The sequence below is a fragment of the Sinomicrobium oceani genome (genome assembly GCF_900119185.1).
Taxonomy (GTDB): Bacteria; Bacteroidota; Bacteroidia; order Flavobacteriales; family Flavobacteriaceae; genus Sinomicrobium; species Sinomicrobium oceani.
Map to the genome: position 1 here is coordinate 1 of NZ_FPJE01000009.1, position 57,671 is coordinate 57,671.

57 protein-coding genes and 1 tRNA gene (1 of these 58 running past the window's edge) are annotated in these 57,671 nt (G+C 45.3%); 38 read left to right on the forward strand and 20 right to left on the reverse strand.

Going from position 1 to position 57,671, the window contains the following annotated elements; genetic code table 11:
- The 12 genes from BT112_RS09275 to BT112_RS09330 form a co-directional block, all read left to right on the forward strand.
- A partial coding sequence (locus BT112_RS09275) for an Ig-like domain-containing protein (RefSeq protein WP_139276086.1) occupies positions 1-1,803 on the forward strand: 1,803 nt, incomplete at its 5' end.
- Positions 1,804-1,878: 75 nt separating this feature from the next.
- Positions 1,879-2,811, forward strand: a complete 933-nt coding sequence (locus BT112_RS09280; protein WP_072317102.1) for a PorP/SprF family type IX secretion system membrane protein — start codon at positions 1,879-1,881, stop codon at positions 2,809-2,811.
- 11 nt (positions 2,812-2,822) lie between these two features.
- Complete coding sequence (locus BT112_RS09285) at positions 2,823-4,763, forward strand: OmpA family protein (protein ID WP_139276088.1); 1,941 nt, start codon at positions 2,823-2,825, stop codon at positions 4,761-4,763.
- 100 nt (positions 4,764-4,863) lie between these two features.
- On the forward strand, positions 4,864-6,216 hold the full coding sequence (locus tag BT112_RS09290) for an immunoglobulin domain-containing protein (protein ID WP_072317104.1): 1,353 nt from the start codon (positions 4,864-4,866) through the stop codon (positions 6,214-6,216).
- A gap of 33 nt (positions 6,217-6,249) precedes the next feature.
- Complete coding sequence (locus tag BT112_RS09295; RefSeq protein WP_072317105.1) at positions 6,250-7,146, forward strand: hypothetical protein; 897 nt, start codon at positions 6,250-6,252, stop codon at positions 7,144-7,146.
- 226 nt (positions 7,147-7,372) lie between these two features.
- Positions 7,373-8,539, forward strand: a complete 1,167-nt coding sequence (locus tag BT112_RS09300) for a T9SS type B sorting domain-containing protein (protein WP_083564853.1) — start codon at positions 7,373-7,375, stop codon at positions 8,537-8,539.
- Between the two features lie 174 nt (positions 8,540-8,713).
- The gene (locus tag BT112_RS09305; RefSeq protein ID WP_072317107.1) at positions 8,714-9,220 is read left to right on the forward strand and encodes a hypothetical protein; all 507 of its coding nucleotides are present in this window, start codon (positions 8,714-8,716) and stop codon (positions 9,218-9,220) included.
- Positions 9,221-9,753: 533 nt separating this feature from the next.
- On the forward strand, positions 9,754-10,284 hold the full coding sequence (gene idi, locus BT112_RS09310; protein ID WP_072317108.1) for an isopentenyl-diphosphate Delta-isomerase: 531 nt from the start codon (positions 9,754-9,756) through the stop codon (positions 10,282-10,284).
- On the forward strand, positions 10,281-10,691 hold the full coding sequence (locus tag BT112_RS09315; protein WP_072317109.1) for a 6-pyruvoyl trahydropterin synthase family protein: 411 nt from the start codon (positions 10,281-10,283) through the stop codon (positions 10,689-10,691). Before idi ends, BT112_RS09315 begins: the two co-directional genes overlap by 4 nt.
- Positions 10,692-10,751: 60 nt before the next feature.
- Entirely contained in the window at positions 10,752-11,723 is a 972-nt protein-coding gene (locus tag BT112_RS09320) for a type I phosphomannose isomerase catalytic subunit (RefSeq protein ID WP_072317110.1), read from the forward strand.
- Between the two features lie 42 nt (positions 11,724-11,765).
- Positions 11,766-12,035, forward strand: coding sequence for a hypothetical protein (locus BT112_RS09325; protein ID WP_072317111.1), 270 nt, complete (start codon positions 11,766-11,768; stop codon positions 12,033-12,035).
- A 73-nt stretch (positions 12,036-12,108) separates the two neighbouring features.
- Positions 12,109-12,182, forward strand: a tRNA-Thr gene (locus BT112_RS09330).
- A 168-nt stretch (positions 12,183-12,350) separates the two neighbouring features.
- Here BT112_RS09330 and BT112_RS09335 read toward each other — a convergent pair.
- The 3 genes from BT112_RS09335 to BT112_RS09345 all read right to left on the reverse strand — a co-directional run bounded on the left by BT112_RS09335 (position 12,351) and on the right by BT112_RS09345 (position 17,024).
- A complete protein-coding gene (locus BT112_RS09335) occupies positions 12,351-13,499 on the reverse strand; it encodes a PepSY-associated TM helix domain-containing protein (RefSeq protein WP_072317112.1) in 1,149 nt (382 codons plus the stop codon).
- On the reverse strand, positions 13,499-14,572 hold the full coding sequence (locus BT112_RS09340) for an alpha/beta hydrolase (protein WP_072317113.1): 1,074 nt from the start codon (positions 14,570-14,572) through the stop codon (positions 13,499-13,501). Before BT112_RS09340 ends, BT112_RS09335 begins: the two co-directional genes overlap by 1 nt.
- A gap of 67 nt (positions 14,573-14,639) precedes the next feature.
- Complete coding sequence (locus tag BT112_RS09345) at positions 14,640-17,024, reverse strand: TonB-dependent receptor (RefSeq protein ID WP_072317114.1); 2,385 nt, start codon at positions 17,022-17,024, stop codon at positions 14,640-14,642.
- Between the two features lie 314 nt (positions 17,025-17,338).
- On the opposite strand from BT112_RS09345, the gene BT112_RS09350 reads away from it, so the two are divergent.
- The 7 genes from BT112_RS09350 to BT112_RS09380 all read left to right on the forward strand — a co-directional run bounded on the left by BT112_RS09350 (position 17,339) and on the right by BT112_RS09380 (position 25,450).
- Positions 17,339-18,358, forward strand: a complete 1,020-nt coding sequence (locus tag BT112_RS09350; RefSeq protein WP_072317243.1) for a quinone-dependent dihydroorotate dehydrogenase — start codon at positions 17,339-17,341, stop codon at positions 18,356-18,358.
- 90 nt (positions 18,359-18,448) lie between these two features.
- Entirely contained in the window at positions 18,449-19,114 is a 666-nt protein-coding gene (locus tag BT112_RS09355) for an HAD family hydrolase (RefSeq protein ID WP_072317115.1), read from the forward strand.
- Positions 19,107-19,970, forward strand: a complete 864-nt coding sequence (locus tag BT112_RS09360) for a hydroxymethylglutaryl-CoA lyase (protein WP_072317116.1) — start codon at positions 19,107-19,109, stop codon at positions 19,968-19,970. Before BT112_RS09355 ends, BT112_RS09360 begins: the two co-directional genes overlap by 8 nt.
- A gap of 407 nt (positions 19,971-20,377) precedes the next feature.
- On the forward strand, positions 20,378-21,853 hold the full coding sequence (guaB, locus tag BT112_RS09365) for an IMP dehydrogenase (RefSeq protein ID WP_072317117.1): 1,476 nt from the start codon (positions 20,378-20,380) through the stop codon (positions 21,851-21,853).
- A gap of 214 nt (positions 21,854-22,067) precedes the next feature.
- Entirely contained in the window at positions 22,068-22,934 is an 867-nt protein-coding gene (locus tag BT112_RS09370; RefSeq protein ID WP_072317118.1) for a peptidylprolyl isomerase, read from the forward strand.
- The gene (locus BT112_RS09375) at positions 22,915-24,414 is read left to right on the forward strand and encodes a peptidylprolyl isomerase (protein ID WP_072317244.1); all 1,500 of its coding nucleotides are present in this window, start codon (positions 22,915-22,917) and stop codon (positions 24,412-24,414) included. Before BT112_RS09370 ends, BT112_RS09375 begins: the two co-directional genes overlap by 20 nt.
- Positions 24,415-24,496: 82 nt before the next feature.
- Positions 24,497-25,450 (forward strand): AAA family ATPase, encoded by a 954-nt coding sequence (locus BT112_RS09380; protein WP_072317119.1) that lies wholly within the window; start codon positions 24,497-24,499, stop codon positions 25,448-25,450.
- Positions 25,451-25,523: 73 nt separating this feature from the next.
- On the opposite strand, the gene aqpZ is transcribed toward BT112_RS09380, so the two are convergent.
- Complete coding sequence (aqpZ, locus tag BT112_RS09385; protein ID WP_072317120.1) at positions 25,524-26,216, reverse strand: aquaporin Z; 693 nt, start codon at positions 26,214-26,216, stop codon at positions 25,524-25,526.
- Between the two features lie 316 nt (positions 26,217-26,532).
- On the opposite strand from aqpZ, the gene BT112_RS09390 reads away from it, so the two are divergent.
- The gene (locus tag BT112_RS09390) at positions 26,533-26,748 is read left to right on the forward strand and encodes a DUF3820 family protein (RefSeq protein WP_175545776.1); all 216 of its coding nucleotides are present in this window, start codon (positions 26,533-26,535) and stop codon (positions 26,746-26,748) included.
- A 190-nt stretch (positions 26,749-26,938) separates the two neighbouring features.
- Here BT112_RS09390 and BT112_RS09395 read toward each other — a convergent pair whose 3' ends face one another.
- A complete protein-coding gene (locus tag BT112_RS09395; RefSeq protein ID WP_072317122.1) occupies positions 26,939-27,256 on the reverse strand; it encodes a CCC motif membrane protein in 318 nt (105 codons plus the stop codon).
- Positions 27,257-27,262: 6 nt separating this feature from the next.
- Positions 27,263-27,550 (reverse strand): DUF2752 domain-containing protein, encoded by a 288-nt coding sequence (locus BT112_RS09400; RefSeq protein ID WP_317039585.1) that lies wholly within the window; start codon positions 27,548-27,550, stop codon positions 27,263-27,265.
- A gap of 61 nt (positions 27,551-27,611) precedes the next feature.
- Here BT112_RS09400 and BT112_RS09405 point away from each other — a divergent pair, with 61 nt between their 5' ends.
- Both BT112_RS09405 and BT112_RS09410 read left to right on the forward strand, forming a co-directional pair.
- Positions 27,612-27,827: a hypothetical protein gene (locus BT112_RS09405; RefSeq protein ID WP_245777012.1), complete on the forward strand. Its 216-nt coding sequence runs from the start codon at positions 27,612-27,614 to the stop codon at positions 27,825-27,827.
- A gap of 36 nt (positions 27,828-27,863) precedes the next feature.
- Positions 27,864-28,412 carry a Smr/MutS family protein gene (locus tag BT112_RS09410; protein WP_072317125.1) on the forward strand — a complete coding sequence of 183 codons (549 nt, stop codon included), beginning with the start codon at positions 27,864-27,866 and terminating at the stop codon, positions 28,410-28,412.
- A gap of 33 nt (positions 28,413-28,445) precedes the next feature.
- Here the strand turns inward: BT112_RS09410 and BT112_RS21485 are convergent, their stop codons facing one another.
- Both BT112_RS21485 and BT112_RS21490 read right to left on the reverse strand, forming a co-directional pair.
- Entirely contained in the window at positions 28,446-29,042 is a 597-nt protein-coding gene (locus BT112_RS21485; protein ID WP_083564854.1) for a VOC family protein, read from the reverse strand.
- Between the two features lie 30 nt (positions 29,043-29,072).
- Positions 29,073-29,369 (reverse strand): VOC family protein, encoded by a 297-nt coding sequence (locus BT112_RS21490; protein ID WP_083564855.1) that lies wholly within the window; start codon positions 29,367-29,369, stop codon positions 29,073-29,075.
- Between the two features lie 212 nt (positions 29,370-29,581).
- Here BT112_RS21490 and BT112_RS09420 point away from each other — a divergent pair, with 212 nt between their 5' ends.
- Positions 29,582-30,514: a peptidylprolyl isomerase gene (locus tag BT112_RS09420; protein ID WP_072317126.1), complete on the forward strand. Its 933-nt coding sequence runs from the start codon at positions 29,582-29,584 to the stop codon at positions 30,512-30,514.
- Positions 30,515-30,794: 280 nt separating this feature from the next.
- Here the strand turns inward: BT112_RS09420 and BT112_RS09425 are convergent, their stop codons facing one another.
- Positions 30,795-31,436 carry a peroxiredoxin gene (locus tag BT112_RS09425; RefSeq protein WP_072317127.1) on the reverse strand — a complete coding sequence of 214 codons (642 nt, stop codon included), beginning with the start codon at positions 31,434-31,436 and terminating at the stop codon, positions 30,795-30,797.
- A 219-nt stretch (positions 31,437-31,655) separates the two neighbouring features.
- Here BT112_RS09425 and BT112_RS09430 point away from each other — a divergent pair, with 219 nt between their 5' ends.
- Positions 31,656-32,201: a YfiT family bacillithiol transferase gene (locus tag BT112_RS09430; protein WP_072317128.1), complete on the forward strand. Its 546-nt coding sequence runs from the start codon at positions 31,656-31,658 to the stop codon at positions 32,199-32,201.
- A gap of 6 nt (positions 32,202-32,207) precedes the next feature.
- On the opposite strand, the gene BT112_RS09435 is transcribed toward BT112_RS09430, so the two are convergent.
- Positions 32,208-32,765 (reverse strand): thioredoxin family protein, encoded by a 558-nt coding sequence (locus tag BT112_RS09435; RefSeq protein WP_072317129.1) that lies wholly within the window; start codon positions 32,763-32,765, stop codon positions 32,208-32,210.
- A 181-nt stretch (positions 32,766-32,946) separates the two neighbouring features.
- Here BT112_RS09435 and BT112_RS09440 point away from each other — a divergent pair, with 181 nt between their 5' ends.
- From BT112_RS09440 to BT112_RS09450, 3 genes are all read left to right on the forward strand, one after another.
- Complete coding sequence (locus tag BT112_RS09440) at positions 32,947-33,411, forward strand: Mpo1 family 2-hydroxy fatty acid dioxygenase (RefSeq protein WP_072317130.1); 465 nt, start codon at positions 32,947-32,949, stop codon at positions 33,409-33,411.
- Between the two features lie 64 nt (positions 33,412-33,475).
- A complete protein-coding gene (locus BT112_RS09445) occupies positions 33,476-33,778 on the forward strand; it encodes a phosphoribosylpyrophosphate synthetase (RefSeq protein WP_072317245.1) in 303 nt (100 codons plus the stop codon).
- Between the two features lie 78 nt (positions 33,779-33,856).
- A complete protein-coding gene (locus BT112_RS09450) occupies positions 33,857-34,192 on the forward strand; it encodes a tRNA-binding protein (protein ID WP_072317246.1) in 336 nt (111 codons plus the stop codon).
- Positions 34,193-34,232: 40 nt separating this feature from the next.
- Here the strand turns inward: BT112_RS09450 and BT112_RS09455 are convergent, their stop codons facing one another.
- The 3 genes from BT112_RS09455 to BT112_RS09465 form a co-directional block, all read right to left on the reverse strand.
- Positions 34,233-36,743, reverse strand: coding sequence for a M14 family metallopeptidase (locus BT112_RS09455; RefSeq protein WP_072317131.1), 2,511 nt, complete (start codon positions 36,741-36,743; stop codon positions 34,233-34,235).
- Positions 36,744-36,829: 86 nt separating this feature from the next.
- Positions 36,830-37,201 (reverse strand): PUR family DNA/RNA-binding protein, encoded by a 372-nt coding sequence (locus tag BT112_RS09460; protein WP_072317132.1) that lies wholly within the window; start codon positions 37,199-37,201, stop codon positions 36,830-36,832.
- Positions 37,202-37,282: 81 nt separating this feature from the next.
- Positions 37,283-39,040, reverse strand: coding sequence for an ABC transporter ATP-binding protein (locus BT112_RS09465; protein WP_072317133.1), 1,758 nt, complete (start codon positions 39,038-39,040; stop codon positions 37,283-37,285).
- Positions 39,041-39,178: 138 nt separating this feature from the next.
- Here BT112_RS09465 and BT112_RS09470 point away from each other — a divergent pair, with 138 nt between their 5' ends.
- The 4 genes from BT112_RS09470 (at position 39,179) to yajC (ending at position 42,216) form a co-directional block, all read left to right on the forward strand.
- Positions 39,179-40,282, forward strand: coding sequence for a Glu/Leu/Phe/Val family dehydrogenase (locus tag BT112_RS09470; protein WP_072317134.1), 1,104 nt, complete (start codon positions 39,179-39,181; stop codon positions 40,280-40,282).
- Between the two features lie 135 nt (positions 40,283-40,417).
- A complete protein-coding gene (gene nusB / locus BT112_RS09475) occupies positions 40,418-41,362 on the forward strand; it encodes a transcription antitermination factor NusB (RefSeq protein ID WP_072317247.1) in 945 nt (314 codons plus the stop codon).
- 65 nt (positions 41,363-41,427) lie between these two features.
- On the forward strand, positions 41,428-41,874 hold the full coding sequence (locus tag BT112_RS09480) for a DUF1573 domain-containing protein (RefSeq protein ID WP_072317135.1): 447 nt from the start codon (positions 41,428-41,430) through the stop codon (positions 41,872-41,874).
- 33 nt (positions 41,875-41,907) lie between these two features.
- Positions 41,908-42,216: a preprotein translocase subunit YajC gene (gene yajC, locus BT112_RS09485; protein ID WP_072317136.1), complete on the forward strand. Its 309-nt coding sequence runs from the start codon at positions 41,908-41,910 to the stop codon at positions 42,214-42,216.
- Positions 42,217-42,303: 87 nt separating this feature from the next.
- On the opposite strand, the gene pepT is transcribed toward yajC, so the two are convergent.
- On the reverse strand, positions 42,304-43,554 hold the full coding sequence (gene pepT, locus BT112_RS09490) for a peptidase T (RefSeq protein WP_072317137.1): 1,251 nt from the start codon (positions 43,552-43,554) through the stop codon (positions 42,304-42,306).
- A 141-nt stretch (positions 43,555-43,695) separates the two neighbouring features.
- On the opposite strand from pepT, the gene BT112_RS09495 reads away from it, so the two are divergent.
- Positions 43,696-44,316 carry an NUDIX hydrolase gene (locus tag BT112_RS09495; RefSeq protein WP_072317138.1) on the forward strand — a complete coding sequence of 207 codons (621 nt, stop codon included), beginning with the start codon at positions 43,696-43,698 and terminating at the stop codon, positions 44,314-44,316.
- Positions 44,317-44,496: 180 nt separating this feature from the next.
- Here the strand turns inward: BT112_RS09495 and BT112_RS09500 are convergent, their stop codons facing one another.
- A complete protein-coding gene (locus BT112_RS09500) occupies positions 44,497-46,899 on the reverse strand; it encodes a TonB-dependent receptor (protein ID WP_072317139.1) in 2,403 nt (800 codons plus the stop codon).
- Between the two features lie 349 nt (positions 46,900-47,248).
- Between BT112_RS09500 and BT112_RS09505 the strand changes: the two genes are divergently transcribed.
- From BT112_RS09505 to BT112_RS09525, 5 genes are all read left to right on the forward strand, one after another.
- Positions 47,249-47,668, forward strand: coding sequence for an OsmC family protein (locus BT112_RS09505; RefSeq protein ID WP_072317140.1), 420 nt, complete (start codon positions 47,249-47,251; stop codon positions 47,666-47,668).
- Positions 47,669-47,827: 159 nt separating this feature from the next.
- Positions 47,828-48,955: an adenylate kinase gene (locus BT112_RS09510; RefSeq protein WP_072317141.1), complete on the forward strand. Its 1,128-nt coding sequence runs from the start codon at positions 47,828-47,830 to the stop codon at positions 48,953-48,955.
- Positions 48,956-49,103: 148 nt separating this feature from the next.
- Positions 49,104-50,111: a GTPase ObgE gene (gene obgE, locus BT112_RS09515; protein ID WP_072317142.1), complete on the forward strand. Its 1,008-nt coding sequence runs from the start codon at positions 49,104-49,106 to the stop codon at positions 50,109-50,111.
- A 315-nt stretch (positions 50,112-50,426) separates the two neighbouring features.
- Entirely contained in the window at positions 50,427-51,821 is a 1,395-nt protein-coding gene (locus tag BT112_RS09520; RefSeq protein WP_072317143.1) for a Gfo/Idh/MocA family oxidoreductase, read from the forward strand.
- 118 nt (positions 51,822-51,939) lie between these two features.
- A complete protein-coding gene (locus BT112_RS09525; protein ID WP_072317144.1) occupies positions 51,940-52,458 on the forward strand; it encodes a DUF4136 domain-containing protein in 519 nt (172 codons plus the stop codon).
- A gap of 120 nt (positions 52,459-52,578) precedes the next feature.
- Here the strand turns inward: BT112_RS09525 and BT112_RS09530 are convergent, their stop codons facing one another.
- From BT112_RS09530 to sucC, 3 genes are all read right to left on the reverse strand, one after another.
- Positions 52,579-53,007, reverse strand: a complete 429-nt coding sequence (locus tag BT112_RS09530) for an Hsp20/alpha crystallin family protein (protein WP_072317145.1) — start codon at positions 53,005-53,007, stop codon at positions 52,579-52,581.
- A 214-nt stretch (positions 53,008-53,221) separates the two neighbouring features.
- Positions 53,222-53,623: a hypothetical protein gene (locus BT112_RS09535; RefSeq protein ID WP_072317146.1), complete on the reverse strand. Its 402-nt coding sequence runs from the start codon at positions 53,621-53,623 to the stop codon at positions 53,222-53,224.
- Between the two features lie 110 nt (positions 53,624-53,733).
- On the reverse strand, positions 53,734-54,927 hold the full coding sequence (gene sucC / locus BT112_RS09540) for an ADP-forming succinate--CoA ligase subunit beta (RefSeq protein WP_072317147.1): 1,194 nt from the start codon (positions 54,925-54,927) through the stop codon (positions 53,734-53,736).
- A 320-nt stretch (positions 54,928-55,247) separates the two neighbouring features.
- On the opposite strand from sucC, the gene lysA reads away from it, so the two are divergent.
- Complete coding sequence (gene lysA, locus BT112_RS09545; protein ID WP_072317148.1) at positions 55,248-56,504, forward strand: diaminopimelate decarboxylase; 1,257 nt, start codon at positions 55,248-55,250, stop codon at positions 56,502-56,504.
- Positions 56,505-56,604: 100 nt separating this feature from the next.
- Here the strand turns inward: lysA and BT112_RS09550 are convergent, their stop codons facing one another.
- Both BT112_RS09550 and BT112_RS09555 read right to left on the reverse strand, forming a co-directional pair.
- A complete protein-coding gene (locus BT112_RS09550; protein ID WP_245777013.1) occupies positions 56,605-57,636 on the reverse strand; it encodes a transporter family protein in 1,032 nt (343 codons plus the stop codon).
- Positions 57,633-57,671 carry the 3' end of a cytochrome-c peroxidase gene (locus BT112_RS09555; protein WP_072317149.1) on the reverse strand. It continues 996 nt past the right edge of the window, so 39 of the gene's 1,035 nt are visible here — the last part of the coding sequence; its start codon lies off the right edge, out of view — the gene reads right to left on this strand; the stop codon is at positions 57,633-57,635. Before BT112_RS09555 ends, BT112_RS09550 begins: the two co-directional genes overlap by 4 nt.

Genomic DNA, 57,671 nt, shown 5'->3' on the forward strand with positions numbered 1-57,671 from the left:
GGCGGCTTACTCGCTGTGGACGACAGCGCTTCCACACCTATGGAAATGCCTGTAGCTATCGATGTCCTGGCTAATGATGAAGCCGGAAACTCACCTATCGATCTTACTTCGGTGACGATCGTAACGATGCCCGGCGAGGGGACGGTAACTGTCGATGCTGCTACAGGAGTTGTTACGTACACTTCTTCGGGAGACTTCGAAGGCGATGATACGTTTACTTATACGATGAAAGACGAGGCTGGTTATACCAGCAACGAAGCCACGGTTACGGTAAGTGTCGGTGGTAATAACGGTGGGCTGATGGCTGTGGATGACAATGCCTCCACACCTGTAGATGTCGCTGTAGCTATAGATGTATTGGCCAATGATGTGGCCGGAAACGCCATTATAGATGCTGGTTCCGTAGCAATCCTTACCATGCCTTCTTCCGGAGGAGTAGAAGTAAATGCTTCGACAGGAGTAGTTACCTATACACCGGATAATGGTTTCGAAGGAACAGACACTTTCACCTACACGATGAAGGATGTAGACGGTTACACGAGTAATGAAGCTACGGTTACCGTTAATGTGGGTGGAAATAATGGTGGCCTGATGGCAGCAGATGACAGTGCGGGTACTATTGTAGATACCCCTGTAACTGTAGATATCCTGGCTAATGACACAGGTGGTAATGCACCTCTGGATCCGGCTTCGGTAGCCATTGCAACCATGCCGTCCGATGGTAATGTGGAAATATTAGTGTCAAACGGAGCTGTAACCTATACTCCGGATGCCGGATTCATAGGAACGGATACCTTTACGTATACCGTAAATGATACGGACGGATACACTTCTAATGTGGCTACGGTGACCATTACCGTCGATCCGGCACCGACAGGACCTATAGCTAATGACGATGCGGTTCAGGTAAATCCGAACAGTTTTGTCAGTATAGCCATTCTCGATAACGATGCAGAAGGAAGTGCACCTATCGATCCTGCTTCGGTAAGTATCGTTACCGAACCTGCTCACGGTGATTACAGTGTTACTGCCGATGGAGTAGTAGACTATATTCCGGAAGCCGGGTTCGTAGGGCAGGATAGTTTTGAATATACTGTAGAGGATATCGACGGAAGAGTTTCTAATGTAGCTGTTGTTTCCATAGATGTGACCTCAGATTCTGATCTCGCCATTACGATAACCGTAGACGAAGTAACACCGTCGATAGATAGCAATGTGGAATTCACTATAACCATAACCAATGACGGGGACCAGGTATTCTCCAATATTGTGGTGGATGAATCTTTACCATCGGGTTATGAATTTGTAGGGTCACAATCTGCAGAAGGAGATTATAATAATATAACTGCAAAGTGGACGATAAGTCATATCGGTGCCCAGGGGACCGCAATGCTAAAACTAACCGCGAAAGTTGTGGCAGTAGCCGGAGCAGATTATCTGAATGTGGTTACCATTGAAGAATCTTCCCCGGTGGATTCCAATCTGGAAAACAATACCGCTCAGGTAGCTGTAGAGCCACTGTTGCTGGTGGTGTATAACGAGTTCTCGCCGAACGGGGATGGGTTTAATGACACCTTTGTGATAGACGGAATTCAACTTTATCCCAACAATGTACTGAAAGTGTACAACAGGTATGGAAGCCTGGTGTTCCAGACTTCCAATTACAATAACGACTGGGATGGAGTAGCCAATAAGAGCGGAGCAATTATGAGCAAAGACAGGTTACCGGTGGGTACGTACTTCTACGTGCTGGATACCGGAACCGGAATCAAAAAAAGCGGATGGCTCTATATCGCAAGATAAATAACACATAAAGAGGGATACCCCAATCCCTCTTTATTGTATTAAACCCTTATAAAACAGATAAAATATAGACAGATGAAAGTTATAAGAATCAAAAAGCGCAATTACATTTTGTTTATATGTATGCTTGCTATAATCACCGTAAGAGCGCAGCAGGATCCTCAGTATACACAATATATGTATAATATGATGAGTTTCAACCCTGCCTATGCCGGTTCTGTCGGAACCCTCGAAGCAAACCTGTTGCACCGGTCGCAATGGACAGGTATAGACGGGGCGCCACAAACACAATCCCTGAGTGTGCACTCTCCCCTGACCAATGATCAGGTAGGGCTCGGCTTTAACGCAGCACATGATAAGTTAGGTCCGTCCAGGGAGGTATTTCTCGATGGGAACTTTTCCTATACCATACAAACCGGTTATTTTTCTAAACTCGCTTTCGGGGTTAAAGCCGGGGTCAGTATCCTTGATATTGACTGGAGTAAGGGAGATTTCAGGGATCCGAACGACCCTGTATTTGCACAGAACGTGAATAAAACGCACTTCCTGGCAGGAGCAGGAGCATTTTACTATACGGACAAGTGGTACGTGGGATTCTCTGTGCCGAGCTTTATACGGTACGATTACTATGACGACAGGGAACAGGGGGCAGTATTGTCTGACAGGCTGCATTACTTTATTACCGGTGGATATGTATTTGAATTATCTCCCACTGTGCTGTTCAAACCTGCCACCATGGTAAAGATTGTTCGGGGCGCGCCGGTTGCTGTGGACCTTTCGGCCAATTTTATGCTCCACGAGAAATTTACGCTGGGAGCTTCGTATCGATGGGATGATTCTGTAAGTGCCCTGGCCGGTTTTCAGATATCACCAAGTTTATTTATCGGGTATGCTTACGATTATACAACGACCAGTTTTAACAGGTATAACGACGGAACACATGAAATCATCCTGAGGTACCAGGTGCCCTTCAGGTCGAGCCGTATAAAATCCCCGAGATTTTTCTAAACAGAATGATTATGATAAGAAATATATTTTTAGCCCTTGGTTTTTTGTGCTGCTTTGTATCAGCTTTCGGGCAGCAGTTAAAAAAAGCAGATCGTCTTTTCAAAGAGCTGGCTTATGTAGAAGCATCCGAGGCATATGAAGCGTATTTGAAAGGAAACAAGACTCCTTCGCCGGAGGTATTGGAGAATATAGCGGACTCCTATTATTTTATCAGCAAAGACAGTAGCGCGGTAAAGTATTATAAAAAACTTTACGAATTACAGAAAACAGGAATGTCCGGAGCACATTTCAACCGTTATGTTCATGCTTTAAAGGGCGTAGAAGAATATGACGAAGCCGCAGCTTTAATGAAAGAGTACCTGCGGGTGAAGGGAAATGAAAAAGAAATTACGAGGTACGCAAAAGAGAAAGCATATCTTGACAGTCTTGGTCAGGCTACCTCATTATTTACGATTCGTAATCTGGAGAGCAATACGAACAGATCGGAATTCGGAACGGCCTTTTACGGAGATAAAATAGTATTCTCTTCGACCAGAAAACCGAGTTATACGCTGTATGTATGGAATCAGCAGCCCTTTCTCGACCTTTATATCGGGGACCGGAATGCTACCGACGGCGAACTCTTTAACGTTGAGCTTTTCCTTTCCGGATTAGAATCGAAGTATCATGATGCCACGATTACTTTTTCTCCCGACCGTTCTTATGTGTACTATACGACTAATATTCTTAAAAACAAGAATAAGCTCGTCAAGGATAATTCCGGAACGAACAATTTTCATATCATGAAGGGGACAATTGAGGACGGAAAAGTGACGAAAACGGAAAGTCTGCCATTTAACAGTATCGATTATTCCGTAGGACATCCTTCTATGAGCCCCGATGGCAAGTGGATGTTCTTTGTGTCGGATATGCCCGGCGGATTCGGTAACACGGATATTTACGTGGTACAAATGGATGAAAACGGAAATGTAGCTTCCGAACCTCAGAACCTGGGACCGGTGATCAATACCCAGGAGCAGGAAATGTTCCCTTATTTCCGTGAAGGCAAATTGTATTTTTCTTCCGATGGACATTATGGCCTGGGAAGGCTCGATGTATTTTCAAGTGAACAGAAAGAAGGAAAAATGGAATTTAAGGCGCCGAAAAATCTCGGTGCACCGGTAAACAGTAATAAAGACGATTTTTCATTCATTATCGATTCTACAGCCTCATTCGGTTATTTTTCCTCTAACAGGCTTGAGGGGAAGGGCGATGATGACATCTATTATTACACCAAAGAAAAAGAACCGTGCGATCAGTTGGTTTCCGGTAAGGTGACCAATAAAAATACGCAACTGGCCCTTGAAGGAGCTTCCGTAAAAGTTTACGATGAATTCGGCGATCTCGTAACGGAAGCGGCTACAGGAGATAATGGGATGTACGAGGTAGAAATTCCCTGTGAATCCACATATAAATTCGTAGCCACAAAACCCAATTATACTACCGAGGAAAAGGAAGTAAAAACCACGAAGAAAGACGGAGATAAAATTGAAGGTGTCGATTTTGAACTGACCAATTATGATGATCTGATCGTCAAAGAGGATGATCAGGAAAAAATAGATGTAAATCCCATATATTTTGATTTTGATAAGGCGGATATCACCCCACAGGCCGCTGAAGAACTCAATAAGGTAATCTATGTGATGAACCAGTTCCCCAAAGTGAAGATCAAGATAGAATCTCATGCAGATTGCCGGGGAAATGCGGATTACAACAGGAAACTCACCGACCTCAGAGCCAAATCCACGCAGAAATATATACTTGAAACAGGCAAAATAGACCCGTTGCGTATAGAAAGTGCTATCGGTTATGGCGAAGACCGTCCTAAAGTAGTGTGTGAGCGTTGTAACCAATGTACGGAAGAACAACACGCTAAAAACCGAAGGTCCGACTTTATTATTATTGAAAAGTAATACTATAAAGTATTTTTAGAGATTTTTTATCTGCCTTTCGCAAAAAATAATACCAAAGGTGCCACCCCTTTTACGGTTTACCTTGAATCCAAACCACCCTATGCGTATCAGGTTAGAACATATAACAGTAATACTGCTGGTAGTAATACTATCCGCTTCTTTCGGTTGCCATCCTGTATGGGGACAGCAACCGAAAGAACGGGTATATGCTGCTTCACAAACCAATGGAGGGCTATTAGGTACAGTTTCTAATGCTGCTAATGTGGTGGGCAGCGGAACAAACACCTCGGCTTCGCTCAGTGTGCCTTTAGGTGCTTTAGGTGTGGCAAGTGCCTATGTGCAGCCCCGGTTCGGGTCTACGCTGCCTGCAGGAACATCCACCCACTTAAAGATAGGTGTTAACCCCACGCTTTTGGGAGCGGGGATCACGGTAAATGTACAGGCCTATAACGGTACTACGGCAGTAGGAGCATCTGTTAATATGGGGGCATTACTGAGTCTTCTGAACGGGCAGTACACCGAAGAAATTGTATTTACCCCTCAAACGAGTGGAGGAACTCCGGTGTCTTATAACGGAGTCAGGGTCACCTTGAACGGGGGACTTCTCAGTATCGCAGCCAATGTAGATGTTTACTATGCCTATTACCTTCAGGATGCTTCGGCTTCCATAGCCTGTGATGCGCCTGCGGAGGTATTGTACGGGTCGACCGGCACCCTGCTTTCCGGGGTAAACCAGGTCGAAAACCCTCAGAATGCGATAGACGGAAACACCAATACGTTCACTCGCCTGAGGTCCAGTGTAGGTGTGTTGGATAAGACTTATATCCGGTCTTTATACAATACATTGTCCAGGTCCGGCGATTCCGTACGGGTGATTTTAAGGAATCCCGGCGGTTTGTTACAGGCCTCTCTTCTGGCGACGAATCTTACCATTACCACATATAACAATAAGACAAGTAATGGCGCCCTTGAACTGGACGAATCTATCCTTTCACTTTCGCTGTTGCCGGGGAGTACCGATGTGCAGGTATTGACCTACCCGGTGATTCCGGAATTCAATCGTATAGAAGTTTCTATAGGGCAGGGACTGCTCAATGCTTTGGGAGACTTGTATGTTTATGAGGTATCAAGAATAGGAAAAGGACCGGAAGTCACTTCCCCGCAATTCGTAGATGATGTGGCCTATGCCTGTTACGGAAATCCGGTAACACTAAATATAGCCAGCCCGCTGGCGAATTCGATATACAGGTGGTATACCGTTGCTGCCGGTGGAACATCCGTTTTTACCGGTACTTCTTATGCTCCGGATACTACCATTGCAGGAACGAGATTTTTTTATGTCTCGGAGATGAGGAACGGATGTACGGATGAAACCGGGCGTACACCGGTAAAACTTGTAGTGCTCCCGGCGTATGGTAACCCGGATATAGCCATAGGGAACACAACCAACTAAATTGAATAATAAACAATCCAAAAATCGCGACACATGAAATTTATTACAACAACTTTGAAACGAGGGCTTGCAGTTTTAATATTTGCTGCCGGAATGCCCGTATTTGCGCAGATCGTAGCCCCTGTACCCACCACCCCGGTAACTTCTCCGGGTGACCTCAATGTCGGAACACTGACCAATAACACCGGGCCGGTAAGCACGGTGGAAGGGGCGGTACTTTTTTACAATCCGGCAACAAATGGTCCGGAAGTAACGTTAACAGCCAGCCTTGATGATGGTGCCGGAAATACTTTTACGGCTTATGAGTGGTACAATATCACTACGGACGGAACTACCGAAACAGCAAATGAAATCTCCGGAGAATCCGCACAAAACCTGGTACGTACGGCATTGGCTCCCGGATATCACAAGTTCAGGGTGTACGGACTGGTTGACGATGGAAACGTAATATGTCAGTCCGATGACTACGAAGACATTATTCTTTTCGTGTTGTCACCGCTCACGGTAACCACGACCTTCAACGACAACGGAAATCCTTTGGCGTATTGTTCTACCGATGTGCCCGCAACTCCTATCGAATTGTCCGTAAGTGATATTGCAGCCGATTATACGGACAATGCCAATGGGTATTCCAACCCCGACGGCGGAGATTTTGAAGTGTCTTATCAATGGTTTGCCATTAAAGACGGTGATACGGGCAATCCTGTCGACCTCGAAACCACGACGGATAGCTATTCCGTTACCCTGACCGATACCGGTACCTATACCTTCTATGTGGAAGTCGAATATGCCACTTCCATAAAAGACAAGGGGGCAAGAGATTATGTGACGTATACCAGTACGGTACAGAATGCAGGAAGCGACCTGGAGATCGTAGTATCACCTACTCCCGGATCTCCGACCATTACTATAGGGGGCGTGACGGACTAACGAACTTCCTGTGTACTACAAGGTCAACAGGTCTGCTGACCTGATTGCTCAGAACAAAAAGATGTTTTCGCCTGGTCGGATTTACAATCTGGCCGGGAAAAAACACGGAGAATAACAGCGTTATTATTCCTGTTTTACGACGGTACTCAGGAATGATTTCTTTGCTGTTAAGACTTGTCTTTATACTATACGAGAAGCACACTTTTCTTTACCTGTTTGCTAATATATGAATGTCAGAATTCTTTTTGTTACTTTCTTTTGCTGCTGGCAATTTGTAGTGGCTCAGGATAACAGTGATTTCATTGTAGTGCCCTTCGGTAGTAAAGTGATGCTTACTGCAACTTCCGAGGGTGCTGTAAGTTATCAGTGGTATCGGAACGGAGCAGTTCTTGAAGGAGCAGTAGAAGAAGTATATAAAGCAGATACCGAAGGGGACTATAGCGTAATTTCTTTTAATAGTGACGGATGTCAATCTTTTTTTTCTCAAACCGTAACTATTCGGTTTTCCGAAAGATTATTGCCGCCTTCCGGTCAGAAAGAACAGTTTTTCTGTGCTGCAGATTCTCCTTTAATTGCCGATATAGAAGTTACCGGAAATAATATCGTATGGTATGACTCTCCTGACGAAGGACAAAAATTATCTGCTGATACTCTTCTGGAAGACGGAGTTACCTACTATGCCGCACAAACCTCCGGAGAAGAAGTAGAAAGTGAGGAGCGGCTCGGGGTTACTGTGCGTCTCGATTATTGTCCGGATTTAGGAGTGAACAAGAGTGTAGATGAGATGAATCCTCGGATAGGTCAGGAAGTAATATTTACCCTGGCGGTAGAAAACACACATTGGGCACCACTTCAGAATGTGGTTATCAGTGATAAATTGCCTTCCGGATTTGATTATCGCTGGCACCAGGCTGATAAAGGAAGTTATGATATATCGTCGGGATATTGGCAAATTCCCCATCTGGATAGTTGGGAGACCGCCGAATTGAATATTAGAGCAGAAGTACTGCCGCAGGGAGAATATAGGTACGCTGCGTGGCTTGAAACCTCGGAGCCTGAAGATACTGCCGAATGGAATAATTTATCCACTGTAGAGATTGAACCTTCCTGCCTTAAAATATATAACCTCTTTTCTCCCAACGGAGATGGGATCAACGATGTTTTCCGGATAGATTGTATCGAAAAATATCCTGATAATACCCTCGAAGTATTCAACAGGTACGGCAATACCGTATTCCGGCAAAAGGGGTACGATAATACCTGGCAAGGTGAGTCGAATGTGAAAAATACGATAAGCCGTAATGGACAGCTCCCCGCCGGGACTTACTACTATGTACTGAGCCTGGGTAACGGTACAAGGTCGGTAACCGGATGGCTTTTTATCATGCGATAAACAAGATGTTTACACACCGGGTCAGATTTGAAATGCCCCGGCGCCTCGCTTATCTTCAGAAACCCGGGGGGACGTGATACGCATATTTCTTTCTGTTTTAACGCCCGGAAAAGGGCTATTAAAGCAATCTCTTAGACGCCGGAAGTAGCCTGGTTAGCAGCTAAAGGGCTTCTGTTGACCGCTCAGGTACATGGTTTGACCGCTCAGGTACATGGTTTGACCGCTAAAGGGATTCGGTGGACTGCTCAAGTACATGGTTTAGCGGTAAAAGAAATTCTGTTGACCGTTCAAGTATATGGTTTAGCGGCAAAAGAGATTCGGTGGACCGCTCAAGTATATGGTTTAGCGGCAAAGGGGATTCTGTTGACCGCTCCGGTACATAGTTTGACGGTTAAAGGGATTCGGTGGACTGCTCAAGTACATAGTTTAGCGACAAAAGGGCTTCTGTTGACCGCTCAAGTACATGGTTTAGCGGCAAAGGGGATTTGGTGGACTGCTCAAGTACATGGTTTGACGGCTAAAGAGATTCGGTGGACCGCTCAAGTATATGGTTTGACGGCTAAAGAGATTCGGTGGACTGCTCAAGTACATGGTTTAGCGGTAAAAGGGATTCTGTTGACCGCTAAAGGAAAGGGTTTAACGGCTAACTCAAACCGGTTCGGTGTAAACGTAATCTCTTAAATGGCAAAAAAACAGGCCCCGTATCCGGCAGGAAGTACAGACACCGGTCCGGTGACAAAGACAGGTATGTTTTACCGGAAGACCGGTAGTAACGCTACCACTTCCTGACCTTTTGTTTTGCGGTCCGGCGGTGGTTTGGTTTTTCCTGTCAAAAAAACATCCCCAAAAGGACAAGCCAATCGAATTAAGTTTACACAAGCCTTAAGAACAGGAATAATTACCCTGTACATGAAGCTGTCTGATGGACGGAAGCAAGACATTCATGGCGTTATGCCCTGAAAGACAATTTCTTAATAATATAAATTCCGAAATTAAACTTTTACAGCCTTCAGGCGTGCAGGTTGGTTACTGATTATTGTGTGCATACGTATGGTCTGAATAACCCAATAACGCAACGGACTCTTAATACGCATTAATAATCAAAAACCGGTTTTAGATCCATAGACTTTAAAAGTGTCCGTAAATTCATTATGACGGCTGGCAAGGGTTTTGTATTTTTGAGCCCTTAGTTCAACACCGAAGAAATAAAAGACATGCAGGAAGAAAAGGTTATACTGGTGAATGAAAAGGATGAACCGCAGGGATTGATGCCCAAGATGGAGGCCCATGAAAAAGGACTGCTTCACCGGGCGTTTTCTGTTTTTGTGATGAACGGAAAAGGGCAGACAATGATACAGCAGCGGGCCCTGGACAAGTATCACTCCCCGGGATTGTGGACCAATACCTGTTGCAGTCATCAAAGAGAGGGAGAAGCTTCTGTAGATGCCGGAAAGCGAAGGCTGATGGAAGAGATGGGGTTTACCACGGCGCTCGAAGAGGTCTTTTCTTTTATTTATCACGCTCCTTTTGATAACGGATTGGCCGAGCACGAATTCGACCATGTACTTATCGGAAAGTACGAAGACGATCCCTGGCCGAATCCTGCCGAGGTTGCAGCGTGGAAATGGGTTTATCCCGAAGAGATCAAAAAAGATATGGAACTTCATCCGGAGCTTTACACAGCCTGGTTTAAGATCATTTTCGACAAATTTTACGACCATTTAATGCAAAATGCTTCTATATGAGGGTCAAGGTAAGCAGAAAAGCACATTTCAATGCCGCACATAAACTGCACAATCCGAAGTGGAACGAGCAAAAAAATGCCGAGGTTTACGGCAAATGCAGCAGTCCCAATTATCACGGTCACAATTACGAGCTGATTGTGAGTGTTACCGGAGAGATAGACCCGGAGACCGGGTTTGTCATGGATATCAAGAACCTGAAAGACCTTATAGCCGTAGAGATCGAAGATGCTTTCGACCATAAAAACCTGAATCTTGATGTGCCGGAGTTCCGGGAACTTAATCCCACGGCAGAGCACATCGCGGTAGTGATATGGAATAAACTGCGAAAATCCGTTAAACCGGAACTGGATCTCGAAGTCGTCCTATACGAAACACCGCGGAACTTCGTAACCTATACTGGAATATAAATACCGGCTTCCCGGTGGAAATAGACAAACAAAACACAAACTATACATTACATAACAACAATGAAATCTTATCCTATAAAATTTACCCCTATCCTTAAAGAACGTCTGTGGGGCGGTACCAAACTCCGTGATGTGCTTGGTAAAAAGATCGATAATGATATTACGGGAGAAAGCTGGGAACTTTCTGCGGTGCCCGGAGATGTTTCTGTAGTGGCCAACGGCCAATACCGGGGAAAGAGCCTTCAGGAACTTATCGATACGTATCGTGCAGCGCTGCTTGGTAAAAACGTTTCGGAACGGTTTGGCAGTGAATTCCCGATACTTATTAAATTTATAGATGCCAAACAGGATCTTTCTATTCAGTTACACCCTAACGACGAACTGGCCAGAAAAAGGCATAATTCTTTCGGAAAAACCGAAATGTGGTATATCATGCAGGCCGACGAAGGGTCCGAACTTATCGTAGGATTCAATAAAAATGTAAGTAAAGAAGTATATAGTTCACATCTCGAAAAAAATACACTGACCGATATACTCAATTACGAAAAAGTAACGGAAGGTGATACGTTTTTTATCAACACCGGTAAAGTGCATGCTATAGGTGCAGGCGTTTTACTGGCCGAGATACAGCAGACTTCCGATGTTACCTATCGCATTTACGATTTTAACCGTAAAGACAAAAACGGTAACACCCGTGAATTGCATACGGAACTCGCGCTGGATGCGATAGATTATGAAAAGAAAGACGATTTTAAGGTGACATATACCAAAGAAAAGAATGTGTCCAATACGATGGTGGAATGCCCGTATTTTACAACCCATTATATGGATGTGGAAGGACACCTGGAACACGATATCGCAGGCCGGGACTCGTTCAGTATCTATATGTGTGTCGAGGGTGAAGCGGAGATAGCAACCGGGGGTATAACCGAGAACGTAAAAAAGGGGGAGACCGTCCTGATACCCGCAGCGGCTGAGATGGTACACCTGATTTCCGACAAAGCCAAACTATTGGAGGTGTATATCGGATAAAATCCGGTAAAAAAATCTAAATTTGCAAAAAAAATATATATCATGGCAAGTGTTAAAAATCTGAAGAAAGAGATTAATTCCGTTTTAGGCGATATTATCGAAGCGGTCTATTTGTGGGAAGCGGCAACGGATAATCACAATTCTAAGGAAGGAACCGAAATTATTGATGAGGCTATCGAAGCTTTTGATGATTTGATAGAGAAAGTAAATGACAAAAGTGTCGAAGACAGACAGGCTCATTTAAAGTCAGTTAAGCGCGAGTTGGAAACCAAGGCTAACGAGCTTATCAAAAAAGTAAATAAATTGTCGTAATTTTTTTTAAAAAAAGGTTGGTAAAAAATAAAATCCATTTTATATTTGCCACCGCTTTTAAGGCAGACATGAGGCCGGCATAGCTCAGTTGGCCAGAGCACGTGATTTGTAATCTCGGGGTCGTGGGTTCGAATCCCTCTGCCGGCTCAGAAAAACCCTTCGGAAACGAGGGGTTTTTTTATGTTCTTTCGGGAGTGTGGAAGATTATGGAGGATCATGGATTGTGCTCAGGCTTTATATAAAAAAGCTCCGGCAAAATCCTGAGATTGCCGGAGAACATTGGTGTATTCAGTTTCACTATACGGGCGAGACGTATTACACTTTCTTTTTCTTTTTTCTTCTTCCCCACCAGATCAGAAATCCGGTAACCGGAAGGGTAGTGGCAATGATTCCACCGATAAACGTAGAGAGTTTGCCCAACTGCCCCCACCATTGCCCCATGTGTAACTGCCAGATGATATTTTCTGTTTTCTCATGTTGCAAATAGCCTTTTCCAGGCTGTATTTTCTCACCGGTGTAACGATCGTATATGGTTATATCTGCATGTTCTATACTTTTGAGTCCCACTTTTCCGGAAGTAAATACATAGGCCCCGAGCTTTTGCTGGTCATAATTCCAGATACTCACCATCTCTTTGTCCGGGTATTCCTTTTCCAGCACTTCGTAAGCAAAAGTTACCATGTCTTTTGATGTTTTTGTGCTGTCCTGAACCGGAAGGACCTCTTTGAGATGAGCCAGTTCGCCTCCTGTAGCCCGTATGGTCAGGTTGCTGAGTGCGGGAAAAAAGATTAATAGCCCGGTGATACTAAGGATAAGACAGATGATCAGGGAATAGAAACCAAAAACATTGTGCAGGTCATAATTGAGTCTTTTGAATTTAGCTTTCCATTTGACCGTAAAACTTGCCTGTCGGGTGGTCTTGGTCCATCGTTTGGGCCACCATAATACGAGCCCCGTAATAGTGCTGATGACAAAAATTATGGTAGATATAGCCACAATCCAGTGTCCTGTTTCGCCCGCGAGGAATGAGGCGTGCAGATGTGCCGTAACAAAAAAGAAATAGATGCTGTTATCTCTTTTGATAACGTTTCCGGTATACGGGTCCATATATATCATGGCCAAAGACCTCTCCACGGGGTTAAAGGCACGTAGGCGAATGCTCCGGGAAGGATCTTTAAAGAATACGAATTCCGATATCATAAAGTCCGGATATTCCTCTTTCAGATTGGTTATGATCTCGTCTGCGGAAATTCTTGTGATCCCTTTTTCCACATATTTGGCATTGCCTGCGGTGAGGTCCATGATCTCATCGCAATACACGATGATCGTTCCCGTAAGGCATACAAAAACGAGTACCAGCCCCGAAACGATACTGGGCCAAAGATGCAGCCAGGCTACGATACGGTCGAACAGATTCTTGCCTTTTTTCTTTTTTATTGCCCTTTTTGCCTTGTTGCCTTTCATCAATGGTCATTTTTTAAACGTTGTAATTGTTTGCTGTCCGGATAGATGTCAAGAGCATGGTCCAGAATGGTGTCCGCGTTGTCTTCATTGCCTGTGCCACGAACATAGCGGATAAGTTCGTAAAGCAGGGATTCGTCGGGACGGAGATCGAAGTTCAGTTTTTTGGAAACCTGGGCGTAGGTCCGGGATACGAGTTCGGGATTTTCGGGGATCTTCTTTACCGGAAGCTGTATCCCGTCAAAAAGGAAATAAAGCGCATCCATAGTCGCCGGTATCGGAACAGCACCGTGATCGTGATCCGGGTAGTATTTCCATTGCGTACGCAGATTGTTTTGCGGGTAAGCGTTTAGCGTATTTTCGCAAAACCTGCGGATCAGTTTTCCGTGTTCAAACCGGTCTTTGGTGTTTTCGGGAGCTTCATAGGCAAGAGCGACGAATAACCCTTTTTTCTGAAAATCGGTAGTTTCCCACTGGGCTTTAGCCCTTTTGTAAATGACCTGGTCGTCCCACCACAGGCTGGGGTCTATGGCGATGTAATCATCAAAAAGTACGGGAGCTTCGAGCAGGGTGTATATGGTAAATAGTCCGCCAAAAGAATGTCCGAGCAGGATGTCGTACCCGTTACTTCTGAAATTCGAATTTATATAAGGTTGCAATTCTTCGCGCAGAAAATCAATAAACCGGTCAGCTCCGCCACTGGTCTCAAAGTGGTTTTTTCCGTCTGGTCCCGAAGTCCCGGTTTTAGTCGGGGTGAAGTCTCGTGTCCGATCGGTATTCCGGATACCGATAACGATCATTTCCGGGTGCGGTCTGTACAGGAATTTGGTGTTGAACCTTTCCAGTGCCGACACAAAGGGAAAATTAAAATCTCCGTCCAGGACGTATAGTACGGGGTAGTCCGCTTTGGCAAAATCCGGGTTGTCGTAATGTTTTGGTAATTGCACATCGATGATCCTTTCTTCTCCGAGTACCGTGGAATGGAATGAGTGAGATTGCCCGGTAACGATCGGCTCCTGGGCAGCGGCCGAAAGCATAACCAGAAAGAGAAAACTTGTTTTTAAGATCTTTTTCATGATAGTAAAATGTTATTCCCGACTGCACGGTAAAGCGTTCAGCCGGGAAGATATTGTTGGAGATGCGTCAGAAGCGGAATGTCAGGTTAGCCAGAAAAGTCCGGGTTTGCTGAGGGATGGCCCATGAAGTCGCCATCCAGTATTCCTTGTTGGCCAGGTTGTTCAGTTTGAGTCCTACCCGGAACTTCGGCTGCTCGAAAAATACGGAAGCATCCAGGGTATGGAAGCCGGATACTTTTACGGTGTTGGCATCATTAAAAAAATAACCATCGGAATAGTTTCCTCCGAAGCCAAAACCTAAACCTTGCAGTTTTCCATCGGAAATTTTGTAGCTGGCCCAGTAGTTGGCAGAGTTGTAAGGCGTAGCTGCCGGTCGGTTTCCTTCCTGGTCGGCCTGATTTTCACCTACTTTGGTCAGCCGGCTGTCGTTGTAACCATAGCCCGCAATAATATGAAATCCGCGGAACGGATTGGCGATCAGGTCGAATTCCAGTCCTTCGCTGCTTTGCGTTCCGTCCTGTACGCTGACCAGCTCATTGTTATCATTGAAGACCGAACGGACCTTGTCCTGTACTTTGATATTGTAATAACTGACCGTTCCGTTGATCATTCCATGGAGGAGTTCAAATTTAACACCACCTTCGATCTGGTTGGCGTTTTCCGGTTTGAATACCAGTCGGGTGTCATCGGACAGATTGGACGGTGCTACATTCCGGAAACCGTTCTGATAGTTGGCAAAAAGAGAAACCTGGTTGGCTACTATCTGGTAGACCAGTCCGAATTTCGGTGACCATGCGGTCTGGAGGTAGGCATTGGCCCTGTCGTGAAAACGATCTACACGAAGACCTGCCATGATATGGAGACGGTCAAAAACGGTAACTACATCAGATACGTAAGCACTGAAGGTTTGAGTATCCCTGTGGTTGGCCGCCCGGGTCTGCCCGGCCAGGGCATCCTGATAGGTATTGACGTTGATGACAGGAGCATCCTGGTTGAGCACGGTTATAGTGTCTCCTTTTGTATTCAGTTTGTCATAATCGCCGATTGTCGTTCTGGAATCGGTAGTCTGCAGCTGGGTATAATCGAACCCGAATACCAGTTTATTGCTGATGTTTTCCCATTGATGGGCCGCCGTGAAGTTTTGCTGAAACTGTATGGTGTTGAAATTACTCGGCAGGTTCATCAGACGGCGTTGTAAGGTCTTCTGGCCCTCATAGGCTCCGGTGCCGGAGTTGACCAGGAGGAAGAGATAATTGGCATTGTTGTCGGTATTGGAGTAGGATACCCGGGAGTCTGATGTCCAGTGTTCGTCAATAACAAATTCGGCATTGGCAAAAACATTGAGGACCTTGGCCGAGCTGGTCACGTCATTGGAGGCATAGGATCTTTGAAAATCCCAGTGGAGATCATCAAAACTGTTAATCTTTGCAGAGCCGATACCTACGTAAGTAGAGTTTCTTTCGGATTCGAAATATTCCATATCGAGATTTAATGTCAGTTTTTCACTGACGTGATATTGAAACGCCGGGGCAATCATGAAGGTGCGGTTGATCCCCTGGTCCTGGAACGATTTTTCGCGGTGAATAGCTGTATTCAACCGGAACAGGAAGGTTTTTTCTTCGTTTAAAGGGGTGTTGTAGTCCAGGGTCACCCGACCGAGACCGTAACCACCCGCCGTAAGACCTACTTCACCGCGTTCTTCCGAAAAAGGCTTTTTCGTAACCCGGTTAACCAGTCCGCCATAAGATATCAGGGTGCTCCCGAACAAAGTAGAAGAGGGGCCTTTGATAATTTCCAGGCGTTCGAGGTTTACAGGATCGGACAGGGAGACAAAATTTGTGGCCATACCGTTGCGTATGGAACCGGCGCCATCTGCTCCCGAAAATCCCCGCATGCGCATGGAGAGTCCCGTACCACCCGATCCTACTCCGAGCATCACATTGGTAACCCCGGGTGAGGAAAGAAGGGCTCCTCTGAAATCGGTGGCGATCTGTTCCGTGAGTAACTCTTTGGGAACCACAGTGTATACCTGTGGGTTTTCGAGGTTTTTTAGTGGCATTCTCGCTACCATGTCAGATTTTTTTTCGGCGAAGATTTTGGCAGCTCCCGTAAGCGTTATCCCGTCCAGTTCTTCCGTACTTTCCTGAAGCGTAATAGCAGGTAGTGTTATGATTTCACCGTTTGCAACCTCGATCTCTTTTTGTATGGTCCGGTATCCGATATAGGAGACGACAAGAGTATAAGTTCCGGGGCCGATTTGCGGGAGTTCAAAATTCCCGTGACGATCGGTAACGGTCCCGGATGTACTTCCTTTAATCGTAATATTAACCCCTTCGGCAGGAGTTTTGTCGGGGGTAGTAACCTTTCCGCGGATACCTGTCGCGTTTTGTGCCGATACGCCGGACAATACGCCAGTGAACATGAGCAGGCATATAAAGTATTCTTTTATCATAACTTATTTTTATTTAGATTTAATTTAAATTGATAGACAAACTTACTGAAAAACCCGGATTTTGTACAATAAAAAAATAAGATTTTCGGGTGTTGGTTATAAGGAGGTCCGACCCGGGTGGTATCGGCTTTTCGGAAAAGGGAATAAAATTGTCGGGAAAATGCGACACCGGTATTTGCTTTTGCCTGCGACGATTGATATTTCCGGCCTATACAGTTTTAAAGAGGACTATTTATGTACAGCTTCTGATGTTGGCTGCGGATGGTATGTCGTTTTCATCTTTTCCCTATTTTTGCAGCATAATAAAATATCCTATGTATAAATCGCTCATCCGTCCTGTTCTTTTTCTGTTCGATCCGGAAAAAGTGCATCATTTTACCTTTGCATTGATCAAATTTGTAAATAAGATCCCGGGGGTCAGTATGCTTTGCAAGCGTATATATACTGTACGTGATCCGCGACTGGAAAAGGAAGTCTTCGGGTTGAAATTCAGGAATCCCGTAGGACTTGCGGCAGGTTTTGATAAAGATGCGAGGTTGTTTAACGAATTATCCGGATTCGGATTCGGATTTATAGAAATAGGAACGCTGACCCCGAAGCCCCAGCCGGGGAATCCACCCAAAAGATTATTCAGATTACGGCAGGATACTGCGCTTATCAACAGGATGGGATTCAACAATGGCGGAGTGGAGGATGCCGTGAAGCGTCTTCGCAGAAATAAAGGAGTGCTTATCGGGGGAAATATCGGGAAGAACAAGGTGACGCCGAACGAAGATGCGGCAGAAGATTACCGGATATGTTTTGAGGCGCTTTACGGTCATGTTGATTATTTTGTAGTGAACGTGAGTTCCCCAAATACACCGAATCTGCGGGCATTACAGGATAAAGAGCCACTTACGAAGCTGTTGAGCGGTTTGCAGAATCATCCTTTGCAGAAAACCGGAACAAAGCCGGTATTACTGAAAATAGCGCCGGACCTTACCGAAGGACAGCTTACGGATATCGTGCATATTGTTAAAGATACCGGGATAGCCGGAGTTATAGCGACCAATACGACGATTTCCCGGGAGGGCCTGCATTCCAAGGCCAAAGAGGAGACCGGCGGATTGAGCGGAAAACCGTTAAAGAATCGTTCGACGGAAGTGATACGTTTTCTGAGCCGGGAGAGCAAAGGCAGTTTTCCGATTATAGGCGTAGGGGGAATTTACAGTGCGGAAGATGCCAGGGAAAAACTCGACGCAGGAGCGAGTCTTGTACAGGTCTATACCGGGTTTATTTATGAAGGCCCCGGACTGGTAAAGCGTATAAACAAAGGACTTTTGGCCCGGGGATAACACACTGCTTTGCCACCCCGTCCGTGCGGAGCGCAGTAAAGTATGCGGTAAACTAACCCAAAATGTTTACATTTGAACAAATGGAAGCTTATGCGAAAACATGTTATTTTCGATATGGATGGAGTGCTGGTAGACAGCGAACCTGTGCATATGCAGATACTGGCCGAAGTGCTGCGGGAAATGGGGGTGGAGATCACTAAAGAATATCATTTTACCCTCGTAGGAATGGGAGCCCTGATGCTCTGGGAAAAGCTGAAAAAGGACTTCGGGCTTCAAGGAGATCCCAAAGATCTTCTGGAGGCGCATAAAGCTTATTTTTTCGAAGTTATCGGAGACCGGGACATTCCGCCTACCTCCGGGATTTCCGAATTGCTCGACAGGCTGAGAGCTTCCGGATATAACCTTTCGCTCGGATCTTCTTCCCCGGTAAAACTTATAGATATTTTTATGGATAAGGTCAATCTCCGGGAATATTTCGATTATGTGGTGAGCAGTGAGCATGTGGCTAACGGAAAACCTTTCCCGGATATATTTCTCAAAATTTCCGAATTATACGGTATAGCCCCGGAAAGCTTCGTGGTTATCGAAGATAGCCGTAATGGTGTCAAGGCTGCCCGCGCTGCAGGAATGCAGTGTATAGGATACAGGAATGAAAACTCCGGGAACCAGGACCTGTCGGCTGCCGATCTGCTGATCGATGATTTCCGCGAACTTACGACGGCAAAAATGGATATGTTTTACCTGGTCAATGAATAAGATAAAACTCATAGAATGTCCCAGAGATGCCATGCAAGGCATACGCATGTTTATACCTACCGAAAAAAAGGTCGCGTATATACAAGCGTTGTTGCGTGTAGGATTCGATACCATAGACTTCGGGAGTTTTGTTTCACCCAAAGCCATTCCGCAAATGGCCGATACCACAACAGTACTCGGTGCACTCGATCTGTCCGCGACGAAAAGCAAATTGCTGGCTATCGTGGCCAATGTCAGGGGAGCGCAGGACGCTGCGGAACATGCCCAAATCCGTTACCTGGGGTATCCTTTTTCCATATCCGAGAATTTCCAGATGCGTAATACGCATAAAACCATACAGGAATCTACTGTAGTGCTTCAGGAAATTCTGGATATAGCACATCGTTCGGGAAAGGAAGTTGTAGCTTACCTGTCCATGGGGTTCGGAAATCCTTACGGAGATCCCTGGAATGTGGAGATCGTGGCAGAATGGACAGAAAAGCTTTCCGCGATGGGGGTCCGGATATTATCTCTTTCCGATACCGTAGGAAGCTCTACACCTGAGGTGATACGCTACCTCTTTACCCATCTTGTTCCGGCCTACCCGGATATCGAGTTCGGGGCTCATTTACATACCACACCCGGCTCCTGGCACGAAAAAGTAGATGCGGCCTACAAAGCAGGTTGTCATCGTTTTGACGGGGCTATACAGGGGTTTGGCGGGTGTCCGATGGCTAAAGATGAGCTTACCGGGAACATGCCTACCGAAAAACTGTTTTCTTATTTTACCGTGGAAAAAGCCGATACCGGGCTTTCCCCCATGAGTTTTGAAAGTGCCTATAATGAAGCTACTAAAGTTTTTGGCACCTATTCTTAGATTTTTGAGTAATTTCCGGATGCTCTCTGCGGTGGGGAGACGGTGTGTCCGGCTATAATATTTCAATGATTTTTCTGTGTATTTGAAGGGTTTTCCCGAATTGCCGTAACGATTTCATCAACGGAGTTTGTTCTGTAGAAGTAGACCGGCAGCTTCGCCGGTTTACATCGTATCTCCGGAATATGACCGACGCGGGGCTTGGGGAAAACCTTGCAGGCTATATGGTGCTAAATCTGTTTTTTTGTAATCCTGTAATGTGAAAACACCGGACTTCTACACCGAAATCAGGAGTTATGGGGGGGTATTGAAGTTGGCCTGCTAACATATTTTATGTTTAATGATAAAAAAAGACGTCTAATCTCTAAAATTGACGTACATTTGCGTGCAACTAATTTATAAGTTGCACCATGAAAGCTCATAGTTCAAAAATTGTAGGAGAAGGGTTGACGTATGATGATGTCCTTCTTGTTCCGGCCTATTCGGAAGTACTGCCCAGAGAGGTCAATATCCAGACCAAATTCACTAAAAATATAACGATCAATGTGCCTATCGTTTCCGCAGCGATGGATACCGTAACCGAATCTGCTATGGCTATAGCTATGGCCAGAGAGGGAGGTATAGGTGTTTTGCACAAAAATATGACCGCCGAACAGCAGGCACTTGAAGTTCGGAAGGTAAAACGTGCGGAAAGCGGTATGATTATAGATCCCGTAACGCTTCCGCTGACCGCGAAGGTGGCCGATGCCAAAAAGAATATGGCGGAGCACAGTATTGGAGGAATACCGATTGTTGATGAAAACGGATACCTTAAGGGGATTGTGACCAACCGTGACCTGCGTTTTGAGAAAAATGACCATCGTCCGATCGTTGAGGTGATGACGTCCGAAAACCTGGTTACCGTAGGAGAGGGGACCTCCCTTATCGATGCCGAAGGTATTCTTCAGGAAAACAAGATCGAAAAGCTTCCTGTGGTCAATAAGGAGAATAAACTCGTAGGACTTATAACGTTCAGAGATATTACCAAACTGACACAAAAACCTATAGCAAATAAAGATAAATACGGCAGGCTCCGTGTGGCTGCGGCTATCGGTGTTACCGGAGATGCGGCAGAGCGTGCCGAGGCCCTCGTCAATGCCGGGGTAGATGCCATTATTATAGACACGGCACACGGACACACCCAGGGTGTGGTACGGGTACTGAAAGAAGTGAAAAGCAGGTTTCCCGAACTGGATGTCGTTGTCGGTAATATCGCTACTGCAGAAGCGGCGCGCTATCTTGTGGAAAACGGTGCGGATGCTGTTAAAGTAGGTATCGGCCCGGGTTCTATCTGTACGACCCGCGTGGTTGCAGGTGTAGGGTTTCCGCAGTTTTCGGCCGTACTCGAAGTCGCTGCAGGTATCAAGGGATCGGGAGTACCGGTTATTGCCGATGGCGGTGTACGTTATACCGGGGATATCCCCAAAGCCATTGCTGCCGGGGCAGACTGCGTAATGCTCGGATCACTGCTCGCCGGAACCAAAGAATCTCCGGGAGAAACCATCATTTACGAAGGAAGGAAATTTAAGAGTTACAGGGGAATGGGGTCTGTAGAGGCCATGAAAAAAGGAAGTAAAGACCGTTATTTCCAGGATGTCGAAGATGATATTAAGAAACTGGTACCCGAAGGTATCGTAGGCCGGGTACCTTATAAAGGCGAACTGGTAGAGAGTATGCACCAGTTTATAGGAGGCCTTCGTGCAGGGATGGGATATTGCGGAGCCAAAGATATCGAAACGCTCAAGGAAAAAGGACAATTCGTTCAGATTACGGCTTCGGGGATCAATGAAAGCCATCCCCATGATGTTGCGATTACCAAAGAAGCACCGAACTACAGCAGAAGATAATTTTACATTTTAATAAGGTTTATCCGGGGGCGATGCCATGATCCGTTCCCGGGTAAATATACTTTCCTTACTAAATCTTTGTTAAACGTACAGGCTATAACTTGCGATATTTTATCGAATTACTATTTTTGTTACCCCTCGAATATTACCCGGAAATACCGATATGTACCTGTGAACCTGTGGTTAAGGTTCCGGGAAGCTAAAAAGAGGTTTGATGTTAAGAAAAAGTATAGTCGGTTTAATGGTCATTCTCCATCTTGCATCCTGCTCCTATTTCAGCAGTGATGAGACAGCAGATGCTGTAGCCAGGGTTGGGGAGAGTTACCTGTATAAAAAAGATCTCTCCGGGATTTACGGAGAAGATATGTCGCGGGAAGACAGTATGGTTGTCAGAAATAATTTTGTCAATACCTGGGCCATGCGACAACTCTTTATGGATAAGGCAAGGATTAATCTCCCGGAAGAACAATTGCGGGAATTTGAAAAACTTATCGAAGAATACAAGACAGACCTCTACACAACCACGTATAAAGAGGCTTTGATCAACAGTGCTATGGATACTGCGGTAACCACATCCGAGATCGAGTCGTTTTACAACAATACCGAAGACAAGTTTAAACTGAACGAAGAGTTGTGGCGTTTTCGCTATATCGAAGTAAGCCCTGGATTCGGAAAACTCGATGAACTCCGGAAAAAATTCAGGAGTTTCGGGGAAGAAGATAAAGAAGAACTCGAGGAGATGGCCATCAAATTCAAGTCGTACTCACTCGAAGATTCCATCTGGGTAAAAACATCCCAGATCCTTCAGAAAATACCGGCCCTGGGAGAGGAGGAAAACCGGAAGAACATAAAAAAATCGAATTTTATTGAATTAACAGACTCATTAGGGGTATATTTGATTTATATTAACGATATTTTGCAGCGTAATGATAATGCCCCGATGTCATATATAAAACCTACGATCAAGCAAATATTACTGAACAGGAAAAAACTGGAGTTCCTCCGGAAACTGGAAAAAGAAATAATGGATGAAGCAGTCAGAAAAAAGAAATTTCAAATTTATGATGAATCGGATAAGTAAGATCGTTGCAGGGATTGCCGTATGTATGCTGCAACCGGTTTTGGCGCAGGAGAATACAGGTGAAGTAGCGGAAAGCACCGGTACCCCCGTAGAGAGAATTACCGAAATACCCCAGGACACTACCGTGGTGAACCAGGTCAGTGAAGCTGCTCCGCAAGCCTTGCCCGCCGCTACGGAAAGCAAAGGGGAAAAAGTAAAAGTTGATGGCGTGGTTTCTGTTATCGGTGATTATATTATCCTGGAGTCGGATATTGATAAAAGTTATATCGACCTGCAGAACCAGGGAGTATCCATTAAAGACATAAGCCGTTGCCAGTTGTTGGGAAAACTGATGGAAGATAAACTGTATGCCCACCAGGCCGTACAGGATAGCCTGGAAGTTTCCGATAAACAGATCATGGCACAGACCGAACAACAGCTCAACTACCTGGTAAGCCAGGTAGGAACCATGGAAAACCTGCTGGCTTATTATAAAAAATCGGATGAAGAGAGTTTCAAGGAAGAACTCTTCCAGATCAATAAAATACGGGTGCTTGCAGAGAACATGCAGAGTAAGGTAGTCGATGAAATAGAGATTACCCCCGAAGAAGTAAGGCAGTGGTACAACAATATACCCGAAGATGAGCGCCCGGTTTTCGGTGCCGAGCTGGAAATAGCGCAAATCGTCAAAGAACCGGAAGTTCCGGAAGAAGAAAAGCAAAAGGTAGTCAACAGGCTCCGCGAGATGAAACGCGATATCGAAGAGAACGGGGCGAGCTTTGCCACCAAGGCCATCCTGTATTCCAAAGATCCCGGGTCGAGTACCAAAGGAGGCTTTTATCACGTGACCAAACACACCGGTTTTGCCAAGGAATTTATGGATGTGGCCTATACCCTCCGGGAAGGAGAAATTTCCGATCCTTTTGAAACCGATTTCGGATGGCATATTATCAAAATAGACAAGATCAGGGGACAGGAACTCGATCTGAGACATATTCTGCTTATGCCCGAAATACCCCAGGATGCCCTGGATAAAACCCAGAAAGAGCTGGAAGAAGTGCGGGAAAAGATCATCAACGAAGAGGTGTCTTTTGCCGATGCGGCAAGAGAATTTTCGGATGAAAAGGAAACCAAATTCGAAGGCGGGCAATTGCGTAACCCCAGTAATATGGATACCCGGTTTGAGCTGACGAAACTCGACCCTACGCTCTATAACCAGGTGCGTAACCTCAAAACAGGAGAGGTGTCGCAGGTATATAAAGAAGAAGATCAGAAAAAACCCGGTCGTATTACGTTTAAAATACTCAAGGTTACCAATAAATATGAAGATCACAAGGCCGATTATGTAAAGGATTATATGAAGATCAAGGAATTGGCCCTTAAAGAAAAACAGATCAAAGCGATCAGGGAATGGATGGAAAAAACCATTGAGGATACGTATATCATGGTAAATTCCGATTATAAAGACTGCGACTTTTCCAATAACTGGCTGAAAAAATAAGTATTTCCGGCATCTCTTACATGGGGGTGCCGGGCTTAACTCAGTGCTCCATAATACATAAAATACCTCAAATCCCACTTGTATGTCCGACGTTTCTGCTCTGAAAAACCTGGTAACAAAACATCTCGAACTTAAAAAAGAAATTGCAAAAGTCATTATCGGGCAGGAAAAGGTTATCGAAGAGATTTTGCTGGCCATTTATTCCGGGGGACACGCGTTGCTTATCGGAGTACCCGGGCTTGCAAAGACCCTGATGATTCATACTATTGCGGATGCACTCGGGCTGGATTTCAAAAGGATACAATTTACTCCCGATCTCATGCCCAGCGATATCCTGGGGAGTGAGATTCTCGATGCGAACAGGGAATTCAAGTTTATAAAAGGCCCTGTTTTTGCCAATATCATCCTTGCCGATGAGATAAACCGTACTCCTCCAAAAACACAGGCAGCACTTTTGGAAGCGATGCAGGAGAGGGCAGTGACCGTAGCGGGATACAATTATAAAATGGACCTCCCGTATTTCGTACTGGCCACACAGAACCCTATAGAACAGGAAGGAACCTATCCTTTACCCGAAGCCCAGCTGGATCGCTTTATGTTTGCTATTGAACTGGGGTATCCTACCTTTGAAGAGGAGGTAAACGTGGTAAAAGCGACTACGATGGATCAGCAGGTAAAAGTGAGTCCGCTGTTTTCAGCCGAAGATATTGTCGCCATTCAACGACTTGTGCGCAGAATCCCGGTAGCGGATAATGTAGTGGAATACGCCGTGAGACTGGTCGGGAAAACCCGTCCTGGTAGCGGACAAGCGGAGAAGATCGTAAGTGAGTATGTCGATTGGGGAGCCGGTCCGAGAGCCTCACAGAACCTTGTGCTGGCTGCCAAGGCCCATGCTGCGGTAAACGGGAAGTTTTCACCGGATATAGAAAATGTAAAGGCCGTCGCCACAGGGATATTGCGACATCGGGTTATCAAAAACTATAAGGCGGAAGCCGAAAATGTTTCAGTCGAGGCTATTATTGAAGCGTTACTGTAATAGTTTTCCGTTTAGAAATTACCATATAGATCCTGCTGCTTTCCGAAACAGCAGGATCTGTTTTTTTCAACGATCAGTTCGTTTTGTTGTCTTCGCAGAAAACCCTCGATACGATCCCGGCAAGAACGGCACCTGTAACCGGGGCCAGGATAAAGAGCCATAATTGTTGTAAGGCCCAGTGGCCTTCTGCAAACAAAGCCTGGCTGATACTTCTGGCGGGGTTTACCGAAGTATTGGTTACGGGAATACTGATAAGGTGTATAAGTGTCAGGGCAAGCCCGATGGCTAATCCGGCAAAGCCCTGGGGAGCCCTTTGGTCTGTGGCCCCGATAATAACGATCAGGAACATAAAGGTCATGACGGTCTCGGTCAGAAAAGCGGCATACATATCATAGCCTCCCGGGGAGTGAGCGCCATAACCATTGGCCGCAAAACTACCTGTTTCACTGCCGTTCCCCGTAGCTATAACGTAAAGAACTGCGGCTGCCATAATACCTCCCAGTACCTGGGCAGTGATATAAGGGAGGAGTTCGCGGGCACTGAAACGTCCGCCTGCCCACAGTCCTATGGATACTGCCGGGTTCAGGTGAGCACCCGAAATATGCCCGAGCCCGTAGGCTATGGTGAGGACTGTAAGCCCGAAAGCGAGCGCGACACCCAGTAAACCGATACCGAGATCGGGAAAAGCTGCCGCAAGTACTGCACTTCCACACCCTCCGAGTACTAACCAGAAGGTGCCGATAAATTCTGCTAAAAATTTTTTCATAAGATAATTTTTCGTTTAGGGGAACCTGCCCCGGTTACACTGGAATAAATACGAAGACCCGGTCCGGGAGTTAAACTGTCCGGATCTCAGTCTGTGGGATACTGATGTTTTGATGTGCCGGGGTAGAGGCAGATAAAGGGGGAGTCTGTCACCAAATGTACATAGGTTGGAAGGAGATGATAACAATACAGGTGAAAAAAACGACGTCCGGGATAAAAGGTATGAAAACGGGGATAAAAATCACTTTTTGTTCTCCCCGTTTTCCGGATCGTGTATTTTTGTATCATACTGATGAAAAAAAACAGACAGGATGGAGATGGAATACAACAGGGAGTTTCTTGTGAAACTGGCTGCGGCGAAGATGCCTTTTGGCAAGTATAAAGATGTTTATATTACGGATCTCCCGGAGCCGTACCTGGTATGGTTCCGACAAAAAGGTTTTCCCGGCGGAACCCTGGGGAAGCAGCTCGAAGCTATGCTGGAAATCAAAATAAACGGATTGGAAGGGTTGGTTCGTAGCATTCGTAAATAACAACACATTTGTATGTTATAAAAAGAGAGGGTCCAAAAAGTATTTTAATCTTCGGATATTTTCGTATTTGAATTTTGTCTCAGGTACTGATCCGAATAAAAAAGAGGCTGCCTTAACATTTAGGAAGCCTCTATTATGTGATGTATGTAATCGTATCGGTTGTGATTGCCGAAACAGGATTAGCCTTTGTTTAAAACTGGTATTCCTGCTGCATTTCGTATTGTTCCATGATACCGTCTATTCCTATAGAGGCAATGAGGGCAATCGTATAGATGAGATATGCTACGTTGAGTACAATAGCAATAATGGAAATGATCTTCCCGGTATTGATACTGTTGTAATTGTCGTAGAGCTCCGGGGCTTCCTTATAAATTTTTATCGATTTCATGGCGAGAACGAGAGCGATAACGGCCGGGATGACCCCGACTCCTGCAAAACAGCAGCAAAGCAGGGAGCCTATGCTCAGGATAAGAATAAGAGTGGCGTTAGGTAATTTTTGTTTTTCCATATGGTTTCAGTTAAATGATAAGAATTTCAGAATGTAATTTACAGCTATAAAGATGACACTGATTATGGCCAGTGCCGCGGTGATATTAGAAAAATTCCTTTTTTTCCACAATGTACCCGCAAAAAGAAAGATCACCAGTAAGATCAGGGGATAAATTGCCGGGTACATTTTGAAAGCAGCGTAGAATTCTCCTTCGAGCAGTAAGGCCAGGGACCTTTGAATACCACAACCGGGACAATCGAAGCCGAGGAATTTACGGCTTACACAAGGGAGCATATATTTTTCGGCTTCCAAAATCAGCAGGCAATTTGTCTATGAAAATCTAAATTAATATTATTTTTGGGAAAAAGTAAAGATGATGGGTAAAAATCGTCCCGTATTATATTTGTTGTGTATCATAGCCGGAGCCGTACTTGTTTTTACAGGACAGGGGAGCGGAGATACCGAAGGAACCCCGTACCTGATGATTATTGGTTTTATAGTGCTTATGGGTGGATTATACCTGGCCACGACACGATGGGTAAAAGATAACCCAAAGAAAAAGGAAGAAGAGCGGGACGCTGAACAATAGAAATCTAATCCGCTGCTAAAATGCAGGTATGCACGTATGAAAAGTATCAAAGTAGGAGATAAGATAGAGACCATAGACGATTCCATTACCGGAAAGGTAACGGCCATACGCGGTAGTGTGCTATATGTGCTTACCGATGACGGATTTGAGTTGCAGCTTTCTCCGGATGAAGTTATACAAACAGGTGATGATTCCCTGCTGCATAAAAACCCTGTGGATATGGGAAGTTATATTGCCGAGAAAGAGGAATATAAGCGCAAACCCGGAACGGTGGTAAAACCCAAGGAGCGGAATGCACCGAAAATGGAAGTGGATCTTCATATTCATAAGCTGGTCCCGTCTACCCGCGGAATGACCAATCACGATATGCTTACCCTGCAACTGGATACGGCGAGGAGACAACTGGAGTTTGCCATCCGAAAACGCATCCAGAAAGTTGTTTTTATTCACGGGGTCGGTGAAGGTGTCCTGAAACTGGAGCTCGAATACCTTTTCGGGCGATATGAAAATATCAGGTTTTATGATGCGGATTACCAGAAGTACGGCCTCGGAGCTACCGAGGTGTACGTTTTTCAGAATGTATAAGCTCCTCTCCGGGCATTATGTTTTTCCCGGCATTCAAGAACTTCGGGAGGCATCTTCCAATTTATCGATATCTATTTTTTTCATCTGTACAATAGCCCGAAGAACTGCATCCCGTTTTGGACCTTCGGTTTTCGAGAGGATGTCATATACCGCTTCGGGAACCACTTGCCACGAAAGCCCGTATTTGTCCCTGAGCCAGCCACAAGCCTGAGATTCTGGTGCTCTGCCTTTGGAAAGTACAGCCCGGTAATAGTCGGTTTCTTTCTGGTTCCGGCAGCTCACGATAAAAGAAACAGCCTCGTCAAAATTGAAATGATGTTCGCCCGGTCCGTCCATGATCATAAACTTTTCACCGGACAGGTGAAACCGGGCATTTTTGATAAAACCTTCAGGAGCTGCTTCCCCGGCTTCGTATTTTTGTATTTCGTCGATCCCGGATTCCGGAAAAATATCGAGGTAATGTAGCAGGGTACTTTCTGCCTTTCCGAAATTCTGATTGACAAACAAAAGACAAGGAGTGATTTTTTGTCCGGATTGTTTAAGGTCGCCCAGGCCTACCTGCCAGGTGACTCCGTATAGATACTGTACAAAGCCGTATTTTTTGCTCCATGGATAATGATCCGGCGGCATGAGTATATGGCCGTTTTCCGATAGTTTTTTCTACAATGTATCGACTTCTCCGGTTGTTTCACAGGTTACAAAAAAAGAAACCGACGGATTGGCTTTAAACCGGGAACCACCGTTCAGGGCCGTAAAACGATAGCCTTCGAGTTCAAAGTTGATCAACATCACCGAATGAGCAGGTTTCCGATGCCGCTCGAAGCCCTCTTCTCCGTATCGGAGTACTTTTCCTGCAGATGATCTTTTGAAGACGGAAGTGTAAAATTTTACCGCTGATTCTGCCTCGTGATCAAACCAAAGATTGGGGACAATTTTCTGAGGTACGGGAGCTTTCATGGATTTTTCTACGGGTGTATCTGCAATGATAATGTATCCCGTAGCTGCCTGAAGGGGTTTCTCCGGACATTATCCGGGGGGATACGTGACAGAAAAGGTATGCGCTGATCCCGGCTAACCCCGGTAAGGAGCGAAAGTAGTGAAGGCTTTTCTGGCCGGGGACTCGCAAAAATATGTTTATCTTTGTCACTTATAGAAAAAAACAGATTAGCATGCAAAACGGTATTTATGCAAAATTTAATACCTCCAAAGGGGTCATTCTGGCAAAACTCACTTACCAGGAAACTCCCGGGACGGTAGGTAACTTTGTAGGTCTGGCAGAAGGGAAGCTCAAGAACAAGGCACGGTCTCAGGGGCAACCGTACTATGACGGACTTACATTTCATCGGGTTATTCCCGATTTCGTGATACAGGGAGGATGTCCCGAGGGAACAGGTATGGGAGGTCCCGGTTATCAGTTTGACGACGAATTCCGTTCGGACCTCAGGCATCATGGCCCAGGGGTATTGTCTATGGCAAATGCAGGTCCGGGGACCAACGGGAGCCAGTTTTTTATCACTCATGTAGAAACAGCATGGCTGGATGATAAACACACCGTATTCGGATTCGTAGAAAGCGGACAGGATGTTGTAGACACTATTAAACAAGGTGATACTATAGATAGCCTTGAAATCATCAGGGTTGGCGAAGAAGCGGAAAACTGGGATGCCGTATCGGAATTTCAGAAATTCGATGCTTCCAAAGAGCAACGCCTTGAAGAAGAACGAAAAAAGGAAGAGGAGACGCTGAAAAGCCTCACCGAAGGTTTTAGTCGTACTTCCAGTGGTTTGTGGTACAAAATACTGGAAAAAGGCAATGGCGAAAAAGCGGTAAACGGTAAAACGGTTTCGGTACATTACGAAGGTATGCTGACCGATGGAAGTGTGTTCGACTCTTCATACAAGAGGAACCAGCCTATCGATTTTAAGCTTGGAGCAGGTCAGGTTATCTCCGGTTGGGAAGAAGGTATAGAACTTCTCAATACAGGGGATAAGGCACGTCTCGTTATACCGCCTCAACTGGCATACGGAAGCAGGGGAGCAGGAGGGGTAATACCTCCGAATGCCACCCTGGTTTTTGATGTGGAACTGGTGAAGATCAGTTAATCCCGCACGATAAGATTAAAAAAAGGAACGGTTCCAAACCGTTCCTTTTTTTATGTTAAAATTCACCGGATACACCACTATAGACCTGAAGTCCACAGGTTTCGATAAATAATGAAATTGCTGTCCTGGTTATTCGTTATCACGTTTTTAAGACAACAATCAGATAACTGAGTAGCCTAATAATCTATTGGTCTCCATTCGCATCATCACTTTTTCAGGAACTCAGGCGAGACACACTGAAGTACATAGGTTTGACTTCGAAGGCGACCACCAAAAATAATTAATCGAGGTTGGGTTGCGGGGTCATGCGCAGGTATGGTCTTACTTCCTTAAACCCTTTCTTGAATATTCCGGTAGCTTCCTCATTCGATACGGCCGGAACAATAACGACGTCCTCTCCGTTTTTCCAGTTTGCCGGTGTAGCCACCTTGTGGTATTGTGTAAGCTGTAGCGAATCGATTACACGTAGTAACTCATCGAAATTTCGCCCGGTCGAAGCAGGGTAGGTGATCATGAGCTTTACGGTCTTATCAGGGCCTATCACATATACGGACCGTACCGTGGCGGTAGCGCTCGCATTGGGGTGTATCATATCGTAGAGTGTAGCTATTTTCCGGTCTTCATCCGCTATGATAGGGAAATTGACCGTGGTGTGCTGAGTCTCGTTGATATCCTTGATCCATCCTTTATGAGACTCCAGTCCGTCTACGCTCAGTGCAAGAACTTTGACATTTCGCTTGTCAAATTCATCCTTGTATTTTGCCGCAGCACCCAGTTCGGTAGTACATACCGGGGTGTAATCTGCAGGGTGAGAAAACAGTATTCCCCAACCGTCGCCAAGATATTCGTAAAAATCGATCTCTCCTTCGGAGGTCTGTGCTTTGAAATTAGGAGCTTTGTCTCCCAGTCTTATCGTACTCATAGCTGTTCTTTGTTTTTCTGTTCAGATTATTACTCTATAAAATTAGTAGACTAAACTGTAAAAAAGAAATTTTGCATGCAAAATATTTGTTAATACGAAAAAAATAACGACTCATTCCGGACATATTTTCGTGGGCCATAATTTGTTCGCTGTTTTTTTGGTATACTATACGTATCCGATACGGGATAAATAATAATTTTACGAAAAAACAGAGCTGTTATGAACAAAGATACATTGCGATATCCCATAGGTAAATTCAGAGTGCCGGAATACATAGGAGAAAAGGAGCTGGGCACCTGGATTTCGGAACTGGAAGTTTATCCGGAACGGCTCCAAACCCTGGTCAGCCATCTTGGTCCGGAACAACTGGATACGCCCTATCGTCCCGGAGGATGGACGGTTAGACAGGTTCTTCATCATCTCTATGATAGTCATACCAATAGCTATGTCCGTTTTAAATGGACGTTAACCGAAAACACCCCGGTAATCAAGGCTTATGAAGAAGGTCTGTGGGCTGCGCTGGAAGATAGCAGGTCTGCTCCGGCCTCCCTTGCGCTTCAGGGGCTGCAGGCACTCCATGCCAAATGGATATACCTGCTGCGTATGCTGACCCCGGATGATCTGAGCAGAACTTTTGTACATCCCGAAAGCGGGAAGGAAACTACCCTTGCCATAAATGTCGGAATTTATGCCTGGCACAGCGAACATCATTACATGCATATTTATCGCCTTCTCGAACGCAGGGGGTGGTTACCTGAAATGTAGAAAATGTTATTTCTTCCACTTGATGTTACAGCCGATACTCGGCTTTTGCATTTCGGGAACCTGTTGTCCGTGAAGCACTGCTTCCAGTGCGGTACGGATATCTTTTCCTGTCACCGGGATACCATTTTCCGGTCGGGAGTCGTCCAGTTGCCCCCGGTAGGCCAATTGTAATTTGTCATCGAAAACATAGAAATCCGGGGTACACGCCGCATCGTATGCTTTTGCAATATCCTGGCTCTCGTCATAGAGATAAGGAAAAGAAAAGCCTTGCTTCCGGGCATTTTCTGCCATAAGCCCGGGAGCATCGTCCGGATAATTCTCGACGTCATTACTGGAAATTGCTGCAAAACCGACACCTTTGGACGTATAGTCTGAGGCCAGCCTTGAAATTTCCTGATTAACGTGTTTTACAAAAGGACAGTGGTTGCAGATAAACATGACTACCGTGGCCTTTTCTCCCCGGATATCCGAAAGTGAACGATTTGTTCCCGAAACGGTATCGGGCAGGTCGAAACCGGGGGCTTTTGTCCCCAGAGGCAGCATGTTGCTTGGTGTTCTTGCCATAATTATATGTTTTAAGATCTTTACCTATGTAAGAGGGGCAAGTTACGAATTTGTAATGTTCGTATCAACCCGCCGGTTTTTCCGTAGCGCATTAAAGTCGGTACTTGAGGCAGGATGCTATGAAAAATCGCCTGAAAATGCTACCTTGTATGGTGCTAACAGCAAAGTAAAAACCTCGGCGATGAAAACATTGGAGCAATGGTTCGACGATTATGCGGTGAGTCACCGTAATCCGGTGAATAAAAAGATACATTATATCTGTGTTCCCGCCATATTTTTTTCTATCGTAGGACTTCTTATGAGTATCCCGGCAGGCTTACCGGAGCGTATATGGCCCGGAGAAAACCGTTTTATAGAAAACTGGGCTGTGATTGCCCTGATCCCCGTGCTTATTTTCTATATACGGCTCTCCTGGACAATGGCGCTCAAAATTCTCTTGTTTTCTGCATGCTGTATCATAATCAACGGCATGATTTCGGCAATAGCCCCGCTTTGGCTGATAGCTGTCGTAATCTTTGCCATAGCGTGGGCAGGCCAGTTTTACGGGCATAGCATAGAAGGAGAGAAACCTTCTTTTTTCAAAGACCTGCAATTTTTACTTATAGGCCCTGCCTGGGTGCTTCATCACCTTTTTAAAAAGGCTTAGAAAAGATTGGCTATGAATGTTATTGTTTGTAATTTTAAGGAACATACATTTAATTATCGATACCATGAAAAATGCTTATGATACCTTGTCTGAAGCTATAGCAGCACTCAAAGAGGAAGGATTCACGGAAGACTATAACCTGCATGACAAAGGCGTGCACAATCAGCGTAAAAACAGCCATATCCCTGCCGGGGATCTCAACGTGCTGAAGGTGTACCGTTTCGAAGGAAATACAAATCCGGATGACAATACGGTCTTATATGCTATTGAGACTGCCCAAGGAGAAAAGGGCCTGCTGCTCGATGCCTATGGTGTTTATGCCGGAAATGTGTCGAAAGAGATGCTGGATAAACTCCGAATCCACTAAAAACACCGGGGATAGCCGGTTTTTTATTTGCAATTGGATATTTCTTATACTATGTTTGGCGTTCTTAAAGGCATGAACATGGAAATATCCTGGAGTGATTTTGAAAAAGTAGAAATGCGGGTGGGAACTATTGTTGAGGTTAATGAATTTCCCAAAGCGAGAAAACCCGCATATCAATTGGTTATCGATTTTGGCACCGATATCGGGCTCAAAAAATCTTCTGCCCAGATTACCAGGCGATATACCCGGGAAGAACTGCTGAGCAGACAGGTTGTAGCTGTGGTTAACTTTCCCAAAAAGCAGATCGCCAACTTTATGAGCGAATGCCTGGTTGTGGGTGCGGTCGGAGATGAAGGTGATGTCGTTTTGCTCGCTCCCGATTTTAAAGTAGAAAACGGACAGCGGATCGCATGATCCTCCTGCCCGTTATTTATTATAGACTGTGGTCTGCCCGTTACATAAACTTATTGAAATAGACAGCGTTCATCAGTAATTTGTTAGTGCCGAACCAGAACGCTCTGAAATTGGTATTATCGGTAAATAACAGTACCTTTCCGCGTCCGAGGCGCTGTACCTTGAAAGGCACGGTTCCTTTGAGTTTGTCCAGATTTTCCTCGGAAATATAACCGCTCAGCAGCGGGTTATCGGTATATCGTATGGGATTGTTATAACTTTGTTCATCGGGTTCCATAAAAATATTGGTATTCCGGAACAGGGCTATGGTATGGTCCTTATACCCGAAATTTATAGGGTGAGACCTGTCCGTGTCTGCCTGGAATATGGCTCCCCCGGTTACCTGTGCACCCCGAAAATCGCGCTCCTGCTCATAGGTGATGTTCTTGGCAACCCTATCGGTGGTACGCAGGTCTACCTTGACAAAATCATTGCTTTTCAGCCAGTTTACGGCATTTCTGTAGCCGATAAGCGTTCCGCCGTTTTTAACCCATGTCTGTAGTTTATCCTGGATGTGGGGCCCGAGGCTCCCCCAGGTATTGGTGAGGATAAAGACATTATACCGGTCCAGGTTCACACGACTGAAATAGCTTTCGTCGATCTTGGTAATCGGGATGTCATAGCGCTGATCGAACAGGTGCCAGATTTCGCCGGCATCGTAGGGTGAAATTCCGTTACCGGTGAGGATAGCTACCTCAGGCAGTTCGAGGGTGCCGAACTGTCCGCTTCCGAGATCTGTACCTGTTGCGGAGCCTGTGGTTACACCATGGATCTTAATGTGTGCTGCTGCAGCTACGTCCTGTAGAAATGTATAAAGCTCATCAGCGCTGATGTCCTGGTTGTGTACGGGGATCATGATCGTTCCGTAATCGTACGTCGTGTCTGTTATGGAGAATACCCTTCTGCCGACTTTAGCCCTGATTCCTTTTTTAAGGATCTTATAAAGGGCTTTCGGAGTGTAATATTCGTGCCATTCGAAGAGGTAGGCGTAGTTGCTCTTCGCCGTTACCTGTCCTTTAGGAAGCTGCAGGTCGGTGATCTCCCTGTCGCCTCGGGAGGCGTTTACCTCGGTGTAATCCATATCGAATGCCAGCGGGAAAGTCCATGCGGAAATATCGTAGAACAGGCTGTCTGCAAAGGTGGTCCGGGTTTCGAACATGGCGTCGATAATACGTATGTTTTTCTGATTTCTGGGAACTATATAACTATAACCTTTTTTATACTTTTTTCCTTTTTCGGTAAAATCCCCGGCCGGTTCATAGACTTTAATCTGGTGTTGTTTGAGGATTTCGGCGAGGTGGTATGCTTTGGATGCATCTTTTTCATCGCCGAAGACGATCGCTTTGCCTTTGCTACCCGAAGCTTCTGAGCGTGTTTTGCTGTAAAAATCACGTTGGTAATCCAATAGTTTTTGCCGCATGTTTCGGGCTGCTTCGAGCGTGGATATTGCAGTAGTAAACTGGTTACGGATGGTAAACGGAAAAGTCAGCAGTCCGTTTTCACTTTCCTGAACATGACCTCTGGAGCTACCTTGTTCGAAAAGGATGCCTACACTGCCGTTGATATCCGGGAAAGTAGATCCCTTTCCGTAGTAGAAGTCGTCGTAGTTCTCACCCGAGAAATAGAGGGAACCGATACTGTCGAGGGCCTTCACATGAAACTGTGCGATTTCGCCGGTGAGTTGCTGATTCATTTCGGGAGTGAGAGGGTGAACCCTGGAAGGTTCTCCCGGTTGAAAGAAAAAGGAGGAGTTGGTTCCCATTTCGTGATGATCGGTGAGGATATTGGGGAGCCATCGGTGGAAACTGGCGATTCTGGACCGGCTTTCCGGCAGTTGTACCGGAAGCCAGTCCCGGTTCATGTCAAACCAATAGTGATTGGTTCTTCCCCCGGGCCATACTTCGTGATATTCCCTTTCGTTGTTGTCCGGGTTGAGGTTTTTGCTTTTGTTGGTATTGGCCCAGTAGGCAAATCGCTGAAGCCCGTCCGGATTAAAGGCCGGGTCGAGAAGGATCACCGTATTGCGGAGCAGATCGTCTATGGCGGGGCCTTCTCCGGCAGCAAGGTAATACGCCAGCACCATGGCGGCATTGGACCCGCTCGGTTCGTTTCCGTGAATGGAAAAACCCTGGTAGACAACCACCGGCATGTTCCCGGTATCGAGTTTGTCTGCTCCGGTCTCGGAAAGCCGGAGGTGTTGTTGTCTGATCTCCTCGATACGGTTGTGGTTTTCCGGAGCGGTGATAACCAGTAAAGGTAATGTCCGGCCTTCATAGGTAGTACCCCGTTCCTGAAAGGTAATACGGTCTGAGGCTTCTGCCAGGGCCTTCATGTATTCGATAAGCTTGTCGTGCGTAACATGCCATTCACCCACCTCATGCCCTATAACCTGCTTTGGCGTGGGGATATCCGTACGATAAGTAAGGTGTTGCGGTAAATAGTAGTCCAGATGCGGAGATTCCTGTGCATAGGAGAAATGCACAAGCAGAAAAAGTAGTACTAATTTCCTCATGATTATTATAGTTAGTTAGGCATTAAATATAAAAAAACCGCTCCTTTTTAAGAGAGCGGTTGAAGAATTTAGAAAAGTTTTAACGATTATATATCGTCAAAGCTCAAATCTGTAAAACTTTCGCTGGAGGCCGTTTCTCCGTTAGCGTCTACGACTTCTTTTTTGAAATCTTTCTGGTGACGCTCAGAAATAACTTCTTCTCCTTTTTCGTCTATAACGTAGTCGGTCATTTCCCCGAGGATATCTCGGAATGCATCGAAATCTTCTTTGTACAGATAGATTTTGTGTTTTTTGTAGTGGAAAGAACCATCGTCATGTGTGAATTTTTTACTCTCCGTAATCGTTAGGTAGTAGTCTCCTGCTTTGGTCTCCCTTACATCAAAAAAATAAGTTCTCCTTCCGGCTCGTAATACTTTTGAGAATATTTCATCTTTCTCAAGTAAATCTTTTTCACTCATAATCCCTCTAATCTTAAAATTAGTTGTATAGTTAAACAGAACCAAAAATGTGAAAAAAAATGAAATGAAGCAACAAAAAACTTACATTTCTTTTTCCGAAAGTTGGCTCAGGTACAGGTCTTTGTAATGTCCTTCCGTATTTATAAGTTGATTATGAGTACCTTGCTGAGCAACAGTGCCGTTCTCCAGAATAATGATTTTATCGGCGTTGCGGGCCGAGGATATTCTGTGACTCACAATGATTGTCGTTTTCTGCCTGGAGGCCTTGTGCAGGTTTTTCAATATCTTTTCTTCGGTTTCGGTATCGACCGCGGAGAGGCAGTCATCGAAAAGATATATTTCCGGGTCCTTTATAAGTGCCCGGGCTATGGAAACCCGTTGTTTCTGTCCTCCGCTGAGTGTAATTCCGCGTTCTCCGAGTACGGTGTCATATTTCTTTGTAAACTTTACAATGTTTTTATGGACTTCCGCACGCTTGGCGGCTTCGATAATTTCCTGGTCCGTAGCATCCGATTTTCCGAATTTTATATTGTTTTTAATGCTGTCCGAAAAAAGGAATGCTTCCTGCGGTACCGCTCCGATAGCTTTTCTGAGATCGTAGAGGTTGAGTTGCTCCAGCGGAGTATCGTCAATGCGTATCTCTCCTTCGGTAACGTCGTATAACCTGCCTATAAGATCAAGAATGGTGGATTTTCCCGACCCTGTTTTCCCGATAATCGCGAGGGTCTCTCCATGATTAAGAGTGAAAGACAGGTTTTTAAGGGCTGTAATATTGGTGTCTTCATACGTAAAGGTAACATTGCGAAACTCTACTTTACCACGAACCGGTGTATGTGCGCTTACCGTATTCCGGATCTGGGGTTCGGTATTCAGGAATTCGTTGATCCGCTTCTGTGAGGCTTCCGCCCGCTGTACCGTTGAAGTGACCCATCCTACTATGGCTACCGGCCAGGTGAGCATGGCAATATAAATAATGAATTCCGCTATAATACCGACGGTGGCAATTTCGCCATCGATATACTGCTTTCCGCCGATGTAGATCGCTATGGTGCTGCTTATCCCGATAAGCAGGGTCATCAAAGGCATGAACCAGGCCTCTACACGTGCCAGATCCATACTTTTTTGTCTGCCGTCCTCGGCCAGGATCTCCGATTCCCGGTTGATTCGAGGTTCTATACCATAAGCTTTGATCACGAAAATCCCGGAAAAAGTCTCCTGGGAAAATGTGGAAAGCGTAGACAGGTATTGCTGGACTACCGTACTTTTTTTATGGATAATCTTGCTGATCCTGTAAATAAGAAAAGAAAGAAAGGGCAGGGGAACAAGACAGTAAAATGCCATGGTCGGCGATTTGTAGAACATGATCGGTACTACACAGACAAAGAGTGTGAACGTCTGTATGCTGTACATCACTGCCGGGCCGGCATACATCCGTACCTGGTTGACGTCTTCACTGATCCGGTTCATAAGATCTCCCGTCCGGTTTTTCTTGTAAAAATTGAGCGACAGGTTTTCGTAATGCCTGAAGATCTCATTTTTCAGATCATATTCTATATAACGGGAGATGTTGATAATCGTCTGCCGCATCAGAAAAGTAAAGAATGCCGAAAGCAGGGCAGACCCTATGATAATGAGAATATACGTCAGTAACGTAGACTGCAGGGCATCCTTATCCGGGTTTTCAGCCTTCAAAAACTGCTCTACGGTAGCGATAGATTTGCTGATGTATGGCGGCATGACCAGGGAAAATATCCTGGCTATGATAGTGATAATGATGCCGATAAGGAGTTTTGCCTTATACTTTTTAAAGTATTTGTTAATGTATTTTAATTCCTTCATAAAAATATGGAAAAGAATAGTTGTTTTAATAAATCGTCAGTTTGACAGGTGTATTTTTTATAAATCATCAATTACTTTGTATTTTTGTGTGTTGATTTTGTGAAATGCTCAATACTTGAAAATAAAAACCAAAGAATAATGAATACAGATATCTTACATGCCGGCGAACTTAAAAAAGCAGACCCGGTTTTCGGCCAACTTTCGTTTGACGATCACGAGCAGATCGTATTCTGTAACGACAAAGATACAGGATTAAAAGCAATAATCGGTATTCATAATACCGTATTGGGACCGGCACTCGGAGGTACGAGAATGTGGAATTACAATTCGGAATGGGAGGCTCTTAACGATGTGCTCCGCCTTTCCCGTGGGATGACATTCAAGTCTGCCATCACAGGACTAAATCTCGGTGGAGGAAAAGCAGTGATCATAGGAGATGCAAAGACCCGTAAGACCCCGGAACTTATGCGCAGGTTCGGAGAATTCGTCAATACGCTCGGCGGTAAATATATCACGGCAGAAGATGTGGGTATGGAAACTTCCGATATGGATCTCGTACGGGATGTTACACCTTATGTTACGGGTGTTTCCGAGTCGAGAGGAGGAGCAGGAAATCCTTCGCCCATAACTGCGTATGGCGTATATATGGGGATGAAGGCTGCTGCCGCACACCGTTTCGGAACGGATAAGCTTGAAGGAAAGCAGGTGCTGGTACAGGGCATCGGTCATGTAGGAGAGTCTCTTGTGGAGCATCTGACCAAAGAAGGTGCAAGGGTATTTATAACCGATATCAATGAAGACCGCTTGCAGGAAGTAAGCAAAAAATACGGAGCTGTTATTTATGCGGGAGATGACCTGTACACGGCAGCAGTCGATATCTATGCGCCCTGTGCGCTCGGAGCAACCATAAATGATGATACGGTGTACAAGATCAAGGCAGGGGTTGTGGCCGGAGCAGCGAATAACCAGCTTGCCGATGAGAACAGACACGGTAAGATACTGATGGAAAGAGGAATTGCCTATGCACCTGATTTTCTGATCAACGCAGGAGGTATCATCAATGTGTATGCCGAGCTCGAAGGATACGGAAAAGATGAGATTATCAGAAAAACCGAGAATATCTATACTACGACCCTCGAAATATTTGCGCACTCCGCCAAAAACGGATGCTCGACACATCAATCGGCCCTGCGTGTTGCTCAAGGCAGAATTGATGCCAGAAAGCAGGGGAAAGGCGCATAAATTCAGGGGACTGCGCGAAAATTCCGATTTGGTAACATAAAAACTTGGAATTTGCGACAGGAAACTATTATTTTTGCAGGGCGAAAGAATATTTCTTTCGCCTTAACTTTTTTAAAGGCAACAAGTTCTTTTTATATGTTAACAAGAAGACATATTCGGGTAAAGGTCATGCAGTCTATCTATGCGCTGACCCAGGCCGAAAAAACCGATCTGGACAAGGAAGAAAAATTCCTTTCCATGAGCATGGAGAATATGTATAACCTCTACCTGGTATTGCTGAGCCTTTTGGTGGAAATGCAGAAAATAGGTGCATACCAGCTCAATGCTTCCGAGAAAAAATATCTCGCCACCGAAGCGGAGAAAAATCCCAACAGGAAATTTATAGAGAATAAAGTACTGGAGCTGCTATCCGAAAATACCCTGCTGGCGGAAGAACTTAAAAACCGTAAGCTCAACAACTGGTACCTGGATGAAGAGTATGTGAAAGTGCTGTACAGGGAGATGGAAAAGAGCGATTTTTATGCCAGGTATATGGCAACGCGTACTTCTTCTTTTAAAGAGGATAAGGAGTTTCTTCAGGACCTTTATAAGGAGGTGATCGCCCCTAATGAAAAGCTTTACGACTACATAGAAGATTACAATCTCACCTGGATCGATGATCTTCCGCTGGTCAATACTTTTATTCTCAAGCAACTCAGAAAGGTCAAGCCCGGAGATCCCGAAAGTTATTTTCTTCCCCGTCTGTTCAAGGACGAAGAAGACAAGATGTTTTCGAGGCAGCTCTTTCGCAAGACCGTGCTCAATGAGGAAACGCTGCAAAAGGAAATTTCCGGAAAAACGCCGAACTGGGATACGGACAGGATCGCTGAAGTCGATGAAGTACTTCTGAAAATGGCGATATGTGAGTTCCTGAAGTTTCCATCCATCCCCGTAAAGGTCACGATCAATGAGTACCTGGAAATCGCCAAGGAATACTCCACCCCTAAGAGTAGTATCTTTATCAACGGTATCCTGGATAAACTGGTTAAGGATTTCGAAACAGGAAATAAATTGAACAAGGTGGGAAGAGGATTAATGTAATATTGCTTATTTTTATGCCCGTCACAGAAAAATAAATAGTTAAATCCCAAAAATAACAGCGTGATATGAAAAAAGTTTTGTTTGCCATAGCACTGGTAGCACTGGTTTTTACTTCGTGTAAAAAAGATGCGGCCAATAAAGTGAAATCCGAAAACGTAGAACAGGCTGCGGCACGAGATAAAGCAGCAGGAAAACTACCCGTTCTCGAATTTGAGAAAAAAGAACATGATTTCGGCAATATCAAGCGCGGTACGGCGGTAGAAACCGTATTTAAATTTACCAATACCGGAGATGCTCCGCTGATTATTACCAATGCAACCAGCAGTTGTGGGTGTACGATCCCGGAATTTCCCAAGGATAAACCTATAGCTCCGGGAGAAACCGGAGAGTTACTGGTAAAATACAATGGTTCTGGGATTAATCAGATCACCAAAACCGTTACCGTAACCACCAATACCGAAAAAGGTAGCGAGCAGGTGAGGATCAAAGCTTTTGTAGAAGAATCCGAGTAAGTACCAAAAAACAGAAATTTTTTAATTTTATATATGGAATCAATTAGTAGTCTGGCCCCCTTTTTATTAATGTTTGTGGTGATCTATTTTTTCATGATCCGTCCGCAAATGAAGCGCCAGAAACAGGAAAAGAAATTTGCCGCCGAGCTTAAAAAAGGAGATAAGGTAATAACCAAGAGCGGAATGCACGGGAAAGTTGTCGAGTTGAATGACAGCGATTCTTCTTGTGTGATAGAAACCCTTGCGGGAAAAATAAAATTCGAAAGATCTGCTATTTCTATGGAAATGAGTCAGAAATTGAACACCGTGGCCGAAAAGCCGGTAGTGAAGGAGAAAAAGTAAGCGGAAACCATGTTTTCCTGCAAATAACAAAGCCGATGGATGTCCATCGGCTTTGTTATTTTGTTAGGTATTCTCATTCTCTGCAGATTAGTTGTTCTCAGCAGAGGAAGCGCCGTATCGCTCCGCAGTACGCCGGGCGATCTTTACGATAACTTCGATGGCTTTTTGCATACTTTCCACAGGTATATATTCGTATTTTCCATGAAAATTATGACCGCCTGCAAATATATTCGGGCAAGGCAGCCCCATGTAGGATAGCTGGGAACCGTCGGTGCCTCCGCGTATCGGTTTTATGAGCGGTTCTATTCCTGCATCTCTCATGGCCTCTTCTGCGATCTCCACGATATGGAAGACAGGTTCTATCTTCTCTTTCATATTGTAATACTGGTCCTTGATCTCCAGGGAAATCACATGGCCGTGTTTGAAATTGAGTTCATTGGTTATTTTTTGTAAGAGTTCTTTCCGCGCTTCGAACTTGTCGAAGTCATGATCCCGGACGATACCCTCGAGCACGGTTTTTTCCACATCCCCGGTAATGTGTGAAAAATGAAAAAAACCTTCCGTACCTTCCGTTTGCTGCGGGGTTTCCCGGGGGGGTAACATATTGGCAAACTTGTTGGCTATGACCATAGAATTGACCATTTTGCCTTTGGCGTATCCCGGGTGGACACTCTTTCCTTTGATGGTTACGGTAACACCGGCCGCATTGAAGTTTTCGTATTCCAGTTCGCCGATCTGGCTGCCATCCATAGTGTAGGCCCATTCAGCACCGAATTTTTCAACATTAAATTTGGCAGCCCCCCGACCGATTTCTTCATCCGGGGTAAAGGCAATACGTATTTTGCCGTGTTTTATTTCAGGATGTCCGATAAGGTATTCCATAGCGGTGACAATCTCGGTGATCCCCGCTTTATCGTCTGCCCCGAGAAGCGAAGTTCCGTCCGTGACAATCAGGGTTTGTCCCTTATATAAAAGAAGGTCTTCGAAATAACGCGGGGAAAGGATGATGTTTTCCTTTTCGTGGAGCACGATATCCTTACCGTTATATTTTTCGATGATTCTCGGTTTTACATTGGTTCCGTTAAAATCCGGCGAAGTATCCATGTGCGAAATAAATCCGATTACGGGTACCTCTTCGTCCGTATTGGCCGGAAGTGTAGCCATAACGTAGCCATACTCGTCAACGGAAACATCCTGCATACCTATGTCTTTGAGCTCTTCGACCAGGCGGTTGGCCAGTATCCACTGTTTGGCCGTACTCGGAGTGGCGTCAGATTTGGGATCGGACTGGGTGTCTATGGTGACATAGCTGATAAAGCGGTCTATAATATTTTGCATGCGGAAATTTTTTACGAAAGTACTGCGAATGAAGAAGATTTTAAAATTTAGTTTGTACCTCCGTATTTTTTAAAGTTGCTTATGTGGGCCGGGCCGGAAAAAATGGGTAAGTTTACGATCAGCATTTAAAGTTTATTAGGTATGGATGATGACATTCTCAATATGTTGAAACGTCTGCGTGCTATAGCGGATACGGGATTGCTATATGCCAAAGATGATTATGATATAGAGCGCTACGAAGAGATACGGGAACTCAATACCAGGCTTATGGGGAAATACACCGGCCACGAAAAGAAAAACCTCGTAAAAATGTTCCCGGCGGTAACGGATTACCCGACGGCAAAAGTGGATGTCCGCGGATTGGTACTTTCGCCGGATCGCGGGATCTTACTGGTTCGGGAACGTGCGGATGGCAAATGGTCGCTTCCCGGGGGATGGGCGGATATCGGCTTTACACCCTCCGAAACGATAATCAAGGAATTTGAAGAAGAAACCGGCCTGGATGTCCGGCCTGTCAGACTTCTGGGGGTTATGGATAAAAAAATGCATCCACATCCGCCACAGCCGTTCTATGTGTATAAAATGGTGTTTTATTGCGAAACGCTATCCGGTACATTGCAAAAAGGTTTCGATGTGCTCGATGTCGGTTATTTCAGTATCAATGCCTTACCGGAGTTGTCCGAAGACCGTATCCTGAAAAGCCAGATCGAAATGTTGTATCGCAAAGTGATTTCGGAAGACAAAGTACCTTATTTTGATTAGGGGACGATACATTGATTTGCTCGTTAGCCCTTCCTGCTTACAGAACTATGAGGCTACGGACAAAACAACGACAACACTGTCAAACGGCAGACGGCTCAGTGCCTTATGTCCGTAAAGTTCTGCCCATAAAAAAACAGGCCGCCTGAAAAAGGTGGCCTGCTTCTTTTAAAAACCTATTAACTACATAATCCCTCCGCCTTCTTTGGTGTTGTCATCCCTGTTTTTGCGTTTTACAGTCCTGTTTTTTCCGCTTCCGAATTGATAAGAGAGTCCGAGGTAGACCGAATTGCTCTCCCAGGTAAATCTTCCGGACTGGCTTATAGGGCGATTGCTGTCAAAAGCAAAACGCATGGTATTGAATATATCGTTTACATTCAGGCTTACACTTCCCTTGCCGCCTGCAAAGGCATAACGTGCGCCGGTATTGACAAAATACATGGGCTTGGCGTCAAATTGCAGCGACTTGTTACGGCCTCTGTAGAATCCGAAAAGTGATAACGTAAGTTTTTTGGTGACGATAAAGTTGTTGCTCATCCGGAAATTATACGATGTGTTTTCCACTTCGGCGTATTCCGTACCCAGGTATCCTTTCTGGGTTTGGGCAAACAGGTCGAAACTGGTGTTGAAATTCCACCATTTCAAGGGTTTGTAATTCCCTGAAAGCTCCAGTCCGTATGACGAGTTGTTGTCGAAGTTGTCAAAGGTGAGGATCAGCCTGTTGTCGTCGATAGGGTCTACGTATAAGGCCTGGTTGATCTCGTCTTCGATACGACGGTAAAATACTCCGGCAGTAATGCTTCCCTGTTTTAACCGCCTTGTGTAATTGGCTTCTACGGAGTTTGTAAACTGTGGGGTAAGGCTCTCGTTCCCGAACTGGGAGACAAGAGGAGTACTCCACTTCCGGATGGGGTTTACCTGTCCTATGCCGGGACGGTCTACCCTTCGGCTGAAACTCACCTGGTACTGGTTTTTTTCCGAAGGCGAGTAGGTGACAAAAGCAGACGGGTACACCTGGGTGTATTTGTCTGTAAAAGCTCTGACAGTATTGGTGTCTGCTTTCACTTCTACATTTTCAAACCGGGCACCTACCTGGTATGACCATTTTTCGAAATTTTGTCCGAATGTGGCGTAGGCAGAATAGATGTCCATGGTATAATCGAATTTTGTACTGGGAGTGGGGACCAGTTCCCCATCGGCATTAAAAGACATTCCGGTGGAATTGAAGTCCAGGTTGGTTTCGAATAACCGGGCTTCTGCTCCCAGTTCGAGTTTTGACTTTTCCGTAAGCGGATTCACGTAGTCCAGGTTTACGGTCGTCTGTTCTCTTTCTGTTTTATTGATGTCGAGAAAATCCGGTACGTTCGAAGGGCCTGTAAAGGTGTTGTCGGTACTTCCGTCATCCGAAAAACGGTTGTGGTCTATTTCCAGCTCTATATTGTGTCCCTCTTTATTAAAGTCACGTTTGTAATCGAAATTGTATTGCTGGCTGTGATTGTTGTTGTCGGAGCGGATCGACTGTCTGAAATCACTTCCTTCCTCGGCGAAATAAGTAATGTTGGAGGCGCCGCTTTCCTTACCGTCAAACGTATTCTGATTGGTGAAAAACGACAGTGTGTTTTTATCGTCCAGGTAGAAATCGAGACCTGCTTTGTACAGGTGCGACTTGTTATTGCTTCGGAACTTAAATAGCTGTTCCATATCCTGCTCATCCCGGTACAGTCTTCCGTCGTTATTGTATTTTCCTATGTTATTGCCATAACTCCCGTACACATTGAACTTTCCGTTTCTGTAATTGAGGTCGACGGATGAGTTGAACTTGGCGTTTATGGCCTGGGTAAGCCCCATATTGATATTTCCGTTAAACCCGATATTGGCGTTTTTGTGTAAAACGATATTTATGATCCCGCTCATTCCTTCCGGGTTATACTTGGCGGAGGGGTTGGTGATGAGCTCTATTTTTTTGATGGAAGTAGAAGGGATCTGCTTTAGTAATTGCGCTACGGGCACATTAGATAGTTTGCCGTCTACCATAACCCTTACATTCTGGTTGCCGCGCAAAGCCAGGTTCCCGTCCTGGTCCACGTTTACGGAAGGAATGTTGTTCATGATCTCCGAAGCTGTTGCTCCGGTAGTTGTAAGATCTTTACCGACGTTAATGACCTTGCGGTCTATTTTTTGTTCTATGGTGGAACGCTCGGCAACAACATCCACACCCTCCAGTTCGGCAACATTTTCTTCGAGGGCTATAATCCCCAGGTTGACTTTGCTGTTGGCCTTGGAGATGGTGATTTGTTTGTGGTAGGTCTGGTAACCGATATATTGTACTTCAAATGCCATTTTTCCGTCCGGAAGGCCTTGCAGTTCAAAGGAACCGTCGTCCTGTGTGATACCTCCGGTAATGATCTCGTTGTTTTCTGCAGATCTCACTACAACCGAAGCATAAGGAATAGGGTCTTGTAGGGTCTGATCGATCACTCTTCCTGTGACGGTCCCCGTCTTCGGAAAGTTGGTCGGTTCTGCCGATGTTTGTGCGATAAGTGCACAAGAAAGAAATAATGCGCACCAGGTGAATACGTGTCTCATTAGTTGTTTTTAGTTTTCTGATTGATGATGATGTAAGAACAGCGGCTGTTGCGTCCGGCGTTCGTTAAATTGACGATGAAGCGGGGGAAGTGTTACAATGGCATACATTTTTTAACAGTTTTTAACACTGTTTACCGCTATGGTGTCGATTTTTCTGTTTTGGTTTATTGTTTTGTTTGTCAGTTCTTTATATGGTTGTTTTGAGCGGTGAAGTATTTGCAGGATAGGTTGCGGTGGTTTTTCGGTTTTATTTTTTGCCTCAGGAATACTTCTTTCTTTATATAGATGTCGTCACAGGTTTTTCCGTAGGAAAAAGTCGTATCTTGTCTGATACAAAAAACTTGGAAACATGGCAAGCAAAAACGGAGTTACGGTTACTAACGGTCTTGATAACTACTATACGGAAGCAATTTCGGGCGAACATACTTTTTATATTGATGAGCCCGAAAAAGTAGGGGGCAAAGACAAGGCTCCCGCACCGACAGATTATGTGTTAGGAGCTTTGGCTTCCTGTACGGCTATTACCATCCGGATGTATGCCGAGCGCAAGGGCTGGGAGGTAGGCATAATCAGGGTAAATGCTGCGCTGGCCCCGGTAATGACTGCTGACGGACTGCGACAACGAATGAAAAAGGAAGTCGCTTTTGAGAAGGACCTTACGGAAGAACAGGTAGCAAGGCTTCTGGAGATCGGGGAAAAATGTCCGGTTAGCAAAATGCTGAAAGCGGAGGTGGAGATGCTTATGGAGCACCGGGAATACCGTGAATAAAGGGGATTGATGAAAATTGTACGGGTTTTTCGAGAAAAGATGTTATAAAAAGCTCAGCTTGTTAAAAAGCAGCGTATTAAAGCATTGATCTAAACGGGTAAATCGTATATTTGTCGTTTTGTAATCGAACAACCGGTTTTGTGAAAAGATATTTTTTTAATGAAAACGATCAGACTTCACGATAAGTATTTCAGGCCTTTTATATCACCTTCGGAAATCAATGAGACGGTAACCCGGCTGGCTTGTGACATCCACGATGAAATTCCCGGAGAGGTTCCCGTTTTTGTAGCTATACTTAACGGGTCTTTTATGTTTGCTGCTGATTTTCTGAAAAAGTATCCGGGCGATTGTGAGATTACTTTTGTAAAACTGGCCTCTTACAGCGGTACGGCTACAACCGGAAGTGTCAGGCAGCTTGTGGGGGTCAATAAGAGTCTGGAAGGAAGGACAGTGATCGTGCTCGAGGATATCGTGGATACGGGGAATACCCTGGTGGAGATTCACAGGATTTTTTCGGAGATGAACGTAAAGAGCCTGAAAATAGCCACGTTGTTCTACAAACCGGAAGCGTATAAACAACAACTGAATATAGATTATATAGGGAAGGAACTCCCCGACAGGTTCATCGTCGGTTACGGACTGGATTACGATGAATTGGGAAGGAACCTGCCCGAAGTGTATCAACTAAAAGAAAAAGACATGATAAATTTAGTGCTCTTTGGAAAACCCGGAGCAGGGAAAGGAACGCAAGCCGCTTTTTTAAAGGAGAAATATAACCTGGTACATATTTCTACGGGAGATGTGTTTCGTTACAATATCAAAAATGAAACCGAGCTCGGAAAACTGGCCCGTACTTACATAGATAAAGGGGAGTTGGTACCCGATGAAGTGACGATAAACATGCTTGAGGCCGAGGTGGAAAAAAACGATGATGCCGAAGGATTTATTTTTGATGGTTTTCCGAGAACGACAGCCCAGGCCCAGGCCCTGGACCAGCTATTGCAGGGAAAAGGTATGGAAGTGAGTGCAACTATCGCCCTGGAAGCTGACGATGAAGTGCTTATTCAACGGCTTCTGGAACGTGGGAAAATCAGTGGTAGGAGCGATGACCAGGATGAGCGTAAAATCAGGAACCGCTTCGAAGAATACAACGAAAAGACAGCGCCTCTTATCGATTACTACAAAGAGCAGGAGAAATTCTACAGCGTTAATGGTATCGGTTCCGTAGCGGAGATCACAGAGCGTCTTTCCGGGGTTATACAGGGCCTTGAAACCGTAAAACAGTAACGAAACAGTAAGGTTACGCGGATGTACGATAGTATACAGAGGCGCACTGTGGTGCGTCTTTGTGTTTGAAAACAACAGGGAGTCCTTTGTGAGGGCAATCTTATTATAACTAACACATTGTTATACAATACACAATACTAAGAAGAAGATGACGGAGGGGAATTTTGTAGATTACGTAAAGATATATGTTTCTTCGGGTAACGGAGGTAAAGGCTCTGCACACCTGCATCGTGAAAAATACGTACCTAAAGGTGGTCCGGACGGAGGAGATGGTGGCCGCGGAGGGCATATTATTATTCGGGGAGATAAGAATCTCTGGACGCTGTTTCATTTTAAATTCAAAAAACATTTCAGGGCCGGGCATGGAGAGCACGGAAGTAAAAACCGGAGTACCGGGGCCGATGGCGAAGATATTTATATGGATGTGCCGCTCGGAACAGTGGTAAAGGATACGGAAACCGGAGAAGTGCTTTTTGAAATTACCGAACACGGGGAAGAAAAGATCATTGTAACCGGAGGTAAAGGCGGACTGGGTAACTGGCACTTCAAAACTTCGACCAATCAGACCCCGCGCTATGCGCAATCCGGACTGGAGGGAGAGGAAAAAAATATTACTCTCGAAATGAAAGTGCTGGCAGATGTGGGGCTTGTCGGGTTTCCCAATGCGGGGAAATCGACATTACTTTCGGTAGTCACCGCAGCCAAGCCTAAAATTGCGGATTATGAGTTTACCACCTTAAAGCCCAATCTCGGAATTGTACAGCACCGGAGTTTCCAGACATTTGTTATGGCCGATATTCCCGGAATTATAGAGGGAGCTGCAGAAGGAAAAGGGCTTGGACATTATTTTTTGAGGCATATCGAGCGCAATTCCACACTGCTGTTTCTCATTCCGGCCGACAGTAAAGATATTGTAAAAGAATATGAGATATTGCTCGACGAGTTGCGCCGGTACAACCCGGAAATGCTCGATAAGGACCGCTTTATTGCAATTTCCAAATCGGATATGCTCGACGATGAGCTCAAAGGGGAAATGAAAAAAGAGCTGGATAAAGCTTTTGGAGGTGTTCCTTATATGTTTATATCTTCTGTAGCCCAGCAGGGAATACAAACCCTGAAAGACCGGTTGTGGGAGATGTTGAACAGGGAGGAATAAAACCGGACCCGAGATCCCGGACCGGGAAATTTCCGTGATCATCCGACTTTCGGAGATTTGCCTGAATTTTATATATAGCGCTTCCGGTAGCACCGGAAGTGCGGTTATTCGTGTCCCGTTGTCCGACGGAGACTACCCTGCCGTTATGCGGCACTGATCCACACGCTTTTTCAAAAGCAGGTTGCAGCCCTTCCGGAGCCCGGTAAATCGCTTAAAGGTTTTAAGGGTATTTCGTTCAGGATGTCTTTTTTGATGGGTTTTTGTTATTTTTATGGGAATTAACCATGAAAAAACTAAAAAAACGGCATCGAAATTATGAAAAACTCAAGACGAAAATTTTTGCAATCGGTAGGATTACTGGCCGCTGGCATGGTTATTCCCATATCGGCATTTGGCTTCGAAACCTCAAAAAAATTAAAAGTTGTCCTGGTGGGAACCGGAGTGCGGGGCATTAGCTTCTGGGGAAAAAGACTGGTTGAGCATTATTCGGATATTCTCGAATTTGTGGGGTTGTGCGATATCAATCCGGGCAGGTTGGAATTTGGTCGTAAACACATCGGAGTGCACTGCCCTACGTTCTCCGATTTCGAAAAAATGGTCAGGGAAACCGGTCCGGATCTCGTTATCGTAACGACAAAAGATTCCACTCATCACGAGTTTATCATCAAGGGACTCGGCATGGGGTGCGATGTGCTTACCGAAAAACCGTTAACCACGGATGAAAATAAATGTCAGGCAATCATTGATGCCGAACGAAAATCCGGAAAAAAGCTTATCGTAGGATTCAATTATCGCTGGAGTCCGTATAATACCAAGATCAAAGAGTTACTTGCCGGGAATTCCATAGGAAAAATAACATCGGTAGATTTTCATTGGTATCTCAATACCTATCACGGAGCCTCATACTTCAGAAGGTGGCACGGATTGAAAAGTGAAGGCGGATCACTTTGGGTGCATAAGGCTACTCATCATTTTGATCTGTTGAACTGGTGGATAGACTCCGAACCTTCCGAAGTGTTTGCGTATGGTGATCTGGAGCATTACGGTGCAAACGGCCCTTTCCGGGGGGATAAATGCCGGACCTGTCAGCATCGTTCCGAATGCGACTATTTTTGGGATATAACCAAAGACAATCACATGATGCGGCTTTATGTAGATCATGAGAAGCACGATGGTTATATCCGGGACAACTGTTTGTTTCGTGACGAAATAGATATTTACGATAAAATGTCGGCCCAGGTGAAATACAAGAACAATGTGGTACTTAATTATTCGCTGACTACATATTCGCCTTTCGAAGGCTGGCGGGTGGCTTTTAACGGAACGGAGGGAAGGCTCGAAGCATGGCTGGACATTCCGTATCAGCGGGGGGAAACCGTAGATCAGAGCGAAATGCACGCGCTGGAGATGGACCAATCGGGTGAGGATGATAAAAATCAGGAGCCTGTTATAGTGCATCGGCTGTGGAAGGATTTTGAGACGGTGAAAGTTCCTATGGAAAGGGGCGGTCATGGTGGCGGAGATATGCGCTTACAGGATAAAATGTTTAAAAACCCGGATATCCCCGATCCATACGGCAGGGCAGCCGGACTTCGGGACGGGGTGATGTCCGTGCTCATAGGTATTGCTGCGAGGAAAAGTATAGAAACAGGGCTTCCCGTAGCTATAAAAGACCTGACCGATCTGGAGCCGGGGGAAACAAGAGGATAGATGAAAGGGTTGCTATGTGGAATACGAAAAGCGGCGTATGGTTTTACCGGTACAATCTTTTTGGTCTGCCTTCCGGGAATTCGAAAGATTTACTTAAATTTGAGAAAAGCGATTTATCATGCGAGCCATAAAAATTTTTCTGCTGGGACTTCTTTTCGGAGCCTGCTCGGTAGCCAAAGTGGATTACGACAGGAATACGGATTTCTCACACTACAGGACCTTTAACTTTTATCCCGAAATGAATTCGGGGCTCAATCAGCTCGATGAAAAGCGGATTGTTGTACAAACCGAGACTTTTCTGGCCGGTAAAGGTTTTGTAAAATCGGACAGTCCGGATATGTATGTCAATATTTTTTCGCGTCAGTACGAGACACCGAACAACAGTTCTGTGGGGATCGGTATCGGTAGTGGCGGTAGAGGCGGAGGAGTCGGTATATCGGGAGGTATTCCTATCCGATCGAATTCCACGACCCAGGAAATTACTTTTGACCTGATCGATGCCGGTAAGGAAGAATTGATCTGGCAGGGCATCTCGGAGGTGAAATTGGGGAATAACAGTAGTCCGGAAGCCAGGGAGCAGGCCTATAAAAAGGTGGTAGAAAAGGTGTTGGGGAAATACCCTCCCGGAAAAAAATAAAAGAGAATCCGATACCGGATACGTTCCGGTGCCTGATATCTAATGAAAAAATCCCTGCAGCACGCAGGGATTTTTTTTCATTAAAAACCAATTAACTAACTAAACTAACGTAATCCAACATTATGAAATTTCGATAAATTTCTTGGGTTTTGGCAACGCTTCCTCACGTTTCGGAAGGGTCAGCTTCAGAATACCGTTTTCGTAGGCAGCATTAATAGCTTCATCTTTTATGGTGTCCGGCAGGTTAAATGACCTTCGGAACGCGTAATGACGAAATTCCCTGCGGGTGTATTTGTCATGATCTTCTTTTTTCTCCTCATGCTGTTCGGAGGAAATGGTCAGTACCTGATCGTCTACTTCGATCTTAAAATCTTCTTTGTGTTTTCCCGGAGCAACCAGTTCCAGTGTAAATTCCTTATCGGTTTCCTGAATGTTCACAGCAGGAACATGTGTGTTTTGATTCTGGATGCCTCCCAGCCAGTCGGGCTTCAGGAATTCATCAAAAATAGAAGGAAACCATACGTCGTTATTTCTTTTTACAAGGCTCATAATGTTATTATTTTAAGGTTTAACTTTTTTAATTTATGTTCAACCTGTATATAACAAAATGAGTTCCAATTCGATGATTAAGACTTTATGTCATGATTTAGTGGTGTTTTGATGACAAAATGACGTGTTTTAGGGGGCTGTTGAGTTATTAGGTTATGTGAGATACTAAGAACTACAAAACTCCGAACCAAAAATCACTCCCATACCGCTTTCATCAATTATAATAAGTCTTAAAAATCTCGATCAGGACCGGGGGAGGAACAATCTTGTCGGGATATTGATGCATGATATCGAGCACTTTGTTGGTGGCGAGCGGATTGAGCCCCATACGGATGCCGAGCTCTTTTATTTTTTCTATTTCGAGGACGGAAGAAGAATGGTCTATATTCATCAGTAAGACGAGGCGGTGAAATTGAAGGATGCGTTCGGATTCCGGTTTGAGTTGTACGCTTTCTACCTGGGTCGTGAAGAGTTTGTCGAGTGTGTGTTTTGTTATTCCGAGTTGTTCCGCTACGACAAGGAGGAAGCGGTATTCGATAGCTTTAATCTTTCCGTCGGATCTCGCCAGGGCGATCATGTCGGCCAGGAGGCTGAGTTTTTCTTTTTCGGTGTTCATGGTCGGGGCAGATAGGTTGATTGTTAATGATTTCTTTATAAAACAAAAACTCCCGGAATTTATTTTCCCGGGAGTTTTTTATGTATTCAGAATCTTTTCGCGGAAAAGACTTAGCTTAAAACTTCTTTAACTTTATCGGCAGCTTCCTGGAACTGAACCGCAGAGTGTACGGCAAGTCCGGAGTTGTCTATAAGTTCTTTGGCTATTTTGGCGTTAGTACCTTGCAGACGTACGATGATCGGCACCTTAATGGCGTCTCCCATGTTCTTGTATGCGTCTACGATACCCTGGGCAACACGGTCGCAACGGACGATACCTCCGAATATATTGATCAGGATGGCCTTAACGTTCGGATCTTTCAGGATAATACGGAAAGCAGTTTCCACGCGTTTTGCATCGGCAGTACCACCTACGTCAAGGAAGTTGGCGGGTTCTCCACCGGCTTGCTTGATGAGGTCCATAGTAGCCATGGCCAGTCCGGCGCCGTTAACCATACAACCGACATTACCATCGAGGTCTACGTAGTTGAGTCCGACAGCTTTGGCTTCTACTTCGATGGGGTTCTCTTCGCGAAGGTCACGCATCTCTGCATAATCCTTGTGACGGAAAAGCGCGTTATCATCGATAGTAACTTTGGCATCTACAGCCATGATCTTATCGTCGGATGTCTTTAAAACCGGGTTTATCTCGAACAGGGATGCATCAGATTTGATGTAGGCCGTGTACAAAGAGCTTACGAACTTCACCATTTCTTTGAATGCATTGCCGCTCAACCCGAGGTTGAAGGCAATTCTCCTCGCCTGGAAAGGCATAAGGCCTACTGCAGGGTCTATCTCCTCGGTAAAGATGAGATGAGGGGTTTTTTCCGCAACTTCTTCGATATCCATACCGCCTTCGGTAGAGTACATGATCATGTTTCTTCCTTTGGAGCGGTTGAGAAGTACGGACATATAGAATTCCGAAGTTTCACTGTCTCCGGGATAGTATACATCCTCTGCAACCAATACCTGGTGCACTTTTTTCCCTTCAGCGGAAGTCTGTGGAGTAACCAGGTTCATACCGATGATCTGCTCAGCAAGTTCTTCTACCTGTTTCAGGTCTTTGGCAAGCTTTACTCCGCCTCCCTTACCGCGGCCTCCCGCGTGTATCTGGGCCTTTATGACATGCCATCCGGTTCCTGTTTCCTGAGTGAGTTGCTTGGCGGCGGCAACGGCTTCCTGAGGATTATGGGCAACAACACCGCGTTGTACCCTTACACCGAAACCTGCCAGTATTTCTTTTCCCTGATATTCGTGTAAATTCATAACAAAGATTTCAATTAAATGAGTGACAAAGATAGCAAACCTCGCATAATTAAGATAGCTTAAAACTATTTTTTTGCATTCCCGGAGAAATAGCTTTATTTTGTACAATATGGATTAAAAATCTGATTTACAGGAGGGAATATGCCGGGGTTTCGGAGGTGTCCGTAAGACCGGAGTATGAAAGGATTAAATGTTTGTATTATCACAAAATGTTTGTTTTTTATTGTATGTTTATTTTTTTCCCCTTCCGATGTAGCTAATAGCTTATATTTGGGCACTTAAAACAGAGGAACCGAATCACTAACACACAAATTTAGGACATGAATAATCAGGATTTATTAAATATTTCCCGTGAATTCGGGAACCCGGTATATGTATATGATGCGGAAAAAATCATATCGCAATACCAACGGCTGACCGGAGCTTTCAGTAAGGTAAAACACCTGAAAGTGAACTATGCGGCCAAGGCACTATCTAATATTTCCGTATTGCGATTGCTCAATCAACTGGGAAGCGGACTGGATACGGTTTCTATCCAGGAGGTACAGCTGGGGCTACAGGCCGGGTTTAAACCGGAAGATATCATTTTTACCCCCAACGGGGTGTCTCTTGAGGAGATCGAGGAAGTTGCTGCGCTCGGTGTGCAGATCAATATCGACAACCTTTCCATCCTTGAACAATTCGGGACGAAACATGCGGAAATCCCGGTATGTATCCGGGTAAATCCCCACGTAATGGCAGGAGGGAACACCAATATTTCGGTGGGTCATATCGATTCCAAATTCGGGATCAGTATTCACCAGATGCCGCACCTGCTCCGGATTGTGGAGAATACCAAAATGCACATCAACGGTATTCACATGCATACGGGGAGTGACATCCTGGATATCGAAGTTTTTCTCTATGCTTCGGAGATTCTTTTTGAAACTGCAAAACACTTTAAAAACCTCGATTTTATAGATTTCGGAAGTGGTTTTAAAGTGCCTTATAAAGAAGGAGATATCGAGACCAATATCGAAGAGCTGGGCAAAAAACTGAGCAGGAAGTTTAACGATTTCTGTAAGGAATACGGAAAAGACCTGACCCTGGCTTTCGAGCCCGGAAAATTCCTGGTGAGTCAGGCCGGATATTTCCTGGCCAAAGTGAACGTGGTAAAACAAACCACTTCGACTGTTTTTGCCAGTATAGACACCGGCTTCAATCATCTCATACGTCCCATGCTTTACGGGGCGCACCACGAGATCGTAAATATTTCCAATCCGGAAGGACGTGACCGTTTCTATTCGGTAGTGGGATATATCTGCGAGACCGATACATTTGCAAACAACCGCAGGATCGCCCAGATTACCGAAGGCGATGTCCTTTGCTTTAAGAATGCAGGGGCCTATTGTTTTACCATGGCGAGTAATTACAACTCCCGTTTCCGTCCGGCCGAAGTGCTGTGGTACAACGGAAAGGCGCATCTGATACGCAAAAGGGAGACCTTCGAAGACCTGATACGCAATCAGGTGGAAGTAGACCTGCAACTTTCGGGAAGTAAAAAAGAAAAGGAAGCCGTAGCGCTTAAGGAAGGGTAACTGTTGGCAGTACCACCTCCCTGAATACAAATAAAAACGGGCAGCAAGATTTTTCCTGGTTGCCCGTTTCCGTATTTTGTGTACACATGTAAGGTTACGATCAGATATTGAAATTCACATACAGGGACAAACGGTTCTTCACTTCTACTTTTCCGTTGTTCAGGTTCTGGTTGATGGGGAGCATCCCCATAACTCCGAGGGACCATTTTTTATAGGTGGCCTCAACACCCCATTTTCCGAAAAACACATCGCCTTTTGTGTTGGGTACGGCCTGCCCGTATTGTTCGTTTTCCTCGTACAGCTCACCGGCTATCCCGAGGATGGGAGTGAGCATCTTGTTTTCCTGTATAGCGAAGGAACGGAAGAACTGCACGCCGTAATTGAGCTGGTTTCCGAAGAGGTAATGTTCGTTGTTTTCGGTTTTAAAGGTGTAATTCAGCATGGCGCTTGCCCCCCAGTTGCCAAGGGTTACGGCATAATCGGTACCGATGATATAATCCCAGCTTCCGGTCCCGGCCTGGAAACTCGGGTTTACACTTCCCTCGTTATTGGCTTTGTCGTATTTTCCGGTGGGGAGCTTAATACCTCCGCCAACCTGTAACGTATGTCTCAGCGTTCCGCTGACCTGCAGGGTATCGGCCGGTTTCAGGATTTTATAGAATCCCATAACTGTCATGTCTCCCATACCGGTAAGGTGCTGCTCGGATTTATCGGCAAAGGTCCGGTTGTGGAAATGATAGGGGATCATGGCATTGACCACAATCCTTTCCCCGAGGGGGATTCTTCCCCAGGCCTGTATGGTATTGAAGTTCTCGTCCACCCATGGCGAGTTGTTGAAAATACCGTCCCTGGAGCGATATTGTTGTGTGATGTAGCGTACTCCGGCAAAGTTATTATCGAGTCCGGTGCTGTACCCCATGCTTCCGCCGTTTCCGCTGCATCCGCATACGTCACACATAAAAAGAGCTTTTGCCGGCTGAAAATTGCTTCGGAACGGTGAGGGAATGGTGTCTGAGGTCGTGGTGGCATTCGCAGAAAATATGCCCACTACCAGATAGAGGATGGTAAAAATGTGGTACACAGGTTGTGTCATGGCGGTTGTTCGCGTTTTCTTGTGTTTCGGGTTATTCATCGTACATAGGTTTTATCGGTGAGGGTATGCAGGAA

Coding starts and splice junctions, on each gene's coding strand:
- BT112_RS09280 (WP_072317102.1), top strand. CDS start 1,879: ATGAAAGTTATAAGAATCAAAAAGCGCAATTACATTTTGTTTATATGT.
- BT112_RS09285 (WP_139276088.1), top strand. CDS start 2,823: ATGATAAGAAATATATTTTTAGCCCTTGGTTTTTTGTGCTGCTTTGTA.
- BT112_RS09290 (WP_072317104.1), top strand. CDS start 4,864: ATGCGTATCAGGTTAGAACATATAACAGTAATACTGCTGGTAGTAATA.
- BT112_RS09295 (WP_072317105.1), top strand. CDS start 6,250: ATGAAATTTATTACAACAACTTTGAAACGAGGGCTTGCAGTTTTAATA.
- BT112_RS09300 (WP_083564853.1), top strand. CDS start 7,373: ATGAATGTCAGAATTCTTTTTGTTACTTTCTTTTGCTGCTGGCAATTT.
- idi (WP_072317108.1), top strand. CDS start 9,754: ATGCAGGAAGAAAAGGTTATACTGGTGAATGAAAAGGATGAACCGCAG.
- BT112_RS09315 (WP_072317109.1), top strand. CDS start 10,281: ATGAGGGTCAAGGTAAGCAGAAAAGCACATTTCAATGCCGCACATAAA.
- BT112_RS09320 (WP_072317110.1), top strand. CDS start 10,752: ATGAAATCTTATCCTATAAAATTTACCCCTATCCTTAAAGAACGTCTG.
- BT112_RS09325 (WP_072317111.1), top strand. CDS start 11,766: ATGGCAAGTGTTAAAAATCTGAAGAAAGAGATTAATTCCGTTTTAGGC.
- BT112_RS09335 (WP_072317112.1), bottom strand. CDS start 13,499: ATGAAAGGCAACAAGGCAAAAAGGGCAATAAAAAAGAAAAAAGGCAAG.
- BT112_RS09340 (WP_072317113.1), bottom strand. CDS start 14,572: ATGAAAAAGATCTTAAAAACAAGTTTTCTCTTTCTGGTTATGCTTTCG.
- BT112_RS09345 (WP_072317114.1), bottom strand. CDS start 17,024: ATGATAAAAGAATACTTTATATGCCTGCTCATGTTCACTGGCGTATTG.
- BT112_RS09350 (WP_072317243.1), top strand. CDS start 17,339: ATGTATAAATCGCTCATCCGTCCTGTTCTTTTTCTGTTCGATCCGGAA.
- BT112_RS09355 (WP_072317115.1), top strand. CDS start 18,449: ATGCGAAAACATGTTATTTTCGATATGGATGGAGTGCTGGTAGACAGC.
- BT112_RS09360 (WP_072317116.1), top strand. CDS start 19,107: ATGAATAAGATAAAACTCATAGAATGTCCCAGAGATGCCATGCAAGGC.
- guaB (WP_072317117.1), top strand. CDS start 20,378: ATGAAAGCTCATAGTTCAAAAATTGTAGGAGAAGGGTTGACGTATGAT.
- BT112_RS09370 (WP_072317118.1), top strand. CDS start 22,068: ATGTTAAGAAAAAGTATAGTCGGTTTAATGGTCATTCTCCATCTTGCA.
- BT112_RS09375 (WP_072317244.1), top strand. CDS start 22,915: ATGATGAATCGGATAAGTAAGATCGTTGCAGGGATTGCCGTATGTATG.
- BT112_RS09380 (WP_072317119.1), top strand. CDS start 24,497: ATGTCCGACGTTTCTGCTCTGAAAAACCTGGTAACAAAACATCTCGAA.
- aqpZ (WP_072317120.1), bottom strand. CDS start 26,216: ATGAAAAAATTTTTAGCAGAATTTATCGGCACCTTCTGGTTAGTACTC.
- BT112_RS09390 (WP_175545776.1), top strand. CDS start 26,533: ATGGAATACAACAGGGAGTTTCTTGTGAAACTGGCTGCGGCGAAGATG.
- BT112_RS09395 (WP_072317122.1), bottom strand. CDS start 27,256: ATGGAAAAACAAAAATTACCTAACGCCACTCTTATTCTTATCCTGAGC.
- BT112_RS09405 (WP_245777012.1), top strand. CDS start 27,612: ATGATGGGTAAAAATCGTCCCGTATTATATTTGTTGTGTATCATAGCC.
- BT112_RS09410 (WP_072317125.1), top strand. CDS start 27,864: ATGAAAAGTATCAAAGTAGGAGATAAGATAGAGACCATAGACGATTCC.
- BT112_RS21485 (WP_083564854.1), bottom strand. CDS start 29,042: ATGCCGCCGGATCATTATCCATGGAGCAAAAAATACGGCTTTGTACAG.
- BT112_RS21490 (WP_083564855.1), bottom strand. CDS start 29,369: ATGAAAGCTCCCGTACCTCAGAAAATTGTCCCCAATCTTTGGTTTGAT.
- BT112_RS09420 (WP_072317126.1), top strand. CDS start 29,582: ATGCAAAACGGTATTTATGCAAAATTTAATACCTCCAAAGGGGTCATT.
- BT112_RS09425 (WP_072317127.1), bottom strand. CDS start 31,436: ATGAGTACGATAAGACTGGGAGACAAAGCTCCTAATTTCAAAGCACAG.
- BT112_RS09430 (WP_072317128.1), top strand. CDS start 31,656: ATGAACAAAGATACATTGCGATATCCCATAGGTAAATTCAGAGTGCCG.
- BT112_RS09435 (WP_072317129.1), bottom strand. CDS start 32,765: ATGGCAAGAACACCAAGCAACATGCTGCCTCTGGGGACAAAAGCCCCC.
- BT112_RS09440 (WP_072317130.1), top strand. CDS start 32,947: ATGAAAACATTGGAGCAATGGTTCGACGATTATGCGGTGAGTCACCGT.
- BT112_RS09445 (WP_072317245.1), top strand. CDS start 33,476: ATGAAAAATGCTTATGATACCTTGTCTGAAGCTATAGCAGCACTCAAA.
- BT112_RS09450 (WP_072317246.1), top strand. CDS start 33,857: ATGGAAATATCCTGGAGTGATTTTGAAAAAGTAGAAATGCGGGTGGGA.
- BT112_RS09455 (WP_072317131.1), bottom strand. CDS start 36,743: ATGAGGAAATTAGTACTACTTTTTCTGCTTGTGCATTTCTCCTATGCA.
- BT112_RS09460 (WP_072317132.1), bottom strand. CDS start 37,201: ATGAGTGAAAAAGATTTACTTGAGAAAGATGAAATATTCTCAAAAGTA.
- BT112_RS09465 (WP_072317133.1), bottom strand. CDS start 39,040: ATGAAGGAATTAAAATACATTAACAAATACTTTAAAAAGTATAAGGCA.
- BT112_RS09470 (WP_072317134.1), top strand. CDS start 39,179: ATGAATACAGATATCTTACATGCCGGCGAACTTAAAAAAGCAGACCCG.
- nusB (WP_072317247.1), top strand. CDS start 40,418: ATGTTAACAAGAAGACATATTCGGGTAAAGGTCATGCAGTCTATCTAT.
- BT112_RS09480 (WP_072317135.1), top strand. CDS start 41,428: ATGAAAAAAGTTTTGTTTGCCATAGCACTGGTAGCACTGGTTTTTACT.
- yajC (WP_072317136.1), top strand. CDS start 41,908: ATGGAATCAATTAGTAGTCTGGCCCCCTTTTTATTAATGTTTGTGGTG.
- pepT (WP_072317137.1), bottom strand. CDS start 43,554: ATGCAAAATATTATAGACCGCTTTATCAGCTATGTCACCATAGACACC.
- BT112_RS09495 (WP_072317138.1), top strand. CDS start 43,696: ATGGATGATGACATTCTCAATATGTTGAAACGTCTGCGTGCTATAGCG.
- BT112_RS09500 (WP_072317139.1), bottom strand. CDS start 46,899: ATGAGACACGTATTCACCTGGTGCGCATTATTTCTTTCTTGTGCACTT.
- BT112_RS09505 (WP_072317140.1), top strand. CDS start 47,249: ATGGCAAGCAAAAACGGAGTTACGGTTACTAACGGTCTTGATAACTAC.
- BT112_RS09510 (WP_072317141.1), top strand. CDS start 47,828: ATGAAAACGATCAGACTTCACGATAAGTATTTCAGGCCTTTTATATCA.
- obgE (WP_072317142.1), top strand. CDS start 49,104: ATGACGGAGGGGAATTTTGTAGATTACGTAAAGATATATGTTTCTTCG.
- BT112_RS09520 (WP_072317143.1), top strand. CDS start 50,427: ATGAAAAACTCAAGACGAAAATTTTTGCAATCGGTAGGATTACTGGCC.
- BT112_RS09525 (WP_072317144.1), top strand. CDS start 51,940: ATGCGAGCCATAAAAATTTTTCTGCTGGGACTTCTTTTCGGAGCCTGC.
- BT112_RS09530 (WP_072317145.1), bottom strand. CDS start 53,007: ATGAGCCTTGTAAAAAGAAATAACGACGTATGGTTTCCTTCTATTTTT.
- BT112_RS09535 (WP_072317146.1), bottom strand. CDS start 53,623: ATGAACACCGAAAAAGAAAAACTCAGCCTCCTGGCCGACATGATCGCC.
- sucC (WP_072317147.1), bottom strand. CDS start 54,927: ATGAATTTACACGAATATCAGGGAAAAGAAATACTGGCAGGTTTCGGT.
- lysA (WP_072317148.1), top strand. CDS start 55,248: ATGAATAATCAGGATTTATTAAATATTTCCCGTGAATTCGGGAACCCG.
- BT112_RS09550 (WP_245777013.1), bottom strand. CDS start 57,636: ATGAATAACCCGAAACACAAGAAAACGCGAACAACCGCCATGACACAA.